Genomic DNA, 57671 nt, shown 5'->3' on the forward strand with positions numbered 1-57671 from the left:
TCACCCCCTTTTTCCCCACCCCCCCCCTCTCCCCTTCTTCTCCCCACCAGACCACACCTCGGGGGTGGGGGCCCCCCATCCGCCCGGGCCCCTCACCCCTGAGCGACTCACCGGTTCCCACCCGGTGCATCAGGGCGAACTCGGCCACCTGGTTCCCGAGCAGTTCGAGTCGTTCGCGGATCCGGGGGTCGTCGAGCCGTTCGCCGGGGTCGAACGGCGAGGGCTCCGTGTTCACCGTGACGCCGAGTGGCGTGGGCCAGCCGCGCAGTGCGTGAACGGTGGTCCGCAGCGCGGCGAGCGCGGAGCCGGCGCCCTGGCATCCCCTCGCGACGACGACGCACCCCACGGCACGGCCCGAGAAGTAGGGCCGCTCGTCCGTGCGCAGGTCCTCGACGTAGTCCAGCGCGTTCTTCACCATGCCCGAGACGGAGCCGTGGTAGGCCGGTGTGCCGATGATGAGCCCGTCCGCCGCCGCCACCGAAGCGACGAGCCGGCGCGCACGCGCGCAGCGCCCGGCCCCCACGGCGTCGTAGAGCGGCAGCATCAGCTCCGGACCGCCGATCAGCTGTGTCCGCGCGCCTCGCTCCGCCGCCGCTCCGAGGGCGATCCGTACCGCCCGCTCCGTGGTGGAGCCGGACCCCGTGGATCCCCCGATCCCCACTACCGTGACCGTTCCTGACACGGGTTCACCTCTGCCAGCTGCGCGGGCTCACGAACATCACCGCTCGCTCCGGCCGGCTCCAGCGGGCCGCCGGACGCGCCCGTCTCGCGGCACCGTTTCCACCTGCCGCCGAACCGGCCGCGCGGGCCAGCAGGACCGCGGTGAGGGCGGCCAGTTCGTCAGGTCCCACGGACCCGTTCTCCACGCGTATCACCGACGTCACCTTCCCGGCCTCCACCTTCCCTGCGTCCACCTTTCGGCTCCCTCTCCCTCTCCCTGTTCCTGTCCCTGTCACTGCGGCGGATTTCCATGCTTGCGACGGGGCAGATCGGCGTCCTTCGCCCACAGCATGGCGAAGGCGCGGATCACGGCCGACCGGGTCTCGCGCGGGTCGATGACGTCGTCGACGAGTCCCCGCTCGGCGGCGTAGTACGGATGGACCAGCTCGCGCTCGTACTCCTCGATCTTCTCCCGGCGCATCGCCTCGGGATCCTCGGCCTGTGCGATGTCCCGGCGGAACACCACGTCGGCGGCGCCCTCCGCCCCCATGACGGCGATCTCGTTGCCCGGCCACGCGAGAGCGACGTCCGCGCCGATGGACCGGGAGTCCATCACGATGTACGCGCCCCCGTACGCCTTGCGCAGCACCACGGAGACACGCGGCACGGTGGCGTTGCAGTACGCGTACAGGAGTTTGGCCCCGCGCCGGATGATCCCCTCGTGTTCCTGATCGACACCCGGGAGAAAGCCGGGGACGTCGACCAGGGTGAGCAGCGGAACGCTGAAGGCGTCGCAGAACTGCACGAACCGCGCCCCCTTCTCACTGGCCCTGATGTCCAGCACACCGGCCATGACAACGGGCTGGCTGGCGACCACCCCCACGGTCTGTCCGTCCAGGCGGGCGAGCGCGCAGACGATGTTGGGGGCCCACCCGGCGTGCACCTCCATGAAGTCGCCGTCGTCGACGAGTTCCTCGATCACCCGGCGGATGTCGTAGGAGCGGTTGCCGTCGGCGGGGACCAGGTCGAGCACGGCGTCACAGGGCCGGTCGGCGGGGTCCTCACAGAGCACGGCGGGCGGCAGCTCCCGGTTGTTGGACGGCAGCAAGGAGAGCAGGTAGCGCACTTCGGCGAGGCAGGTCTCCTCGTCGTCGTACAGGAAGTGCGCCACGCCCGACACCTCTGCATGGACGTCGGCGCCGCCCAGTGCGTTCAGGGTCACCTCCTCACCGGTCACGGCCTTCACCACGTCGGGTCCGGTGATGAACATCTGGGAGAGGTCCCGCACGGCGAAGACGAAGTCGGTCAGGGCGGGCGCGTAGGCCGCTCCGCCGGCGCACGGGCCGAGGATCGCGCTGATCTGCGGAATGACACCCGACGCTCTGGTGTGGCGCCGGAAGATGCCGCCGTACCCGGCCTGCGCCAGGACGCCCTCCTGGATGCGCGCGCCGGCCCCGTCGTTGAGGAAGACGAGCGGGGCACCCGCTGCCACGGCCATGTCCATGGTCTTGTGGATCTTCTCGGCGTGCGCCTCGCCGAGTGTGCCGCCGAAGATCCGGAAGTCATGGGCGCAGACGAAGACCGTGCGGCCCTCCACGGTGCCCCAGCCGGTGACCACGCCATCGGTGTACGGGCGCCTCGCCGCCAGCCCGAACCCGGTCGCGCGGTGCCTGCGCAGCGGCTCGACCTCCATGAAACTCCGCTTGTCCAGCAGCAGTTCGATCCGCTCGTGGGCCGTCAGCCTGCCTTTGGCGTGCTGCCGTTCGGTGGCCTGTGGATCGGGCCCGCGGCGGGCCAGCGCCTTGAGATCACTCAGCTCCTTCAGCCGGTCGTGGGCCCCGGCCGGCGCCTGTCCGCTCGGCATCACGGTCCTACTCGGATGCGGGGACGGCATGTTCGGAGAGCAGCTCGAACGGGGCCGGATCCGCGGTCGCGTGCTTGCGCAGCTCGGCCACGGGGCCGAGGAAGCCGTCACCCGAGAGTGCCTTGCGATGCGACTCGGGGTCGGTCCACTCGGCGACCTCCACGTAGGTCCGCTCGTCCCTCGCGGACCGGTACAGGCGGTGGGCCGAGAAGCCGGGCTGGTCCCTCATATGTGCGGACAGTTCGGCGAGCAGCCTGCGGAACTCGGTGACGTCGCCGGACACGGTGTACCGGTTGATGAAGTGGTGCATGGTGACGGGCTCCTGAGGATCGTGGTGGGGGCGCGGCGGTGATGAGGCCGGGTCAGACGTTCTGGTCACTCGGCTGAAGGTCATTCGGCTGAAGGTCGCGCAGGTGCCGGTCGCGCAGCTCACGGCGCTGCACCTTGCCGGTGGCGGACCGCGGGATGCTCTCGACCAGCGCCACGTGGTGCAGCCGCTCGAAGTCGGCGACCTCGGCGTTCACGAAGTCGATGAGTTCCTGTGGAGTGCAGGAGGTGTCGGCCGGTACGACCAGGGCGTGCGCGACCGCGCCGCTCAGCTCGTGCGGGGCGTCCACGACGACACAGTCGGCGACGGCACGGTGCTTGAGCAGGACCCGCTCGATCTCCGTCGGCGACACCAGCCAGTTGTCGCACTTGAAGACGTCCTTGATCCGGTCGACCACGAACAGGTGCCCGGTGGGATCCGTGTATCCGATGTCCCCCGTGGAGAACCAGCCGTCCGCGTCGACGTCGTGGGACAGGTCGCGCCCGAGGTAGCCGAGCATCAGCTGCGGGCCGCGCACCTGGATCTCGCCCCATTCGCCGACCGGCAGGGTGGCCCGGTTCCCCACGTCGACGATCCGGCTCTCGGTGCCCGGGACGAGCACACCGCAGGACCCCGGCCTGGGACGGTCGAGATCGGAGAGGTGGGTGGCCGGAGAGGTCTCCGCGAGCCCGTAGCCCTGGACGACGGGGATACCGAAGTGCTGGCTGAGCACACCGGCCGCACCGGGCGCCAGGGCGGAGCCGCCCGAGAGGATCGCGCGCAGGGCGGGTGCCTCCAGCTCACCGAGCCGGGGGTCGGCCGCGAGCTTGGCCAGCCGCATCGGAAGGCTGTAGTAGTGGGTGGCCCGGGCGATGTCCGCGGCGGTGACGGCCTCGGCCACGTCGGCGCCGGGCCACAGCACATGGGTGGCGCCGGCGGTGGCGGCCACCGTGACATGCATCAGGTGCAGCGTCGGCAGATGGTTGAAGAGCACCGAGTTCTCGTCGACCTGGTGCATGTGTGCGGTCTGGGCGGCATTGACCGTGAGATTGCGGTGGGTGAGCCGGACGGCCTTGGCCGCTCCCGTGGTGCCGCTGGTGAACTGCAGACACGCCACCGCGTCGCCGTCCGTCCCGGAGGGCCACGTGAACGCGGGGGCGCCCTCCGACAACTCGGCGACCGTGGGCAGTTCGGCGGCCTCGGCTGTCATGTCCGGCTCGCGATGGGTCAGCACGATGTGTTCGAGGTCGCTGAGCCGTTCCCGCACCGCGGCGAGCGCCGGCAGCATCGCGGGGCTGACGACCGCCACCCGGGCCCCCGAGACACGCAGGACGTGGGCGAGGCGTTCCGGTGGGAGCAGGGGGTTGACCAGGGCGCTGACGTTGCCGGACCGTGCGATGCCGAAGAAGACCTGCGGGAACACGGGATCCAGCACCATCGCCAGGGCGACGACCTCGTCGGCGCCGCCGGTCAGACCGCGCAGGCCGGAGGCGAACGCGTCCGCCGCGGCGTCCAGTTCCGCGTAGCTGGTCCGGCCGGCCGGGGAACTCAACGCGATGCGCGTGGGCCCGCGCTCCGCGGCCCTGCGCAGGATGTGGTCGACCCGATGGCCGGCGATCAGGTGGGCGATGGTGTCGAGCGGCGGTCCCGCCATGGCCGAGCTCGCGGTGCTCACGGAATCGGTGGTTGCCATGGCGGCACTGTGGCCGCGGCCCTTCGAAGCCGCTTCGAACCGGGACGGAGCTAGGGGGCTTCTGATGGATCTCCGTGGAAGAAGGAGCGGCGTTCGGTGCGTGCTCTCGGCGTGCCGGGCGTCGCGACGCCGCGGAGGTCCATCAGAAGCCCCTAGGCCGGCGGCCCCTCCAGCGAGTTTCGGACCGGCGTCGAGGCGGACCGGACAGGGTGGCCCGGATGCAGTTCGAATGGAGGGTTGATGAGCGCGATATCCAGTGACGCCGAAGTGCTGGTCGCCGGGGCCGGGCCGGTCGGGCTGACGGCCGCGTACGAGCTCGTACGGCGTGGTGTACGGGTGCGGGTCGTGGACCGGGCCGACGGGCCGGCGAGAACGAGCCGTGCGACGGCGACGCACGCCCGCACACTTGAGGTGTACCACCAGATGGGCATCCTGCCGGACCTGCTGGCCCGTGGGCAGCGGGTGGAGAACTTCACCATGCACCGAAAGGGCCGGGTGCTGACGAGCCTCGGCACGGACTACTCGGAGATCCCGACCCGCTTCCCGTTCACGCTGCAGGTCGACCAGGTCATCACCGAGGAGGTGCTGCGGGAGCGCCTGAGCGCGGCCGGTGTCGCCGTGGAGTGGGGTGTCGCGCTGGAGAGCCTCGACAACGGTCCGGACGGTGTCGTCGCCCGGCTGCGGCACGGCCACGGCCACGGCCACCCCGAGGAGACAGCGGTCGCATGGCTGATAGGCGCCGACGGGGCGCACAGCACGGTGCGCAGACAGCTCGGCATCGAGCTGCTCGGCGAGTCCTCGGAGAAGTGGATGGTGGCCGACGCCTTCATCGACACCGAGTTGCCCAGGGACAGCCTCCACTGGATGCATCTGTCGCGCGGGACCATCCTCATGGTGCCGTTCCCCGACCAGGGCAAGTGGCGGCTCCTGGACACCGACGACGTCGGCGACGAGGACCGGCCGGACGTGGTGCGGGCCCGGTTCGAGGCGAAGATGTCCGAGGGGCTCGGCAGGCCGGTCGCAGTCAGAAAGCTGACCTGGATGTCGGTGTTCACCATCCGGCAGCGGATGGTGGAGCACATGCGCTCAGGCCGCTGCTTCCTGGCCGGTGATGCGGCGCACGTGCACAGTCCGGCCTCCGGGCAGGGCATGAACACCGGTATCCAGGACGCCTACAACCTCGCCTGGAAGCTGGCCTCCGTGGTCAACGGGCAGGCGGCGGAGGCCCTGTTGGACACGTACAGCGCCGAGCGGGTGCCCGTCGGCGAGATCCTGCTGGGCTCCACCAAGACCGCGACGAAACTGATCGCCCTGCGCAACGCGGCCGCTCCTGTCCTACTGCCGGTGGGCATGAGCCTGCTCAATCTTCTGACACCGGTCAAGCGCGGGGTGGAACGCAAGATCCTCCGCGGTATGTCCGGACTCGCACTGCACTACCGTTCCAGTCCGCTGACCGTCCCCGCGGAGCCGAGCGCGGAACGCGGCAAGGGTGCCGTGGTCGAGCCGGGCGACCGGGTCTCCTGCTCCCTGGAGGTGCTGCACGCCGGCCCCGGCTGGCAGGCGGTCTGCGAGGACCTGGTCGATCCGCGCTGGAAGCTGCTCGTCTTCACCGGTCCCGGCGCGCCTCCGGAAGCGGTGAGCCGAGCGCAGGAGGCGTACGGGCACGCACTGCGCGTACGCGTCGTACGTGAGACGGAGGCGACCGGGCGGGACTGCGGGCCCGAGCCCCTGCACGACCCGGGCGGCCTGGTGCGGTCCGCGTTCGCCGCTCCCGCGACGGGATCCTCGTACGCCCTCGTACGACCCGACGGACATCTGGCGGCCAGGGGGCCGCTCGGGGACGGCGCCGGCCTGGAGAACCTGTTCCGGCGTGTCCATCTGGTACCCACCCGCCGCGGCGCGGCCAAGTGAAGGAGACGCATGCGGATCATCGACCTGTCCACGCCGATCGACGCCGGTGTGTGGGAGCCGAATCCGGTCGAGCACGAGATCATGTCGCCGGCCGAGGGCGGCCGGCACATGGCCGAGGGCATGCGGGAGCGGTTCGGCCTGGAGTTCGACCCGGCCGACCTGCCGGGCGGCGAGCTGCTCTCACTCGACACGGTCAAGCTGACCACGCACACCGGTACCCACGTCGACGCCCCGTCGCACTACGGCTCGACGGCGGCGTACGGCGAACCGCGCCACATCGACCGTATGCCGCTCGACTGGTTCGTGCGCCCGGGCATGGTCCTCGACCTGACGAGTGAGCCGGTCGGCGTCGTGGGCGCCGACGTGCTGCGCCGCGAGTTCAAGCGGATCGGCCGGGAACCGCGGCCCATGGACATCGTCATGCTGAACACCGGCGCGGACCGGATCGCGGGCACCCCCAGGTACTTCACGGACTTCGTGGGGCTCGACGCCTCGGCGACGCATCTCCTGCTCGACCTCGGGGTGAAGGTGATCGGCACCGACGCCTTCAGCCTGGACGCGCCCTTCACGCACATGATCGAGGAGTTTCACCGCACCGGTGACCGCGGCGTGCTCTGGCCCGCGCACTTCGTGGGACGTGAGCGCGAGTACTGCCAGATCGAGCGGCTCGCCAACCTGGACGCGCTGCCGGGCAGCACCGGGTTCACGGTCTCCTGCCTGCCGGTGAAACTGGTGAACGCCGGCGCGGGCTGGGCGCGGGCCGTCGCATTCCTGGAGGAGTGACATGGAGGGGTGACCCGGGAGGGTGACACGAGAAGAGGCACGGACCGGTGCGGACCGGTCCGTGCCTCTTTCCGCGCTACGGCAGGTCGTCCCGGGTGACCTTGCGGGTCTTCACCAGGAGCCGGCCGCCCTCCCGGACCAGTACGTCCTCGCAGACGCAGACGCGGTGCAGGACCGGCTGCTGCTCGCGCCGGGTCGCGAACACGAGGGCGTAGCACCGCACGCGGAGTGAGCCGTCGTCGTTCGGGAACACCGCGACCATCCCGTGCCAGTGGCGGCGCTGTTCCTGCGCGGCTGCCAGCTCCTGCGTGGTGCGCCGCAGCGTCTCCCTGAGCTGTTCCCGGCCGCGCGTCGGCTCCGGCAGGGTCGGTACGGCGAAGGTCGCGTCCTCGGTGAACGTCTCCGCCCAGGCATCGACGACCCCGCCGTCCAGCAGTTGCATGTGCTCGGCGTAGAACTGCTGCACCTCCGCGTAGACCTCGGCGGTCACGTGTCCGGCCACCTGCTGTGTGATCACGAGTGTCTCCCTGCTCTCGGGGTTCCCGGAGCGCCGCCGGCGGTGTGTGCCGGGGCGTGGAAGGCACCGTCCACGACGGGCCTCGAACCCCGTTGGAGGCCGGAGGGATCGAAGCGGACTCCAACACACCTCCATTTCCGGCGGGCATGGTCAAGCGCGAAACCACCGAATGACCCAGCAAGCGGACCGGAGGACCTGTGTCGGCAGTGAAGACGCACCGAGTGGAAGAAAAGGCGCTGATAGCCGCGCCCCTGGACGTCGTGCGCCAGATCGTGGTCGATGTCGAGGCGTGGCCCCAGCTGCACGGGCCGGCGGTGCACGCGGAGATCCTGGACAGCGGTGCCGACGGCGAGTTGATCCGGCACTGGTCGGTCGTGGACGACCACACCGTGCGGACGTGGGTGTCCCGGCGCAGGGTCGTCGGCTCGGGCGAGGTGCTGTTCACTCATGAGCCCGCGAACGCCCCCTTCGCGGCGGTGAGCGGCGGCTTCCAGTTCGAGGAGCAGCCGGACGGCACCACGCTCGTCCGCATGCACCATGAGTTCACCCTCCTCGACGAGGACGAGCGGGTGGCGGCGGAACGCGCGGAGTCCATGCAGCGCGGCAGCCAGGGGCACCTGAAAACCCTGAAGTACGCGGCGGAGAACGCCGACGAGCTGAAGAGCCTGATCATCTCCTTCGAGGACCCGCTGTTCGTGGCGGGATCCGTCGAGGACGCCTACCGGTACCTCTACGAGGCGGACAAGTGGCCCGAGCGGATCCCGCACGTGATCCGGCTGGAGCTGGAGGAGAGCACACCGAACATCCAGTTCTTCGACATGGACACCCGCTCCTCGGACGGCTCCGAGCACACCACGCGCTCCGTCCGGATCTGCCTGCCGAACCACCGGATCGTCTACAAGCAGACCCAGCCGCCCAAGACCCTGGACGCGCACACCGGCCACTGGCTGTTCACGCAGACCCCGGAGGGTGTCGTCGTCAGCGCCCGGCACACGGCGACGATCAGGCCGGAGGGTCTGCACCTCCTCGGCGAGGGCATGACCGTCGAGGGCGCCCGCAGGTACCTGCGCCGCGTCCTGAGCGCCAACAGCATGGGCAACCTGCGACTGTCCAAGGAGTACGCCGAGCAGTTGGCCGGGCACTGACCGCCCGGCCGGGATCAGGGTGCGCCCGATGAGTGAGTCAGCGGGCGACCGTCCGCGCCGGGTGGCACTGCTGCTGCCCGGCCAGGGCGCCCAGTACCGGCGCATGGGCGCCGGACTGTACGCGTCCGAGCCGGTCTTCACCGGCGCGATGGACGAGGTCTTCTCGGCCATGGGGCGGGCGGGTCCGGCGCTGCGCGCGGACTGGCTCGCCGAACGGCCGTCCGTTCCGGTCGACTCCGCGGCCTGGGCCCAACCGCTGCTCTTCGCGGTCGACTACGCCCTCGGCAGACTGGTCATGAGCTGGGGCGTGCGGCCGGCCGCGCTCCTGGGCCACAGCGTCGGCGAGATGGCGGCGGCGGTGCTGGCCGGGGTCTTCCGGCTCCGGGACGCCACCGGGCTGGTGCTCGACCGGGTGTCCAGGGTCGCCACCGCGCCGCCGGGCGGGATGATCGCGGTGGCGGCGGCCCCGGCGGAGGTCGAGCCGTTCCTGACCGGTGACGTGGTGATCGGCGCGGTCAACGCGCCTCGGCACACGGTTCTCGCCGGGCCGGGCGGGCTCTTGGCCGAGACGGCGCGCAAGCTCGACGCGCAGGGCCTCACCAGCCGTCCCGTGCCCTCGCACACCGCCTTCCACAGCCCGGTGCTCGCCCCGTGTCTGGCGGGCGCCGGCGAACGCGTCGCCGCGACGGCCCGCAGGCCGCCGCTGATCACGGTGTACTCCGGGTACACCGCGGCCCCGCTGCGGTCGGTGGAGGCGCTCGACCCGGATTTCTGGGCCCGTCAGCCGATGGCTCCCGTGCTGTTCTGGCCCGCGCTCGACGCCCTGCTGTCCTCGGGCGAACACCTCCTGGTGGAGGCGGGCCCGGGGCGCGGCCTGGGCGGCATCGCGCGCCGGCATCCCGCGGTCCGGCGGGGCGCGAGCAGCGTCGTCACTCTCCTGCCCGCCCGTCCCGGGGACGACGAGCAGGACCGCCTCGCGCTGCGGGCGGCGGCCGAGGCGTTGCGCGTCGAGGGCTTCCCGAAGGCTGTTGCTTCCTAGCGGCTGTTCATCGCGGCCGTTCACTGGTTTCCAACGATGTCGGAGGTACGTGCGGTGCGGATTCTGGTCACGGGCGGCGCCGGGTTCATCGGCTCGAGTTATGTCCGTGCGCTGCTGGACGGGGAGTATCCGGGCTACGAGGACGCCCTGGTCACCGTCGTGGACAAGTTGACCTACGCGGGCAATCGGGCCAATCTCCCGGAGCGGCACGAGCGGCTGCGCTTCGTGGTCGGCGACATCGCCGACCCGGAGGCCGTCCGAGCCGTGGTCAAGGGGCACGACGAAGTGGTGCACTTCGCCGCGGAGTCCCACGTGGACCGGTCACTGCACGACGCGTCCGCGTTCGTGCGGACCAATGTCGAGGGCACCCAGAGCCTCCTGGACGCCTGCGTGCGGGCAGAGGTGCGGCGGGTCGTGCATGTCTCGACCGACGAGGTGTACGGCTCGATCGCCACCGGCTCGTGGACGGAGTCCCGCCCGTTGCTGCCCAACTCCCCCTACGCCGCCTCGAAGGGGGGCGGCGATCTGATCGCCCGCTCGTACTGGCGCAGCTACGGTCTGGACGTCCGCCTCACGCGGTGCAGCAACAACTACGGTCCGTACCAGCATGTCGAGAAGCTGATTCCGCTGTTCGTCACCAACCTGCTCAGCGGGCAGCCCGTGCCGCTGTACGGGGACGGCGGGAACGTACGGGAGTGGGTGCACGTCGAGGACCACTGTCGCGCCGTGCATCTGGTCCTCACCGAAGGCAGGGCGGGCGAGATCTACAACATCGGCGGCACCGCGCTGTCGAACCGGGAGATCACCGGGCAGCTGCTGGAGCTGTGCGGAGCCGACTGGAGCCGGGTCCGGCCCGTCGAGGACCGCAAGGGGCATGACTTCCGGTACGCCGTGGACGACACCAAGATCCGTACGGAGCTGGGGCATCGTCCGCGGGTTCCCTTCGCCGAAGGTCTGGCCGGGGTGGTCCGGTGGTACCGGGAGAACCCGGGCTGGTGGAAGCCCCTGTGTGCGTCCCGGTGACCTCACCCATCCGACAAGGAGTGCTGCCATGACCCTGTCCATGGCCCCGCCCGGAGTGCCCGCGGCCGCCGGCTCGCCCGACCTCGGCCGGCGGTTCACCGTCTCGGCTTCCGTGACCGACAGCCCCATCACTCCGAACGCGGAGTTCGACGCCTGGTTCGCGCGGCAGCGAAGCGCGAACCGGTTCCACGTCACCCGGATTCCTTTCGGCGATCTCGTCGGCTGGCGGTTCCGGGAGGACGACGGAAACCTGGTCCACGACAGCGGGAAGTTCTTCTCCGTCACCGGGCTGGAGGTGAACACCGACTGGCAGGACCGCGGTTCGTGGTCTCAGCCGATCCTCGACCAGCCCGAGATCGGCATACTCGGCATCGTTGTCAAGGAGTTCGACGGCGTACTGCACTGTCTGATGCAGGCGAAGATGGAGCCGGGCAACCCCGAAACCGTCCAGCTCTCGCCCACCGTGCAGGCCACCCGGAGCAACTACACCGGTGTACACGGCGGGCGCCGCACCACCTACGTCGAGTACTTCACCAGCCCGGAACGGACTTTGCTGGTCGATTCCCTCCAGTCCGAGCAAGGGGCCTGGTTCCTGGGGAAACGGAACCGGAACATGATCGTCGAAGTCACCGACGACATTCCGCCGCACGACAACTTCCGCTGGCTCACGATCGGGCAGATCCACCGTGTTCTCGCACAGGACAACGTAGTCAACATGGATACACGCACCATCCTGTCCTGTGTACCTTTCGAGGTACCCGACGGACCGGTCCGGAACACGGGGAACCCCGAATACCGTGAGGCTCTGGTGCGTTCGCTGTCGGGACGGCACGGCTCCCTGCACACCACCGGCCACCTCATGGCCTGGTTGACCGACGCCAAGGCACGGCACTCGTTCGTCCGCCGTACCCTCCCGCTGTCGGCGGTCGGCGGCTGGTCCCGCTCGGACGACGAGATCGCGCACGACGAGGGCAAGCACTTCAAGGTGATCGCCGCGGACGTCCGGGCCGGCACCCGCGAGGTCACCCGGTGGACCCAACCCCTGATCGCTCCCGTAGAGCGGGGAGTCGCGGCCTTCCTGGCCCGGTCCGTCAACGGTGTGCTGCATCTGCTGGTGCACGCGAAGGTCGAGGCCGGGACCTTCGACGTCTGCGAGCTGGCGCCCACGGTGCAGTGCCTGCCGGTCAACTTCCGGGACCTCCCGGTCCACCGGCGGCCCCGGTACCTGGACCTGGTACTCAACGCCGCCCCGGACACCCTGCGCTTCGACGCGGTCCTGTCGGAGGAGGGCGGGCGGTTCCACCACGCGGACAACCGCTACCTGATCATCGACGTGGGAGAGGACGTCCCATCACGGGACGACCAGGACCACCACTGGATGACGGTCCATCAGCTGATGACGCTGGTACAGCACAGCCGCTACCTGAACGTACAGGCGAGGAGCCTGCTGGCGAGCCTGCACACCACATGGTGAGCACGACAGCCCGGCCGCGGGCCGTGCGGGTGGGCGTGCTGGGCTGCGCCGACATCGCCGTACGCCGGATGCTGCCGGCCCTGACAGGTCAGCCGCTCGTGGACCTCGTCGCGATCGCCAGCCGCAGCCTCGCCAGAGCCGGGGAGTTCGCCGGCCGCTTCGGCTGCGAGGCCGTCGAGGGATACGAGCGGCTGCTGGCCCGGCCCGACATCGACGCCGTGTACGTTCCGCTGCCGACAGCGCTGCACGCCGAGTGGGCGACACGGGCCCTGGCAGCGGGCAAGCACGTCCTGTGCGAGAAGCCGTGCACCACCGGCCTCCGTGAGGCCACGGACGTGGTGGCGGCCGCCCGTGATCACGGGCGGCTCGTGATGGAGAGCTACATGTTCCTGCATCACGCGCAGCACGAGCGCGTGCGGGAGCTCGTCCGCGACGGGGCCATCGGTCAACTGCGCGAGGTCACCGCGGTGTTCGGGATCCCGGCGCCGCCACGGCAGACGCCAGAGGACGGGTACGTACTCAGCAGCCTTCTGGAGACGGGCGGGTATCCGGTCCGGGCGGCCCGCCTGTTCGCCGGCGACGATCTGGAGGTCGTCGGCGCCACGTCGACCTTCGACCCGGCGACGGGACAGGACCTCGGGGGCAGTGCGCTGCTCCGTGCCCCGTCCGGCGTCTGCGCGCGACTGGGCTTCGGCTGGGACCGCTTCTATCGCAGTGCGTACGAGCTGTGGGGCAGTGCGGGCCGGCTGACCCTCGACAGGGCGTTCACCACCCCGGACACCCACGCACCCGTGCTGCGCCTCGAAGGGCAGGACGGCGTGCGGGAGTTCACGCTGGCCCCGGACCGGCCGTTCGTGAACATCGCCGGAGCCTTCGCCCGCACGGTACTGAGCGGAACGGGCTTCGACCGGCACGCCGACGACATCCTCCGGCAGGCGGCACTGGTGGACCGGATACGCGGATTCGATGCCACTCCGATATCCGGTGCGATACATACGCCGAGCCGGTAGAGGCAATTCGGGTGTCACTTGAGACGTACACCCTTGAGAAGGACCGAGAATCACGGATAATAGTTTCGAGTTACACAGAAGAAAGCCAACCGAACTGCCGCACAGGGGAACCCGAATAGGGTGCGATCCGATCCAATTCCCAGCCACCTGGAAGGAACGGTAAGTAAAATGCAGTTCAATATTCTCGGTCCGATGGAAGTGCTCCACGAAGGCAGAACCCACACACCGACCGCCCCAAAAGCGCGGAACACCCTGGCGCTCCTGCTGTCCCGCGCCAACCAGATCGTCGAGATACCCGCACTCATCGACGAACTGTGGGGCGACAATCCTCCGCGCAGCGCCGTCACCACCACGCAGACGTACATCTATCAGCTGAGGAAGATGCTGTGCCGGGCGGTCGGCGAGGAGGCGGCCGCCCGCTTCCTCGTCACTCAGGCCCCCGGGTACGGACTGCGGGGCGACGAGGACCGGATCGACGCGCGCGCCTTCGAGCGGCTCACCGAGCAGGGCAAGCGGCTGCTGACCATGAACCGTCCGGAAGAGGCGGTACTCCGCCTGCGGGAGGCCCTGGCCCTGTGGCGCGGCCCCGCGCTGGCCGGCGTCACCACCGGCCGCAGGCTCGAAGCGCACATGGTGCAGCTGGAGGAAATCCGGTTGACCGCGGTGCAGTTGCGCGTACAGGCCGACATGCGGCTCGGCCGGCACTCCGAACTCGTACCCGAACTGCGGTCGCTGGTGGCGGCCCATCCGCTCAACGAATGGTTCCATGCCCAGCTGATCACGTGCCTGCACCGCTCCGGACGCAGAGGCGAGGGGCTCCACGCGTACCAGTCCCTGAGGCGACTCCTGGACGAGGAGTTGGGACTGCGGCCTTCGCTGCCTCTCCAGCGCCTTCAGCAGCATCTGCTCAGCGATACGGCGGACGACGACGTATCACTCGCCGAGATGCGAATTCCGGCGTAGAACGGGGCCGTTCGACTTTACCCCGGGCGCCGACGCCCGACCCCCACCTCCCGACTTCTTGAACATTCCTTTTCGTTTCTTTTGCATAGTGCGTTCCCCGCATATGCGCGTAGCAGTCGACGCTTGTTCCGAAGCGACCTGCCTGTTATGTTCCAGAGGCCACTACTTCATGCTCGGGGGAGTGCGGCCATGCAAAAGCCAGGAGAATGCCGACCACGTCCGCACGTCACACGCATGAGACCAACGGGAGGAAATCGGTCGTATTCGTCCGCTCCCCGCATGTGGCGCTCCGGACCCTGCACGCGCTCTCTCCTGTCTCGTCATACGGATTCATGGAGGGCGAAAGAATGGCTCGGGGGGCCACTCATGGACATCTGGCGGCGACACAGACCATCAGTGTGTTCGTCACCGACGCGAACACCATATTCAGAGAGGGTCTGCGGACCGTCATAGCGCGGGACGAGGGCCTGAGCGTGGTCGGCCACGACTCGGCCAGCGTGTCGGCGACGCTGAAGAGCATCGCCGACACGCGGCCCGACGTCGTCCTGCTGGGACTGGAACGCATCACCGGCGACACGGAGTCCGTCGTGGCGGACATCCTCCGTGCGGTGCCGCTCACGGAGGTCATCGTGCTGGGGTGGGACGTCGAGGCGGACGCACTGCGGCAGTTGATGGCTCAGGGTGTGCGCGCCTATCTGCCCAAGGACGTTCCGCACCGCTTTCTGGTCTCGACCGTCTACATGAGCACGTTCGAGGACAGCCGGATGGTCTTCACGTGGCCCCGGCCGTCCGCGGACAGACACAGCCCGCCGGGTGCCCTGTCCTCCCGGGAACGTGAAGTGATCGAGCTCGCCGGAAAGGCCCTGACCAACGCCCAGATAGGACGTCAGCTGGGCATTTCGGAAGGCACGGTCAAGCGGCACCTGCACAACATCTTCGTGAAGCTGCAGGCCGTGTCCCGGCTGGACGCCGTCAACAAGGCCGTTGACCTGGCAATGATCGTGCTCGAATGAGCCGTCCCGTTCACCGGCCCTCGTCCGCCATCGCGTCCGTCACCGCGGACGGGGGCCGCCACGTCCGGGCGACATCCATCACGTAGCGCCCGTAGTCCGACTTGCCCAGGCGCTCGCCGAGCCGGTGGCATGTCTCCGCGTCGATGTAGCCCATACGCAGGGCGATTTCTTCGAGACAGGCGATCCGGACCCGCTGCCGGCTCTCCAGAATGCCCACGAACTGACTCGCCGCGAGCAGCGCCTCGGGGGTGCCGGTGTCCAGCCAGGTGTAGCCCCGGCGCAGTTCCACGAGCCGGGCCCGGCCCTCGGCGAGATAGGTGAGATTCACATCGGTGATCTCCAGTTCTCCCCGCTCCGAGGGCTTGATGTTCTTGGCGATGTCCACCACGTCGTTGCTGTAGAAGTAGAGGCCGGTGATGGCACGGTCGGAGCGTGGAGCAGCCGGCTTCTCCTCGATCGAGACGAGGCGTCCGTGGGCGTCGACCTCTCCGACGCCGTAGCGCTCGGGATCGCTGACCTGGTAGCCGAACAGGACGCAGCCGTCCACGTCGCGCGCGTTCTCCTGCAGCAGCGGCGACAGTCCGGGGCCGTGGAAGAGGTTGTCGCCCAGCACCAGGGCCACGGAGTCGCCGCCGATGTGATCCGCGCCGATGAGGAATGCCTCCGCGAGACCGTTGGGATGCTCCTGCCCCGCATAGCTGAACGTGAGGCCCAACTCCGCGCCGTCGCCGAGCAGTCGGCGGAACTGCGGGAGGTCTGCGGGGGTGGAGATGATCAGGATGTCGGTGATGCCGGACAGCATGAGCACCGAGAGCGGGTAGTAGACGGTGGGTTTGTCGTAGACCGGCATCAGCTGCTTGGACACCGCGAGCGTCGTCGGGTACAACCGCGTGCCACTGCCTCCCGCGAGGATGATCCCTTTCATGTTCTCCGTCCGTTCCGCTGGAGTGAGGACCGGACTGAAGCCCATCACCCTGCCCTCGCGGGGCTCTCGTGCGCCGATCCAGCGTCGGCGCGGAGCGCGGTTCCGCCGGCCGGGCGACGGACTCGACCGGACGTCGAAGGGCCGTTGCGAGAGTGTGCCGGGCCGAAGTCCCCTCATGACATGCGGAGTTGCGTTGCGTGTACTCGTCATGGTCAGTCCGGTGCCCACCCATCTGGCGCCGCTCGTTCCGCTCACCTGGGCCCTGCGTGCCGCGGGCCACGAGGTGCTCGTGGCCTGCCAGCCGGACGTCGTGGCGACGGCACGGCGGGCCGGTCTCTGTGTCGCGGTCGTCGGTGACGCCTACGACGATGTCGGCAGGCGCCGACGCGAAGGCCAGCCCGTCGGTGCCGGTCCCGATGCCGTTCCTGATGCCGCTCCCGGCCCCTCGAAGGCCGCGGGGAGCCCGCCGTGGCCGAAGCTCGCGCGGAAGTGGCGCGAGCGGATCGACCAGGTGCTGGACCCCTGCACGGACGTGGCGCGGCGGTGGCGGCCCGACCTGATCGTCGCCGATCCGCTGGAGTTCGCGGCGCCCCTGGTAGCCGGTGAGCTGGGGATCGACTACGTCCACCACCGTTGGGGGGTGGACGCGCTCGGCGACGAGCGGTGGCAGTACGCGGAACGCGCGCTGTCCGATGTTTCCGGTGCCCGGCTGTCGGGCGGTCTGCCCCAGCCCTCGCTGGTGCTCGATCCTTGTCCGCCCGGTCTGCAGGCGCCGGACCTGAGCCGGGGCGCGGGGATCCGGTTCGTACCGTTCAACGGCAGCGGGAGCCGGCCCGCTCCCGCCCCGCGCCGCGGCACCCGGGTCTGCGTGTGCTTCGGGACCAGAACGGTCGCGCTGGGCGGTGCGGACGTCGTGCGGCGGACGCTTCGTGCGCTGGCCGGGCCGGGAGCACCCGAAGAGGTGGTGGTCGCGGGCGCCGGAGCCGAGCTGGGTGAACTTCCGGACGGGGTACGGCTCCTGGGGTCCGTACCGCTGCACCTGTTCCTCTCGGAGTGCTCGCTGGTGGTGCATCACGGTGGCGCGGGGACCACCCTCACCTCCACGGCGTTCGGCCTGCCGCAGCTGGTGCTGCCACAGGCCCCCTATCTCGTCGAGCACGGGCAGCGGCTGTCCGACCGCGGCGCGGGCGTCCTGCTGGGCGCCGGAGAGCAGGGTACGGAGGAGATCCGCGGGGCCGTCGCGGATCTGCTGTCCCACCCCGGCCCGGGCCTGGCCGCACGTGAGCTGGCCGAGGAGATGGCCGCCATGCCGTCGCCCGGCAGCTGGGTGACTCCGCTGAAGGAGCTCGTGGGGCGCGGTGGACGCGGTGGACGCGGTGGACGCGCCGGCTGACACGGACAGACGGCCGAGCGGAGAGAAGCGCCTGGTTCCGCAGGCTTTCTCTCCGCTCGGCCTCTTCACACGGGCGGCCGCGGCCGGGGGAAACCGTCGCCGTCCCGTGGGTCTCCCTGCCGGGGCTCAGGTCCCTTCGGAACCGGCCTTCCCCGCCTTGTTCCCGGCGGGTTCCGGCTTCGCCCGGGCCCAGTTCGGCTGCGCGTCGTGCATCGTCTCCTTCACGAAGAAGGAGAGCGCGACGGCGATCACCGACACGGCGGCCGCCGTGAGGTACATGACGTGGTTGGCCGAGACGAACGCGTCGACGACCGTCTCCCGCACCGAATCGGGCAGTTGCTGGACCGAGCCGAGGTTCGAGACGTTCCCGCCGAGCTGGTCCCGCACGTCCTGCGGCAGTCGGTCGTTGAAGGCCGAGTTGAGCAGGACGCCGAGCAGGGCGGTGCCCAACGCCTGTCCCATCCGGCCCAGGAACCGCACCGAGGTGGTGGCCACACCCAGCTGGTGTGCCTCGACGGCGTTCTGCACGGCGAGGATCGACACCTGCATGAGGCCGCCGAGCCCCGCGCCGAGCAGGAACAGGTCGACCGCGATCACCCACGACGAGGTGTGCGTACCCAGCGTGCCCAGCAGTGCCAGGGCGGCGGTGCACAGCAGGTTCCCGATCACCAGGACCATGCGGTAGCGGCCGAACCGGGAGATCCACATGCCGCCGGAGGTCGAGAAGAGGACCAGGCCGACCGCCAGCGGCACGGTGAACAGGGCCGAGCTGGTCGGCGTCTGCGCCCGCGCGATCTGCATGTACGTGGCCAGGTACACGGGCGCGGACATGACCGCGAGTCCCGTGACGATCTGCAGCGGGGTGACCGTGCGGTAGACCGGGTTGCGGAACAGTGACAGCGGCAGGATCGGTGCGGTGGCGCGCCGTTCCCACCAGATGAACAGGGCGCTGAGCAGGATGCCTCCGACCCCCATGGCCAGGATCAGCGGCGAGGTCCAGGAGTACTTCGTGCCGCCCCAGTCCGTGACGAGCAGGATGACGCTCGCGGCCGCGGCGATCAGGACCGCGCCGAGGATGTCGACCGGCTCCCGGCGCCGCCCGCCGGCGGGCAGGTGCAGCGCGTACAGCATGATCGCCAGTGCCGCGATGCCGAGCGGCAGGTTGATGTAGAACAGCCCGCGCCAGGAGAGGTGTTCGCTGACCACGCCGCCGAGCAGCGGGCCCGCGACGCTGCCGCCACCGATGATCGCGCCGCCCAGGCCGGACCTGCGCGCGCGGTCCTTGGGCGGGGAGATCATCGCGACGATGACCAGTGTCACGCCGACGAGGCCTCCCGCGCCCAGTCCCTGGATGCCCCGGAAGACGATCAGCTGGGTCATGTCCTGGGCGGTTCCGCAGAGCATGGAGCCGGCCAGGAACAGGCTGGTGGCGAAGACGAAGACGCGTTTGGGGCCGAAGACGTCGCTCAGCTTGCCGTACAGCGGCTGGGTGGCCGTGGAGGCCAGGAGATAGACCGTGAACAGCCAGGGCAGCATCCGCAGCCCCTGCTGAGGATCCAGGTCCCGGGCGATCGTCCATGCCGCACTGCCGACGATGGTCTGGTCGAGGCTGGCAAGCAGCAGGGTGCCGAGCGCGCTGGCCGAAACCCATTTGATCATGTTCGGCGACATCGCCCTCGGCCCGTCGGGCGTCTGCTTCGCCGTCGTGGTGGTCGGACCGCTCATCTCTGTGGACGCTCCTCGCTCATCGGTGGTGGCGCGGCCCGGTGGGGCGCCGCTCGTCCGGAACCACGGTGCGACGACGACCTGAGCCGGCGCTGACACCGACCTGAGCCGGCGATCGCGTGACCGAGCCGCGAGAACAGCGGTTGCTCTATAGAACTTCTAGATATATCGTCATCCTCGGCAGGGTAGTCCTGCAGCTCAGCGACCCGAGAGGTGGAACACCATGAACGACACAGAGATCCCCCCCACCAGGGAGCCGGCCCCCGTACGTGCCGTCGAGCCGGTGTCACCGCGCGCCGAACCCGCGCTCGCCCCGGTGCCCTCCACGCCGGCGGCACCCATGGCCCTGCCGGCCGTCGCTCCGGCCGCCGCCATCACGGCCGTGCGCGCCCACAAGGCCGGACGCGGGGACATCAGGAGCGCGGCCCTCACCCTCCTCGCCGAGCAGCCGGCGAACGGATACCAGATCATCCAGTACATCGCGGAGCGCAGTCACGGCTCCTGGCGGCCGAGCCCGGGCGCGGTCTATCCGGCTCTGCAGGGACTGGAACAGGACGGGCTCGCCGAGCAGTACGAGGGCACCGGCCGCAAGAACTACCGGCTGACCGAGGCCGGCCGCGCGCACGTGGCGGAGCACCGGGAGCAGCTGGACGCCCTGTGGGACACCCTGGCCGACGCCGTCGACGAGCGCGCCGTGGAGATCAACACCTTGTGCGAACACGTCGTCACCGCCGTACGGCACGCCCTGCACGACGCCGACGACGAGCGGTACGACCGGACCCGCCAAGTCCTCCTGGACGCGCGGCGCTCGCTGTACCGCCTGCTCGCCGAGCAGGACGCCTGAGGGCGGCAGAGGAAACGGGCGGCTTCTCGCCCCCTTCCCCGCACGACGAGGCGGTCCGCTCCGGCGGGCCGCCTCGACCGCGTTCCGACCGAGGCTCGAACGACGGCTTCGACGATGGCGGCGCAAACCTGCCGTAGTCCGTCGAGTCCGTCGGTGAGGGAGATCCTCGATGCGCGTCCTGTTCATGAGTACCCCGGTGTCCACGCACTTCGCGCCGTCGATACCACTCGCATGGGCACTGCGTGCGGCCGGGCACGAAGTGCTGGTCGCGGGGCAGCCGGACATCATCGGCACGGCCCACGGGGCCGGGCTGTGCACGGCGGTCGTCGGCGAGTACTTCGACGCGCTGGAGCCGCTCACCTCCGGCCTCCCCGACGGCAAGCGGCCGATCGAGGTGGGACGCACCAGGGTGCGGGACGGGCACTGGGACGCGGTCAACAAGATCTGGCTGATCCACTGCCGTTACATGGTGTCCCAGTACCTGGCGCTGGCCAGGGAGTGGAAGCCGGACCTGATCATCGCGGACCCGCTGGAGTTCAGCGCGCTCATCGTCGGCGGGGTCCTCGGGATACCGACGGTCAACCGCCGCTGGGGCATCGACCCGGCCGGATTCCCGGGACAGGAGATGGCCCGCAGGACGATGGGGACCATGCTCGGCCGGCTCGGCCTCGACGGCCTTCCGGCCCCCGCCCTGGTCATCGACCCCTGCCCGCCGAGTCTCCAGGTCCCGGAGGCGCCGCCGAGCCGGGGAATGCGGTACGTGCCCTTCAACGGCACCGGCACCCTGCCCGACTGGGCGAAGGAGGAGCCGCGCGGGCGGCGCCGGATCTGTGTGACGTTCGGGCGGCTGACCGCGGCCCTGAACGGCATGCCCCTGTTCCGGGCCACCGCCGAGGCCGCCGGGGAACTCGACGGTGTGGAGACGATCCTCACTCTGGAGCCGGAGTTCCAGGGCGAGTTGGGCCCTGTCCCGGCATCCGTACGGGTGGTGGATCCCGCACCGCTCAACCTCTTCCTCGACACCTGCGACGCGATCGTGCACCACGGTGGGGCGAGTTCGACGCTCACCGCCTCGGCGTTCGGGCTGCCGCAGCTCGTCCTGCCCGGCATCACCGACACGTTCGTCGTCGCCGACCGCGTCGAGGCGGTCGGCGCGGGCCGGCAGCTCGACGAGGCGGAGACTCAGAACGATCCCGCGGCGATCCAGGCGGCGCTGCGTGCCGTTCTCGACGAACCCGACTGCACGAAGGGGGCCCACCAGCTGCGCGACGAGATCGCGGCCATGCCGGCTCCGGCCGACCTGGTGCCCGTACTCGAAGAACTGGTGGGCTGACCCGTGCGGGTGCTGTTCGCGGCCGTCTCGGTGACCAGCCATCTGCTGCCCATGGTGCCCCTGGCCGGAGCGTTGCGCGCGGCCGGCCACGAGGTCATCCTGGTGGGCCAGCCGGACCTGCTGCCCGAGGCCGAGGCCGCGGGGTTCGTCACCGCCTCCGTCGGCAGCGCACAGCTGGAGGCGGAGCGACGGCGCAGGATGGCTCAACTCGCCGAGCAGCAGGCGGCCGTGCCCGGCGGAACCTGGCAGCCGACCTGGGACCAACTGGCCGCGCGCTGGCGCGAACGGGTGAACGGCGTGCTCGACGACTACCTGGAGATCGGCCGGTGGTGGCGCCCCGACCTGATCGTCACGGACCCCCTGGAGTTCAGCGCGCGCGTTCTCGGCGGAGCGCTCGGCGTACCTGTGGTGGTGCACCGCTGGGGCCCGGAGACCATGTCCACCGAGGCGGCCGGACCGGCCCGGCGGGCCCTGGCGGAGACCTGCGCGCGGGTCGGTGTCCCGGACGGGCTCGGTGATCCGGCTCTGGTGATCGACCCGTGCCCTCCCGGTCTGCAGTTCCCCGAGGCGGCGCCGGCTCAGGCGGTGCGCCACGTGCCGTTCAACGGTGCCGGGTCGGTGCCGGAGTGGGCGCACCGGGGCACCGGTGGGCGGCGCCGGGTCTGCGTGTCCCTCGGGAGCATGCCCGCGGACCTCGGCGGCCTTGCCCTGCTGCGGACGCTCGCCTCGGCGTTGGCCGCTCTGGACCGGGTCGAGGCGCTCGTCCCCCTCGACCCGCGGCTGCGCGAGCAGGTCGGCGAACTGCCCGACTCCGTGCGGGTGGTGGACCCGGCGCCGCTCAATCTCTTCCTGGACGGCTGCGCGGCCGTGATCCACCACGGTGGTTCCGGCACGGCCCTCACCGCGATCGCCCACGGCCTTCCCCAGCTCGTGCTGCCGCAGTTCAGTCCCGCCCTGGCGATGTGCGGCGAGCGGGTGTCCGCGACGGGCGTCGGCCTGAACCTGCCGGCGGACACCCGGCCCGGCCCGGCAGAGATCGCCACGGCCGTACGGACCCTCCTCGACGATCCCGGGCCGCGCGCCCGTGCGGAGGAAGTACGCCGGACCATGGTCCGCCAGCCGACACCGGCGGCCCTCGTTCCGCGGCTGGAGTCGCTGGCGGTCGGCAACGCGCCGCGGCGGGAGGCGAGAAGCCGCTGACCGACCGCCCCCGCCGGGCGCGCCAGGGCCCTTCTGATGGATCTCCGCGGCGTCGCGACGCCCGGCACGCTCCCCCACTGCCTTAAGGGCGTGGGAGGTGCCCCACTCGCCGCACCTTCTCCCCCGGAGATCCGTCAGAAGGGCCCTGGCCGTCGGCGGCCGCCGACACGAGGAGCGCGAGCGCGGCACGCCGGCCCGTCCCGGTACCGCGACGGTGCGCGGCGGCGTACGCGTCCTCGCCCAGCAGGCGGCGGGCGGCCCCCGCGATACGGCTCGCGTCGGGGCCGGCGTCCCGGGGCGCTGTGCGCAGGACGGCCACGGTGCCCAGGGCATGCGCGGCCTGTTCCGGGCGGCCCTCGGCCAGCTCGACATCGGCGAGGAGTTCGGCCAGCCGGGCGGCGATGCCGGGCTCCGGGGCCGGCGGCAGCGCCGCGACCGCCTCGGTGAACCGCTGCCGCGCGATCAGCGGCCGGCCCTCGGCCGACGCCACCGAGCCGAGCGAGGCGAGCAGCAGGGCGCGCACCTGGTCGGGGCGCTGCCCGGTCGTGTCGAACTCGGCGAGGGCCCTTTCGAGGAGGCTCCGTGCCCGCTCCGGCTGCCCCGACCAGCGCGCGACGTCACCCAGCGCCTGGTGCGCGTAGGCGCGCTGCTCCCGCGCTCCGAGCTCGTCCGCCAGCTCCAGTGCCTCGTACAGCTCGGTCTCGGCCCGCACCAGGTCGCCCTCGTACGCCCGCTCGGTGGCCAACCGGACCATCAACAGCGGCTGGTCCTCCCGGTCACCGAGCTCGGCGACGAGCCGGAGCGCCTCCTCCAGCGCGGTGATCGCCGCTCGCCGATCACCGCGGGCACTCTGCGACTCGGCCGACGCCACCAGCACCTGTGCGATGCCCCACCGTTCGCCGATGCCGCGGAACGACTCCGCGGCGATCGCGTAGTCGGCCGCCGCCCGTTCGGCCTCGCCGAGCGTCATCTCGATCTGTCCGCGGTGCAGATGGGCGAGCGCGCGTACCCAGGGATCGGCGTCCTGGGAACGGCGTCTGACCGATTCCAGGATGGCGCCGTCCCCGCTCAGCATGCTCGCGATGGGCTCGAACAGACCGAGCGCCGGATGCGAGAAGGGCGTGCCCGCCTGCTCCATCTCGTCGATCAGCGCGCGGGCTTCGGCGATACGGGCCCGCAGGCTCCCGGACTCGCCGCCCTCCCCGGCCAGTTGGGGAACGGCGGTGACCAGAGCGAGGGCACGTGCCGACGGGGGTGCCTCCCCGGGGTCCAGCGCCAGGGCGCGCTCGGCCCAGTGCACGCCCTCCCTCCGGTAGCCGTGCAGGAACCAGTACCAGCCGAGCGCGGCGACCAGCCGAGTGGCGATCTCGCCCTCGGCATGCTCCACCGCCCAGTTCAGAGCGGCCGAGAACTCGTCGTGCTCACACGTCAGGTGCCGCAGCCAGGTGAGCTGGTCGTGCCGGCGCAACCGCGGTTCGGCGTCCTCCGCCACGGCGAGGAAGTACTCGGCGTGGCAGCGCAGTGTCGACTCCTGCCGGCCCATGGCCTCGAGTTTGGCCAGGGCGAACACACGCACCGTCTCCATCATGCGGTAACGCGGCTCACCGTCCACCTCGGTGACAGTGAGAAACGACTTGTCGACCAGCCCCGCGAGCGGTTCGAACACCTCGTGGCCGCGGAGCGGGGTCGTACCGGCGTCCGGCCGGCCGGCGGCCACCCGTTCCACCGCGCCGAGGAACGCACCGCTGCGGAACACCGAGAACCGTGCGGCCAGTTCGCGCTCGGCCGCGCTGAGCAGGTCCCAGCTCCAGTCGACGACGGCGTGCAGCGTCCGCTGGCGGGGCAGCGCCGTCCTGCTGCCCGCGGTGAGCAGGGCGAACCGGTCGTCCAGCCGGGAGCGGATCTGCTCCGGCGACATCGAGCGGAGCCGGGTCGCGGCCAGTTCGATGGCCAGCGGCAGGCCGTCCAGGGCCCGGCAGATGTCGAGTACCACTCCGACGTTCTCGTGGGTGACGCGGAACGACGGCCGGCCGGCCGCGGCCCGCTCGCCGAAGAGCCGGATCACCGGGCTGTCCAGAACGGCTTCGGCCGGCGCCGTCCGGTCCGGCAGGGGCAGCGGAAGCACCTGGATCAGCTGCTCGCCGACGATGCCCAGGGGTTCCCTGCTGGTCGCCAGGACCCGCACCTGCGGGCACCGGGCCAGCAGGCCGTCGACCAGTGCGGCGACACTGTCGATGACCTGCTCGCAGTTGTCCATCACCAGCAGCAGCCGCTTGTCCCGCAACACCTGGGTCAGCCGGTCGAGAGGACCGCTGGCGCCGGTGACAGGACCGGCGATCAGCCCGCCGGCGCGCAGTCCCAGCGTGGTGACGACGGTCTGGGGTACGTCCGAAGGGTCGGTCACCGAGGCCAGTTCGATCCACCAGACCCCGTCGGACATGTCCTCCGTCAACCGGGCCGCCGACTCCGCCGCGAGCCGTGTCTTGCCCGCTCCGCCCGCTCCCACGAGGGTGAGCAGTCTGGACCGCCCGAACAGCCGGCCGACCTCCGCCATCTCCTCCTCCCGGCCGACGAACCGGGTGACCTGGGCTCGCAGATTCGTCCGCGGGCGAGCCGTGGGAGCCGGGGCCGCCGTGCGCCGCCGCACCGGCCCGGTCTCGCCGCGCAGCACCGCCAGGTGAGCCTTGGCCAGCTCCGGCCCCGGATCGACACCCAGCTCATGAGCGAGTAGACGGCGGGCTTCCTCGTACGCGGCGAGAGCGTCGGCCTGCCGTCCGGCCGCGGACAGGGACCGCATGAGCTGGCCGCGCATGCGCTCCCTGAGCGGGTGAAGGGCCACCAGCGTCTCCAGTTCGGGCACCAGGTCGACACCGGCGCCCGTGGCCAGGTCGGCCTCGACGCGGTCCTCGGTGACGGCCAGCCTCAGCTCGACGAGACGGTTGCGGTGCAGGCGGGCGAACGCGGCTTCCCCGAAGTCCTCCAGAGCCTGCCCACGCCACAGGTCGAGGGCGGCGCGCAGGATCACCGACGCCTCGGCGTCGTCGTGGCCGAGCAGCGCCCGGCCACTCGCCGCCAGGTCCTCGAACCGCCGTGCGTCGAGGGCCTGCGGTGGGACGGCGAGTCGATAGGCGCGGGCCCGGGACTCCAGGAGACCCTCGGGAAGCGTCCGGCGCAGTCGCGAGACCAGCACCTGCAGGGCGTTCGGCGCACCCGCGGGCCGGTCGTCCTCGTCCCAGAGTTCGTCGATCAGCCGCTCACTGGGGACCGGCCTGCCACCCGCCAGGGCCAGCAGCACGATGAGTGCGCGCAGCCGGGTGCCCGGCACGCCGACCAGGGTGCCGTCCTCGGTCCGGACCTCGAGTTCGCCCAGGATGTCGATGCGTACGCTGCTCACCACAGACTGATTGTGCAGGCCGGTCCGGGCGCGAGGCACTCGCGGGGTCGTCCGGCCGGTTCGGCGGGGGAGATCAGACGGTCGTGCGCAGGCCCGCCTCCAGGGCGAGGCATTCCTCGTACGTGGGCAGCAGGCCCGCCGCGCCCGCCTCGGCGAGCGTCATCGCGGAGGCGTCCTTGTCCGACATGAGCGGCTGCTCGGTGAGGCCCCAGGGGATGCCGAGCTGCGGGTCGAGCGCGTTGATGTCCACCTGGCTGCCGGGGACGAACTCGGACGAGCAGAGGTAGCAGACGCACGCGTCGTCGGTCAGGGCGAGGAACCCGTGCCCGAGCCCTTCGGAGAGATAGACGGCGGCGCCCGACTCGGCGTCGAGCCGCGTCATGTCGTACATGCCGAACGTCGGGGAGCCCAGCCTGGTGTCGACCACGACGTCGAGCACCGCCCCGCGCACGCAGGTGACCACCTTCGCCTGGCCCGGTGGGGTGAGCGTGCCGTGGATGCCCCGGAGGGTGCCTCGCCGCGAGCTGGAGAAGTTGACCTGGGCCACCGGGAAGGGCCGCCCCGTCGCCTCGATCACCTGGCGGTGCCGGTGCAGCTCGAAGAACGACCCGCGGCGGTCGGACAGCTGATGCGGTGTGATCCGCCAGGCACGCGGCACCGCGAGTTCACGAACGTCCATAGTGCGCCGACCGTAGGCGGGCGCACTCGATTCTCGGTTGAGCCGACGCCGAGCGGCCCAGGACCACCGAGCGTGGACACAGGCTTGAAGCCGGGCCAGAAGCATGGTCCGCGCGCCGACGGCCGGCCACCGCACGGTGTGGCGGATCCGGGCGCACAGACAGCGGGTTGCGGAGGTCCCCATGTTCGGCAGCGCCGAAGAGCAGTACGTCACACCCGGCGAGTCGGATCGCGCCAGAGTGGTCGTGCTGGGCGGAACGGGTTTCGTCGGAAGGCACGTGTGTGCCGCGCTCCTGGGCGAGGGCGGCGACGTGGTCGCCGTGTCACGGCAGGCCGGCCCGGGCCGGCCCGGGCTGCGGCCGCTCGCGCTCGACCTGTGCCGCACCCCGCCCGGCGAACTCGCGCACGCGCTCACCCAGGGCCGGCCCACGGTGGTGGTGAACGCCGCCGGCGCGGTGTGGGCGGCCACCGAGCAGGAGATGGTCACCGCCAACACCGAACTGGTGCGGCGGGTGGTCGACGCGCTGCGCCGCGCCGTACGGCCGGTCCGGCTGATCCACCTCGGCTCGGTGAACGAGTACGCGCCGACGGGGCACGGGCAGCCGGTCGACGAACGGACGCCGACCCGGCCCACGACCGCGTACGGACGGACCAAGCTGCAGGGTACGGAGCTTGTCCTGCACGCGGCGCGGCGCGGCGACCTCGACGCGCTCGTCCTGCGCATGGCCAACGTCGCCGGGCCCGGTTCACCTCCCGCGAGCCTGCTCGGCAGGGTGGCCCACGAACTCCGGCTGGCCCATGTCGAGGGGCGGGCCGCCGAGATCCGTCTCACCCCGCTGCGCGCCGAGCGCGACTTCGTCGACGCCCGGGACGCGGCCACCGCGGTGCTCACCGCCGCCCGCTCCCGCGTGGGCGGGCGGGTCCTCAACATCGGCAGCGGAGAGGCCGTCGCCGTTCGCGCGCTGGTCGATCTGCTGATCAAGGTGAGCGGGGTGCCCGCCCATGTGGTCGAGGAACCGGTCGACGGCGCCGGGGGTGTCCGGCCGGAGCGGCTGGAAGTGGACATCCGGCTCGCCCGGGAGCTGCTCGGCTGGTCGCCGCGCCGCCGCCTGGAGGACGCCGTGTCCGACCTGTGGCGGGCTCTCGACGAGTGACGGAGGGCCGCACCGGACCGGGCGGCCGCCGTCGGCCGACCGCCCATGGGAACACCGACCGAACACCGACGAGAAAGAGGGCACATGCGCGTACTGTTCGCCACCTGGACGGGGTCCTCCCACCTGTTCCCACTGGTTCCGCTCGCCTGGGCCGCTCGGGCGGCCGGGCACGAGGTACGGATCGCGGCTCCGCCTTCCTGCACCGAGGCGATCACCGGGGCCGGTCTGACGGCGGTACCGGTGGGCCGGGACGTCTCGGGCGAGGAGATGGCCCGGCGTACCCAAGGGCTGAGCGCCTGGCTGGGCGAGACGGCGCCGTGGCCGCGGGACTGGGCGCGGTCGCCCGAGACGCTGGGGGGCGAGGTCGCCGCGGTGTACACCGCGCTGGCGGAGAAGCAGTTCGTGGTCGCCGACGCGCTGGTCGAGGACCTGCTCTCCTTCGCCAGGACCTGGCGCCCGGATGTGATCGTGCACGACACCGTCTGCTACGCGGCGACCGTGGTGGGCGCCGTGCTCCGAGTCCCCACCTTCAGCCACATGTTCGGCTCCCCGATGATCACCCGCAACGAACTGGAGGGCATGACAGGTGATCCGCTGCCGGGATACGCGGCCCTGTTCGAACGGTTCGGGGTGCAGCCCCCGCCGGGGCCCACGGGGTGGCTCGACCCCTGTCCGCCGGAACTGCGGTGGCCGGCGGCCGTGGAGCGCACGTCCGTCCGCTTCGTTCCCTACAACGGGAGCGGCGGCGTGGAGCCGGAGTGGTTGCGCGAGCCCCGGGACAGGCCTCGCGTCTGCCTCACCTGGGGCGTGACCGCCGCTCAGGTCCGCCCGGAGCGGATGCCGGTGGCCTTCGAACGCACCCTCAAGGTGCTCTCGGCGCTGGACGCGGAGATCGTCCTCGCTGTCAGCGCCGCCCACCGTGACCTGCTCGGCGAACTGCCGCCGGACACCCGCGTGGCCGAGTCCGTGCCGTTCAGCCTCCTGCTGCCCGGCTGCGACGCGCTGATCCACCACGGTGGTACGGGCACCGGGCTGACCGCGTTGGCGGCCGGAGTGCCGCAGCTCATGTTCCCCCTCGCGCCGGTACTGGCCGCGTTCGCCGAACGGGTGGACGCGGCGGGGGCGGGCGCCATGCTCGACCCCGCGGACAGCAGTGATGTGGAGGGCATCGAGGAGGCGTTGCGCACCCTGCTGTCCGAGGCCGGCCGAGCTCGCACCACCGCGGTCCGCACGGCGATGGAAGCCCTGCCGGCTCCGGCCGATGTGATTCCCCTCCTGGTGGAGGCGGCCGCCGCCCGCTGAACCCTCCGCGCCGCCCGGGTGTGCGCCTGGGCCGTTCCGGCCGGGTGTGCCCCGGGCCCGTCGTGCGGCCCGGGGCACACCCGGCGTCCGGCTGTCCGGCCACGCCCGGCTGTCCGGCCACGCCCGGCTATCCGGCCACGCACTCCAGTACGGTCCACTCCCCCGTCCCGGGCTCGTTGGCGAGCCGGAAACCCGTGGCCGCCAGCAGCCGCCGCCACTCCTGGAGATTGCGCTCCCGGCCGCCCATGACCACCATCATGTCGATGTCGAGGAACTTGGCCGGGTCCCAGGTGTTCATCGGCGCCACCACCTGCTCGAGAATCAGCAGCCGCCCACCGGAGTCGCCGACGGCCGCGCGGACCCTGCGCAGAATGGACTCCGCCGCGTCGTCGGGCCAGTCGTGCAGGACTGTCTTGAGTACGTAGGTGTCACAGCCGGTGGGCAGTTCGTCGGTGAAGAAGTCACCAGCGACGACGTCGACCCGGTCGGCCACCGAGTGCTCCCGGAGCAGACCGTGCGCCTCGGCCACCACGGACGGCCGGTCGAAGAGCACACCGGTCGCACCGGGATGCCGCTGGAGCAACGACGCCAGGAAGTAGCCGCGCCCGCCGCCGATGTCGGCGATCCGGAGAGGGCGGCCGAAGTCGTGGCGGTCCAGGTAGATCCGGCCGAGGCGGCGACTGATCCCGGTCATCGCCGCGTCGAAGGTGTGCAGCGCCTCCTCGTCCTGCTCCAGGTACTCCCAGAACGACATGCCGTACACGTGGTCGAAGCCCGGCTTACCGGTGCGCACGCTGTGCCCGACGCCGGTGAACGCGCGGTTGAACCGCTCCGAGCCGTCGAGCAGCACCGCGTCCCGGACGTTGTCGGGGAGGTCGGCGCGCAGCCCCTCGGCCAGTTCGGTCAGGGCGAACACCTCCGGCTCGGTCTCGTGGAACAGGCCGATCAGCACGGCGAACCGCAGGAGGCGGTAGAGCTGCGTGGCATCGCACCCGACCGCTTCGGCGATCTCCCGCACCGGCCGCGGCCCTCCGGTCAGCTGCCCGGCGACATCGAGTTCGGCCAGCGTGTGGATGACCGCGGTGAACCGCTGCCCGTTGGCCAGCAGCATCAGCCTCTCCCGGGCGGGCAGTTCCACACCGCCGACGGGCGTCAGAAGATCCACGGGGGTCGGTTCAGACATCCTGGTGCACTCCGTCCATGAGGTGGGTGGTGAAGACGCCGGCGGCGGGCCCGAACTGGAGGACCGCGTGGCCCGCCGCGCAGTTCACGTCCCGCCAGGCGCGCTGGACCGGGTCCGACATGGTCTGCGACCGTGCGCCCCCGATCCGGAAGAGCCGGTCGACGGCGGCGCCGAGCAGCTCCGCCGCGAACGCGAAGTCCCGTGGCGCGCGGGCACGTTCGAGCGCCCCGGCCGCTCCGCCGTCGGCGGCCGCGGCCGCCCGTTCGAGCAACAGCTGCGCGGCGTCGATCTCGGCCCCGGCGCGCGCCAGCGCCGTGTGGACCGCCGGATCGGCCCGCGTCGCCGTACCGGTGATCTCCGTCTTGACCGCCAGCCGTGCCGCCGACGAGCGCAGCGCACCGCGTGCCGCGCCGAGCACGGGCGCGACAAAGGTCAGGCCGTTGACGAGTTTGAACGGGATCCGCGGGCAGGACGCCTCCTCCGCCGCGGCTCCCGTCATCAACTCCGCCTGGGCGAAGGACAGATGACCGGGTACGAATACGTCGTCGAGGGCGACCGCGTTGCTTCCCGTGCCGCTCAGACCGACGTTGGTCCAGGTGTCCAGGACGCGGTAGTCCGCGCGGGGCACCATGAAGAACCGGTACTCCGGGCCGGGGGACATGGCTCCCAGCAGGGTCCAGGAGGCGTGGTCGACGCCGCTCGCGAAGGGCCATCGGCCGCTGAGCCGGTGGCCGCCGTCGACGGCCGTCACCTCGCCGGCCGGTGCGATGGACCCCGCGAAGAGGTCGTCGGGGCCCCGGCCCCAGACCGCCTGCCGCCCCTTCTCCGGCAGATGGGAGACCATCCGGCCGAGGATGGCGTGCACCGCCGCGTTCCAGGCGGTCGACGCACAGCTCTCCCCGACCTCGGCGACGGCTTCGAGGAGTGCCGTGAAGGAACCTTCCGTGCCGCCCCAACGGGCGGGTACGAGATGGCGTGCGAAGCCCGCGTCCCGCAGCGCCGTGACGACCTCGGCGGGCAGTCGGCGCTCCGCCTCGGTCCGCTCGGCCCAGCGTGCCGCGACGGCACGGAGTTCGGCCGTGCGGGGTGCGGCCGTGCGGGGTGCGGCCGTGCGGGGTTCGGTACTTCCCTCCGGGGTGACGGTGTTGGCGGTGGTGGTCATCTGAGTCCTCTCGCGGACGGGCCGGCGACAGTCACTTGGCTTTCCTGCGGGGCGTGCCGGTGACGACGGTCGGCCGATCTCCCCGCCCGGGCGTGCCGAGGGTGCCGGACGCCGCCAGCTCCTCCAGCCGCGGTACGAGATCGGCGGGGGTCGGCTGGGCGAGCAGTTCGCCGCGCAGTTCCGCCGCGCCGCGGGCGTACGCGCCGTCGTCGAGGAGGTCCAGCAGCGCCGAGCGCAGCGCCTTGGTGCCGGCCCGCGGATCAGCCGTCAGTTCGGTGCGTACCAGATGACGTGCGGCGCCCAGTTGCTCCAGGCGGTCGCCGGTCATCATCTGTTCGGGGCGCGGCGAGACGATCAGCTGCGGGGTTCCGGACCAGACGGAGGTCATCGTGGTCCCGCCGCCGCCCTGATGGACCACCGCCGCACAGGACGGCAGCAGCAGATTGAGCGGGAGCGCCTCGACGACGCGGATGCGCGCGGCACCGGTGTCCAGGCGTTCGCGCTGCGCGGCCGAGAGCGCGAACACGACTTCGGCATCCAGACCGGACACCGCCTCGACGACCTGGTCGAAGACGTCGGGGTCGCCGTCCGACTGAATACGTCCCGTCGTGATGCCCCAGGTGACACAGACGCGCCGGCGTCCGACGGGTGCGAGCAGCCAGTCCGGGCTGCCGCCGGGGCCGTTGTACGGCACATAGCGCGAGGTGAGCCGGGGCTCGGAAGAGGGGAGCCCCATACGAGGCGGGCACGGGTCGAGCCACACGTCCGGTTCGGGTTTCGGGGCCACTCCGAACCGCTCGAAGAGGGCCACGAAGTCCGGTGCGAGCTCCCCGGTGAACGGATCCCGCTGGTGCCGCGGGATCGCGATGTTGCCCCACAGCGTCGCCGCGGTCGGTACGCCGAGCACGGCGCCCGCCACGAGGCCGGCGAAGGTGACCGCGTCGTGCACGACGAGGTCGGGCCGCCAGGCCCGCGCGAAGTCCACCACCCCGTCCACCATGGCCGAGGCCATGGCGGTCTGCTTGTGTCCGAGTGCGGCGTACATCTCGCGCTGTGCGCGGCTGAGCAGTTCGGGCCTGTCGTACCAGTCGGACGTCCAACGCTGCTGGTGATGCCAGGAGTTGAGGGCGGGTGCCGTGGACATGCCGACGAGGTCGGCGTCGTCGCGGACGGTCACCGGGCACAGGCCGGCCCGGCCCACGGCGTCGGTCAGGGCGGGGCCGACGGCGACTCGGACCTCGTGGCCCGCGGCCTGCAGGGCCCAGCCGAACGGCACCATGGGGAACAGATGTGACGGCCATGCCCACGTGGTGAGCAGTATGCGCAAGATCATCACCTCGGTGTGAGGGGTCGCGGTGGGCTGCCGCGATGATTTCCGCACGGACTCGACGTACGGCTGAGGAACGGTCGAGGGCCCCGCTCCTCTTCGAACCAGGTTCGAGACACGGTCGCCATGCTGCGTACGCCGTCGTGCATGCGTGGCCGACGGGGTGTGACGACTGAGGAGAGCCTGCGGATGGACATGGGACTGCGTGATCGGACCGTGCTGGTGACCGGTGGGAGCAGGGGGATCGGGCTCGCGGTGGCACGGGCGTACTCCGCCGAGGGCGCTCGGGTCGCGCTCACCTACCGGTCGGACGAGGAGGCGGGTGCGCTCGCCGCGGCCGGGCTGGGCGCGGCCGACGACCGCGCCTGTCATCTGCGGTACGCGCTCGACGAGCCCGGCTCGGCGGAGGCCGTCGTCGACGAGGTGTGTGCCCGGTGGGGCGGGATCGACGTCCTGGTGGCCAACGCCCTGGTACGCCCGCGCCGCCGGACTCCGGACGAGCGGTTCGAGGACCTGTCGCCGGCCGAATGGGAGCCCCTGCTGCACGGAAACGTCGCCGGGACGGTGCGCACCACACAGCTGGCCCTGGCCCTGATGCGCAAGCGGGGCTGGGGGCGCATCGTCCTCGTCTCCTCGCATGTCGCGGTGGACGGCAAGCCGCGCCAGGAGATCTACGGAGCCGCGAAGATGGCACTGCACGGGCTGATGCGCAGCATGGCGTGGGACGCGGGCCGCGACGGTGTCCTGGTCAATGTGGTCAGCCCCGGGCTGACACTGACGGAGGGCGTCCGCACCGCGCTGCCCGACGACGTGCGGGAGGAGGAGCGCAGGATGACACCGACGGGCCGGCTGAGCCATCCCGAGGAGATCGCGGCCGCGGTGACCTTCCTCGGCTCCGCGGCCAACGGCAACATCTCGGGCGAGGTCCTCACCGTGGCGGGCGGCCGCTGACCGGCGGCCCGTCCGGCGCCGCGGCTCAGTGGCCGGGCATCCGGAGGATCTCCACCACCGCCGCGGTGCAGGTGTAGCCGGCACCGCCGCCGAACAGCAGGACCCGGTCGCCCGGTGAGACGAGGGCGTTCTCGGTGAGGTGCGCGAGCCCCGCGAACTGGTCGCCCGCACCGACGTGGCCGGTGGTGCGCCCGTACGCCCAGGACGTGCGCTCGTCCGGCAGGCCGAGCAGGTGGTGCAGCTCGTGGCCGGTGCCCCGCCGGGAGACCGGGATGACCGCATGGGCGATGCCGTCGATGCTCGTGCCGGCGTCCTCCAGGGCCCGCGTCTTCGCGGCCACCAGCAGGTCGATGTAGCGGTGGGTGAGGTCCGGCAGGGCGGCGAGCTCCGCGCCACGGACCGTCCGCGCGCCCAGATCGACCGCCGACGACGGCTCGACCGGGTGCGGGACGAACGGCTCGTCGCCCCGGGCCAGTATCTCCAGCGAGTTGTCCACGCCGGTTGCCGTGGACAGCACCCGGGCGAAACCGTCGCGCGTGGACAGCACCAGTGCCGCGGCGCCGTCGCCGTACATCGTCACGTCGACGCTGTTCCAGCGGTCGACCCGCGGCCCGGCGAATCGGTCACCGGTGGTGAGGAGGGCGGCGTGTCCGTCGCCGATGCCCGCCCCGAGGTACGAGGCCGCCAGCTCGATCGCTCCCATGCCGCCGTTGCAGCGCTGCGCCAGACCGAAGGCGGGCACCTGGCGTCCGACGGCCTCATGGGCGATGTAACTGGCCGCGGGCCACATGTCGACGCCCTGGAACCACAGGGAGCTGTGCAGCACCAGGGCCACGTCCCCGGGGTCGGTGTTCCCGCGGCCGAGCGCCTCGCGGGCCGCGCGCACCGCCATCCGGGGCGGGGCGTCCTCCTCGGAGTCGGACGCCACCGTGACCGAGACGATCCCGCGCAGCTTGCCGCGCTCCGGAGCCAGCAGACCGTCGGAGACCGCGTCCTCGGCGGCGGCGAGGGGCGGCAGCCAAGCTGCCACGCCGGACACGAACAGGTTTTCCCAACGCATGGAGACCTCTTCCGTTTCGGATGTGGGGTGACGTGCCGGTCACCCTGACACCGCCGCCTTGAGCACCCGTCGAGGGGCCGGCGGCACTTCCACCGCGGCTTGAACCGGGGTCGAAGCGTGTCGGGGAGGGTGGCCCCAACCGCGACGTGGAGGTGGACGATGGCCCGCGAGGCCAAACGGCTCATTCTTGAATCGGTGGCGAAATACCACCAGGAGACCGCCAGGGACACGGAGTTCGTACCGGGGGTCACCCCGGTGCTGCCGTCCGGAGCGGTGCTCACCGCCGAGGACCGGGTGGCGCTGGTGGAGGCGGCGCTGGACATGCGCATCGCGGCGGGCGTCAGCTCCCGCAGGTTCGAGCGGCAGTTCGCCAGGGCGCTGGGGCTGCGCAAGGCCCACCTGACCAACTCGGGCTCCTCGGCCAACCTGTTGGCCCTGTCGTCCCTCACCTCGCCCCAGCTCGGGGACCGCAGACTGAGGCCGGGCGACGAGGTGATCACCGTCGCCGCGGGTTTCCCCACCACGGTGAACCCGATCTACCAGAACGGCATGACACCGGTCTTCGTCGACGTCGAGCTGGGCACCTACAACGCCACGGCTGAGCGCATCGCGGCGGCGATCGGTCCGAGGACCAGGGCCATCATGATCGCCCACGCCCTCGGGAACCCGTACGAGGTGGACGTGATCGCCCGGCTCGCCGAGGAGCACGACCTGTTCCTCATCGAGGACAACTGCGACGCGGTGGGGTCCCTGCACCGGGGCAGGCTCACCGGTACCTTCGGGGACCTGGCCACGACCAGCTTCTATCCGGCACACCACATCACCACGGGTGAGGGCGGCTGTGTGCTCACCGACAACCTGGCGCTGGCCAGGATCATCGAGTCGATGCGCGACTGGGGCCGGGACTGCTGGTGCGAACCCGGCGAGGACGACACCTGCCACAAGCGGTTCCGGTACCAGCTCGGTGATCTACCACCGCAGTACGACCACAAGTACACGTTCTCCCACGTCGGTTACAACCTGAAGGGCACCGACATCCAGGCGGCTCTGGGCATCACCCAGCTCACCCGCCTCGACGAGTTCGGAGCGGCACGGCGCCGCAACTGGCAGCGGTTGCGCGACGGTCTGGACGGCACGCCCGGCTTCCTGCTGCCCACCGCCACCCCGGACAGCGACCCCAGCTGGTTCGGATTCGCGATCACACTGACCGAGGACGCCGGGTACGACCGCTATGAGCTGCTGCGTTTCCTCGGCGACCGCAAGATCGGCACACGGCTGCTGTTCGCGGGCAACCTGACACGCCACCCGGGCTATCTCGACCGGGAGTTCCGCGTGGTGGGCGACCTCACCAACAGCGACGTCATCCTCGAACGGACCTTCTGGGTGGGTGTCTACCCGGGGCTGACGAGCGAGATGATCGACTATGTGGCCGCGTCGCTGCGGGAGTTCGCCCACGGCGCACGCTGACGGCGCACCACCGCGTACGGACGCCGTGTGGGCCTGCCCCTTCAGGAGGGGCAGGCCCACACGGCGTCGCGGCGCGGACTTCAGATGGCGCGGACTTCAGATTCAGATGGCGCGGACTTCAGATATCGAGGACGACGTCGTACGCGCCGAGCCAGGCGTTGAGCCACAGGGCCATCTCGATCCCGCCGCGGGCATAGGGCCTGCTGACGTCGCCCGGCGCCCGGCCCAGGACCCGGCGCGCCCGGCCGAGGTCCAGCAACGGCCGTACCGGGGCGTCCGGATCGTTCAGCACATCGGCCAGTTCGGCGCGCAGGGCCAGCTCGTAGCGGGGGTCCTGGGTGGCGGGATACGGCGTCTTCACCCGCTGGAGGATCGACGCCGGCAGGAGATCGGCGGTCGCGGCCCGCAGCAGGCTCTTCTCCCTGCCGTCGAAGGTCTTCATCGCCCAGGGGACGTTGAACACGTACTCCACCAGCCGGTGGTCGCAGAACGGCACCCTGACCTCCAGCCCGACAGCCATGCTCATCCGGTCCTTGCGGTCGAGGAGCGTCTGCACGAACCGGGTGAGGTTGAGGTACGTGATCTCCCTCATCCGGCGCTCGGTGGCGTCCTCCCCGGGCAGCACCGGGACCTCGGCCAGGCCCTCCCGGTAGCGGGCGGCCCGGTAGCCGGGGATGTCCAGCTTCTCCAGCAGGCCCGGGTCGAGAAGACCGAGGCCGCCGAAGTAGCGGGCCGATCCCGAGGTGAGCCAGGGGAAGGTGTCGGCGGCGATCGCGCGTGGGTTGCGGAACCAGAGGTAGCCGCCGAACAGTTCGTCCGCGGACTCGCCGGACAGCGCCACGGTCGACCGCTGCCGGACGGCGCGGAACAGCAGATACAGCGAGGGCCACATGTCGCCCCAGAACGCCGGGGGCAGGTCGGTGGCTCTGAGGACCGCGGCCCGGATCTCAGGAGCCACCAGGTCCGCGCTGTCCAGCAGCACCTCGGTGTGCTCGGCACCGACGTGCGCGGCGAGTTCGTGGGCGAACGGCGCGTCCGGGGACGAGCGCACCGCGTCCGGCGCGAACTCCCGCCCGGTCGGGGCGAAGTCCACGGAGAACGACCGCACCGCGGACTCACTGTGCGCCGCCGCCAGCGCGGTCACCGCGGAGGAGTCGAGTCCGCCGGACAGCAGGCTGCACAACGGGACGTCGGAGACGAGCTGGCGCGAGACGATGTCCTCCAGCAGGCCGCGGACGGTACCGATGGTGGTCCGCAGATCGTCCGTGTGCTCGGTCGCCTCCAGGGCCCAGTAGCGGCGCCGCCGCGTGCCCTGTCTGCGAACGCGCAGCAGTTGGCCCGGGCGTACCTCCCGCAGGGCGGAGAAGACCGCCTGCTCCGGGGTCTTCACCATGTCCAGGGCCTCGCACAGCCCGGTGGCGTCCACGGTGCGCGGGACGACCGGGTTGGCGAAGAGGGCCTTGGGCTCCGAACCGAAGATGATGCCGTGCTCGGTCTCGTGGTAGTAGAGCGGCTTGACGCCCATGCGGTCGCGCACGAGGAGCAGTTCCTCGGTTCTGGTGTCCCAGATGCCGAAGGCGTACATGCCGTTGAGCCGGTCGACCAGTGCCTCGCCCCATTCCAGATAGGCGTGCAGGACGACCTCGGTGTCGCTCCGGGTACGGAAGCGGTGCCCCTTGGCGGACAGTTCGTCGCGCAGCTCCCGGAAGTTGTAGACCTCCCCGCAGAAGGTGAGCGCGGCCACCGTGCCGCCGCCCGCGTCGTACGTCATGGGCTGGGCTCCGCCCGCGCGGTCGATGATGGACAGCCTGCGGTGGCCGAGCATGACCCGGCGTGCCGAGAAGATCCCCGAGTCGTCGGGGCCCCGGCAGGCCAGGACGTCCGTCATCGCTCGCGCGGTGGGCGGGTCGGTGGAAGGGTCGCGCTCGTAGTCGACCCACCCGACGATGCCACACATCTGCTGTGCCCTTTCCCGAGTTCGCCGACAGGGAGGTCAGACCGACTGCGTGGACGCCTTGTTGATCTCGTCCAGCAGGGCGCGCGGTGTTCCCTCGACGTCGATGGCCTCGTCGGACAGGGTGACCCCGAGATCCCGCTCGATCCACCTGACCGTGTTGAACAGGGCGAGCGAGTCGTAGCCGAGCGACTCGAAGTCGACATCGAGAATGTCTCCTTCGAGGTTGACGTCCTCGTCCTCGCCGGCGCTCGCGCGCAGGACGTCCACCAGTTCCTTGACACCGAAGGCGGCCATGTTCCGTGTTCCTCTCGTCAGTGGTTCCGGTACGCGTGCACCGGTTGCCGCGGCACGCGTGTCGCGGGTCTGCCGTGGTCACGCCTCGCGACGGACGACCATGGCGGAGTTGAATCCGCCGTAACCGCGCGCGAGGACAAGGGCGTTGATGAGCCGGGCTTCCCTCGGCTCGCCCACGACCAGGTCGATGAGCTCGTCGTGGGCCGGCCTGCCGATGTTCACCGTGGGCGGGACGACGTGGTCGCGCAGGGACAGCAGGGCCGTCGCGAGGTCCAGCGAGGCACCTCCGGCCAGCAGCCGTCCCGTCATCGTCTTGGGCGCGGTCACGGGCACACCGCGCGGCCCGAACACGCCGGCCAGCACCTCGGCCTCCAGTCGGTCCAGTTCGGGGACACCGCAGGCGTCGGCGTACACGACATCGATGTCCTCGGCCGTGATCCGCGCTTCCTCAAGCGCCATTTCGAGTGCGCGCCTCAGTCCGGGCTCCTGGCCGGTGCCGGGGCGGGGATCGAAGGTCGACGCGTAGCCGGCCACGGCGCCGTACGGTGTGCCCGCGCCGCGCCGCGCGGCCGCCTCCGCGTCCTCCAGGACGAGCAGCGAGCCGCCCTCCCCCGGGACGTAGCCCGACGCCTCCCTGTCGAAGGGCACATATGCCCGGGCGGGATCCTCGACCGTGGACACCCGCCCGGAGCGGGACATGCACAGCCACCCCCAGGGGCACAGGGCGCTGTCCACGCCGCCCGCGAGCATCTGCGGCGTGCCCTGCCGGATGTGCCGCCGGGCCTTGGCGACGGCGTCGAGTCCGCCGGCCTGCTCCGAGACGACCGCCGAGCTCGCGCCGCGCAGGCCGTGCCGGATCGAGATCTGGCCGGTGTTCACCGGGTAGAACCAGGCGAACGCCTGGTACGAGCTCACGTAGGCGCCCCCTTTGCTCCAGAGCGCCTCCATCTCCCGCTGTCCGAACTCCATTCCGCCCGCGGACGCGGCGGTCACCACACCCATCGCGAAGTCCGGCAGCTCGCCGGGGTCGATGCCCGCGTCGGACAGGGCCTCCTCGGCGGCGACGAGCGCGAGACGTGTCATGTGGTCCGTCTGCGGAATCAGCCGGCTCGGCAGGTGCTCCCGCGGCTCGAAGTCCTTGACCTCGCCGCCCGTTCGGCCCGGATACCCCTCCGGTTCGAAGCGGGTGATCGGGCCGATGCCGCTCTCGCCTCGCAGGACCGCCGCCCAGTAGGCCTCGGTGCCCAGCCCGTTCGGCGAGACCGTACCGAGTCCGGTGACCACGGGTGCCTTCATCGGGTGGTCCAATCCGGTGTGGTCAGCACGATCGCACTCTGGAAGCCGCCGAATCCGCTGGCCACACTGAGCACCACGTCGGACGCCTGCTCACGGGCCACCAACGGGACGTAGTCGAGGTCGCATTCGGGGTCGGGCTCGTGCAGGTTGGCCGTCGGCGGGATCACCGAGTGCTCGATGGCGAGAACGGAGGCGGCCACCTCCAGCGCGCAGATCGCTCCGAGGGAGTGCCCGATCATGGACTTGATCGAACTGATGGGGGTGCGGTAGGCGTGCTCGCCGAGACTGCGCTTGTACGCCATGGTCTCGTGCAGGTCGTTCTGCTTCGTCGACGAGCCATGGGCGTTGACGTAGCCGACATCGGCCGGGTTCGCCTCGGCGCGGTCGAGGGCCACGGTGATGGCCTCGGCCAGTTCCCTGCCGTCCGGACGCAGTCCGGTCATGCTGAAGGCGTTCGCGCGGGTCGCGTGCCCCGCGATCTCGGCGTAGACGCGGGCGCCCCTGCGGCGTGCGTGCTGGTACTCCTCCAGTACGAGGATCGCGGAGCCCTCGCCGAGCGCGAACCCGTTGCGGGTCCTGTCGAACGGGCGCGACGCGGTCGCCGGGTCGTCGTTGCGTGGTGTGGTCGCCCTGATCGCGTCGAAGCAGGCCACGGTGATCGGCGAGATGGCCGCGTCGGAGGCGCCGCTGATCATCACGTCCGCCGCCCCGTCGATGATCAGGTCGGCGGCGTGGCCGAGTACGTCGATGCCCGAAGTGCAGCCGGTCGAGATGACACCGACGGGCCCCTGCGCCTCCGCGAGCCAGGCAAGTTCGGCGGCCATGGACGACGGCGCGAAGTAGTCGTAGAGGTAGGGCGATCCGTGCGCCTCGTCGACGTGCCACTTCTTGCCGTTGTCGCTGACGATCGCGTACTCGCGGTCCAGGCTCTGCGTCATCCCACAGGCCGTACCGACCATGACGCCGGTGCGGTACGGGTCCATCTCGCCGAGCACACCACTGTCCTCCAGCGCCTCCTTGGCCGCGACCACCGCGAACTGCGTGGTGCGGTCCCATCTGCGGATCTCCCGCTGGCTCAGCCCCGAGGCAACGGGATCGAAGTCGCATTCCGCGGCCACTCTCGAACGGAACCCGCTCGCGTCGAACAGGGAAATGGTCCGCGTCGCCGTGCGTCCCGCGCAGAGCAGTTCCCAGAACTGCTTCGTACCGATGCCCCCGGGCGCGATCACGCCGATCCCTGTCACCACGACGCGTCGAGCATCGTGTCGTCCTGGCACAGCCTCTCCCCACTCCGCGCCGGCCGGCTCCTTACGTCCGAACCGGAGATCACAGTCTCGTTCGGGGCGTTCGAGCTTGCCTGGAGGAACAGCCGAACGGTTCCGCGGCCACGAACCCGGGATTTCCGCAGCTCGTTCGTTTCCCAATCCGCCACGAGTCCCACCGCGGGATGAGGCCTGTGCCAGGTCACGAACCTCGCGCCGACGGGCGAGCGCCCGGCTGCCACATCCGCTCACGCCCCGGCTGCTTCCGCTGCTTCGCCGACTGCTTCCACAGAGCCGCCTTCGGGACTGCGGTCGGCAGCTCACGCCTCGCACCGCCGACCTGCTCCTCACGTCGCTGAGCGTGCTGGCCGACCAGGCCTACGACGCCGACGACCTGCGCGATCAGCCCGTGACCAGGCAACGGCCGGCGACTGGGAGCTGTTCACCCCCTTGCCCTCTCTCACCTGGGCCACCGATCGGGACTGGCGCCGACGCATGGCACGAGCCTTCGCCGACCTGACCGACGACCTGGAGCACGGTCGATGGCCCCGACCGTCCTGCACAGCCGAGGAGATGGCTCTGCACCTGGCGATCGAGGACGCGCCCAGTTGCCTGGACGACATCGACGCTCGCGACACCACGCACAGCCAGTTGCCCGAGCACCGCGACGACTACGACTGGGACGCCTGCTCCGACCTGCTCTTCCAGGACCATGACGTCCTCATGCTCTTCGACGCACGCCTCGACGGCATCGAGGACCCGGACGGCGACGTGAACCAACGCCTGGGCATGGGAGACCTGCGCACTGCGGCATGGTTCGAGCCGTTCGGATATCCGGACGCCCTGGACCCCAAGCGCGGCTTCCGACGCTGACACAGAACCGAGACCGCTGATAGTCGCACGGCCCGCGCTCGCCATCGCCGCCCCGTCCGGCAAAAGCAAAAGCCCCAGGTCACGGCGAGTGAGAATCCTGGGGCTTCTACAGAGCCGCCTTCGGGATTCGAACCCGAGACCTACGCATTACGAGTGCGTTGCTCTGGCCATCTGAGCTAAGGCGGCGCGCTGCTGACTATGGTGCGATCGGCAACGTCGGAAAGTCTACACAGTTTCCGGGGGTGCTCCGTACCCACCCTGGAACGCCCCCCGGGCCGCCCCCGGAACACACCCGAGCCGCCCCGCGATCAGGTCGCTGAGCAGCGCTTTCCCTTCGCCGGAGGGGTGCCCTTCAGGAGGTAGCGGTTGATCGCGGAGTCGATGCAGGCGCTGCCGCGTCCGTACGCCGTGTGGCCGTCGCCGTCGTAGGTGAGCAGGGTGCCGGAGGAGAGCTGCCCGGCGAGGGAGCGGGCCCAGCGGTAGGGGGTCGCCGGGTCGCGGGTGGTGCCGACGACCACGATGGGGGCGGCGCCCTTCGCCTCGATGCGGTGGGGTTCGCCGGTCGGGCCCACGGGCCAGTACGCGCAGTTCAGGGAGGCCCAGGCGAGGCCCTCGCCGAAGACCGGGGAGGCCTTTTCGAAGGAGGGGACGGCTGCCTTCACCTCCTCGGGGGAGGAGAAGGCGGCCGGCAGGTCCAGGCAGTTGACCGCCGCGTTGGCGAACATCAGGTTCGCGTACCGGCCATCGGCGTCGCGCTCGTAGTAGCTGTCGGAGAGGCCGAGCAGGCCCGCGCCGTCCTTGTCCCGCATGGCCGTGGTGAGGGCCTCGCGCAGTCGCGGCCAGGCCCCCTCGTCGTACATCGCCGCGATGACGCCCGTCGTGGCGAGCGCCTCGCCCAGTGTGCGGCCGTCCGCGTCGCCCGCCTCGATGGGCGCCGCGTCCAGCCGCCGGAAGAAGGCCTTCAGGTTCCTGCCGGCCTGCTCCGTCGTCGTACGCGAGCCGCCGAGCGGGCAGTCGGACCGGCGCACGCAGTCCTTGGCGAAGGACCGGAAGGCCGTCTCGAACCCGGCCGTCTGGTCCTCGTTCATCCTCCGTGCGGGCAGGGACGGGTCCAGCGCGCCGTCCAGGACCAGCCGGCCCACCCGGTCCGGATACAGGCCTGCGTACGTCGCCCCGAGGAACGTGCCGTACGAAGCACCCACGTACGTCAGCTTCCTGTCGCCCAGCGCGGCGCGCACCAGGTCCATGTCGCGGGCCGCCTCGACCGTGGACACATGGCGCAGCAGTCCGGCCGAGCGCCGCCCGCACCCCTCCGCGAACCCCTTGAAGGCATCGACCAGTTCCCCGGTCTCGCGCGGGTCGTCGGGGGTCGTGTCCGCCTGCGTGTACGTGTCCATCTGGCGGCCGGTGAGGCACTCGACCGGCTCGCTGCGGGCGACGCCGCGCGGGTCGACCGCGACCATGTCGTAGCGGGCACGGACCTCCGCCGGGTAGCCGATCCCCGCGTACGCCTGGAGGTAGCCGACCGCCGAACCGCCCGGCCCGCCCGGGTTGACCAGCAGCGATCCGAGCCGCTTGCCCGGTCCTGTGGCCTTCTTGCGGGCGACCGCCAGCCTGATGTCGCCCTTGGCCGGCTCGGCGTAGTCGAGCGGCGCCTTCAGCGTGGCGCACCGGAAGTCGGGGACACCGCAGGAGCGCCACTTCGGCCGCTGACCGTAGTACGGAGCCAGCGCCGACGGAGTGACCGTGGGCAGGGCGAGCAGCGCCGCCGCACCCGCCGGACTCGTGGAGCTCGTCGAACTCTCCGCGGAGCAGGCGGAGACGAGCAGCCCGGCGGCGGCGAGCAGAGCGCCGCACGCACGGAGAGACCGGTGGGCCCGGAAGGAGCGGAGTGGCCTGAGGCGGCGCCTGGTGTGCATCGACCGAGAGTAACCCTGCGCAATGGATCGATCGCTCAGAGTTGTCGACACGCCGCGTACGAGTGACGCCGTCAACTCACGGGCCGCCGAGCCTCTTTCGAGCCGGCCCGCGACGCTTCCCCGTCACTCCGCACTCCGCCCGCCAGGCCGACATCACTCCGTCTGCCAGACCACCGTCACCCCGCCCGCAACGCCATCGTCATCGCCTCCACCGCCAGCAGCGGCGCCACATTCCGGTCCAGTGCCTCACGGCAGGCGGCGATCGCCTCTATGCGGCGCAGGGTCGCCTCGGGGGTCGAACCGCTCGCCAGGCGGTCCAGGGTGTCCTGCATATCCGTGTTGGCGAGGGCTAGGTCCGTGCCGAACTGGAGGGCGAGCACGTCGCGGTAGAAGGCCGTGAGGTCGATCAGGGCCAGGTCCAGGCTGTCGCGCTGCGTACGCGTTTTACGGCGCTTCTGCCTGTCCTCCAGCTCCTTCATCACGCCCGCGGTGCCGCGCGGCATGCGGCCGCCCTGGGAGGCGCCGAGGGCCGCCTTCATGTCGTCGGTCTCCTTGACATCGCTCACCTCGGACATCTGCTTGGCGTCCTCCGAGGCCGCGTCGATCAGCTCCTGGGCCGCCTTGAGGCAGGCGCCCACGTCACCGACCCGCATGGGCAGCTTGAGGACGGCCGCGCGCCGCGCACGGGCGCGCTCGTCCGTGGCCAGGCGCCGGGCGCGCCCGATGTGGCCCTGAGTGACACGGGCCACGACGGCCGCCACGTCCGGCTCGATGCCGTCACGGCGTACGAGGACGTCGGCGACCGCGGCCACCGGCGGCGTCCGGAGCGTGAGGTGGCGGCAGCGGGAGCGGATGGTGGGCAGCACGTCCTCCAGGGAGGGTGCGCAGAGGAGCCAGACCGTGCGGGGGGCGGGCTCTTCGACTGCCTTCAGCAGCACGTTGCCCGCGCCCTCCGTGAGGCGGTCGGCGTCCTCCAGGACGATGACCTGCCAGCGGCCGACCGCCGGCGACAGCTGGGCGCGGCGGACCAGGTCGCGGGTCTCCTTCACACCGATGGAGAGCAGGTCGGTGCGGATGATCTGCACGTCGGCGTGGGTGCCGATCAGGCTCGTGTGGCAGCCGTCGCAGAATCCGCAGCCGGGGACTCCGCCGAGGGCCCGGTCGGGGCTCACGCACTGCAGGGCCGCCGCGAAGGCCCGCGCCGCGGTGGAACGGCCCGAACCCGGCGGGCCCGTGAAGAGCCAGGCGTGCGTCATCCTCGACGCCTCGGGCCGCGGGGTGTCCGCCGCCACCGCCGTGACCAGGGCGTCGGCGTCCCGGGCGGCGGCGCCGAGCTGCGCGCTCACCTTCTCCTGGCCCACCAGGTCGTCCCATACGGTCATGGGGTGCCGCCCTTCCGTCGCACCGGTGCCCTGCCGCGATCCATTGTGCGGGAGGGCACTGACAACGACGGTCCGTGCTCGGGCCGGCCGAGGAGGAAGCCCCTCCCTCGCCCGTACGTCACCCCGCTCCCGTACCTGCACCCGTACCCGTACCCGTACGTCACCGCCGGCGGCGCCCGCGCCCCTCGTCCCGCTCCTCGTCCTCACGCGGCCCGAGCAGCTCGTCCGCCAGCGTCGGCAGATCGTCCAGCGGGGTCTCCTCGGCCCAGTCCGAACGGGGACGCCGTCGAGGAACGCCTTCCTCGTCGACCTGCGGCAGCTCGCGGGTGCGGTCGTCGGGGCCGCGCCCACCGGAGCTGCCGGAGCCACGGCCGTCGGACCCACGGCCCTGCGAGCCGCGGTCGGCCCCCGGCCGCTCGTCGCGGAAGTACCCCGGAGGCACCCGGTCCGCCGGACCGCTGTCCTGGCCGCCGCCACGCTCCTCCCGTACGTCCCGTACGGGAGGAAGAACCGCTGTCTCGTCGGCTCCGGAATCCGGCCGGACCGGAGGCAGCACCGCCGTCTCGTCGGCGGCTCCCCGCGGCTCCGGAGGCTGCGGCAGAACGGCCGTCTCCTCGGCGTCGGGCCCGGTGGCGGGACCGCCAGTGCCGCCAGTGGGTCCGGCGTCATGGGGCGGTACCGGAGGCAGCACGGCCGTCTCGTCGGCCGGCCCTCCGGAGGCGTTCGTGGGCGTCACGACGGGCGTCGGCACGGTGGTCTCGTTGTCGGCGTTGTCGGCGTTGTCGGCGTTGTCGGCGTTGTCGGCGTTCCCGGGGGCACCCGCCGGGGCGTTGACGCCTTCCTCGGCTTCCTCGGCGGCAGCCACGGAAGCGGCCAGGGCAGCGGCCGCCTCCGCCCGCCGGACCTCCTCGGCGCGCAGCAGCGCCTCCTCGGCCTTCCGCTGCTTCTCCAGCCGGCGCGCCTCCGCCTCGGCCCGGAGCCGCGCCTCCTCCTCGGCCTGCTTGCGGCGGCGCTCCTCCTCGGCCTTGAGCACCTGCTCCTCCGCGAGCCGCCGCGCCCGCTCCTCCTCGGCCCGCTGACGCGCCTCTTCGGCACGCTGCCGGGCTTCCTCGGCCTGCCGCTCGGCCTCGCGCCGCTGGGCCTCCTCCAGCTCGCGCTGCTTGCGCTCCTCTTCCTCCGCGCGCAGCCGGGCGAGCTGCTCCTGGCGCTCGCGCTCCAGCCGCTCCTCCTCGGCCTTGCGGGCGGCCTCTTCCTCGGCGCGCCGCCGCGCCTCTTCCTCGGCCGCCCTGCGCGCCTCCTCCTGGGCCTTCACCTCGGCCTCGGAGAGCGGCAGCATCACGTCGAGACGGTGCCGTATCACCGTCGTGACGGTCTCGGGCTCCTGCCCGCCGTCGACCACCAGGTAGCGGGTGGGGTCGGCGGCGGCGAGTGTCAGGAAACCGGACCGCACGCGCGCGTGGAACTCGGCAGGCTCCGACTCCAGCCGGTCCGGCGCCTCCGTGAACCGCTCCCGTGCCGCCTCCGGCGACACATCCAGCAGCACGGTCAGGTGCGGCACCAGCCCATCGGTGGCCCATCGCGAGATCCGCGCGATCTCGGTCGGGGACAGATCACGGCCGGCCCCCTGGTACGCCACGGAGGAGTCGATGTACCGGTCGGAGATGACCACCGCACCCCGCTCCAGCGCGGGCCGCACCACGGTGTCCACGTGCTCGGCGCGGTCGGCGGCGTACAGCAGCGCCTCCGCGCGGTTCGAAAGCCCCGCCGACGACACGTCGAGCAGGATCGACCGCAGTCGCTTCCCGACGGGCGTGGCGCCCGGCTCGCGGGTCACCACGACCTCGTGCCCCTTGGCCCGGATCCAGTCCGCGAGCGCCTCCGCCTGGGTGGACTTCCCGGCGCCGTCACCGCCCTCCAGAGCGATGAAGAACCCGTTCGGGGCAAGTGCCTGCGCCGGATCGTCGCCGCCCCGCAGCGCGTCCCGCAGGTCGTGCCGCAGCGGTACTCCGGCGCGGTCGTCGGCCTTGGCCAGCACCAGGGCGGCGACCGGCAGCAGCAGCGCGCCGACCAGCATCAGGGTGAAGGCCGCACCGCCGTGGTCGAACACGAACTTGCCGTTTTCCAGACGATGCCGCCCGATCACGGCGGCCACCGCAGGGGCCACCAGCGCTCCCAGGGCGACGAAGACCCGCACGACCGCGTGCAGGTGCTCCGTCGTGCGCGCCCGCCGGTAGTCCTCGGCCTCCTGGTCGAGCAGTGCGTGTCCGGTGTTCGCGGCGACACCCGCACCGACGCCCGCGAGCCCTGTGATCAGGATCACCGTGGTGACGTCCGGGACGAGCCCGGCGGCGAGCAGCGCGATGCCCGTGAAGGCGATCGCCAGGGCGAGCAGCCGGCGCCGCGACAGGGACGGCAGCAGCTTCGCGGCCGTACGGATGCCGATCACGACGCCGCCGGTCAGCGCAAGCGTCAGCAGCCCGTACGTCACCGGCCCGCCGCCCAGGTCCTTGGCGTGCAGCACGGCGACGGCGACGGCGGCCGCGATCGCCCCGGCGACGGCCGCGCAGGCGAGCACCAGGAGCGGGATCGCCCCGGTACGCCCGTTGTCGACGCCGGACCCCGTCTTGGGGCGGCGCAGCCCCTCCAGCGGCGACCGCGCGCGCGGTGTGCGGGCGTCGGGCAGTTCGAGGAAGGTGAGCACCGAGAGCGACGCGGCGAACAGACCCGCGGCGACATACGAGGCGAGCGCCCCCTGGTGCTGCTCGAACCAGGCGATACCGGCGCCCAGCACGTTGTTGACGAGCCCCACCACGACGAGCGCGGCTGCCGCGAGGGGCACCGCCATGAATCCCGTACGCAGCGACAGGCGCCGCAGCGCGTCCGTGTGGTCCGGCAGCGGGCGTACCGTCGCGCCCTCCAGCGGCGGCGCGGGCAGCAGCGCGGGCGCCGCGCTCTCGCGGCACACGGTCCAGAAGCGCTCGGCGACGCCGATCACGAAGGCGGTCACCAGGAGCACGGCCAGCGCGTCCTCGGGCATCCAGTCGATCCACAGGGGCGCGATGATCAGCAGAGCGGCCCGCACGCCGTCCGCGCCGACCATGGTCCAGCGGCGGTCGAGCGGCCCGTCCGGGGACGTGAGGGAGGTGAGCGGGCCGAGAAGTACGGCCCCGAAGAGCAGCGTCGCGAGAATCCGCGCCCCGAAGACGGCCGATACGGCGAGGGCCACTCCGCGGTAGTCGCCCCCGAAGGAGCCCGCGGCGATCGCCGCCTGAAAGGCGAGCACGACCAGGACGAGCAGCGCGAGGGCGTCACCGACACCGCTCACCAGCTGAGCGCTCCAGAGCCGCCTCAACTGGGGTAGGCGCAGTAGCGCCCGGACGGCGCGCTCCCGTGAATCTGCGACCAGGGCGTCGTCGGGGGCCGGATTGTGGGCCGTTGGCTGCTCGGCTCGCGTCATCCTGACAGCCTATCCGGACGGGCTCACTCCCCGAATAGGCGCCCGAACATGCGAACGTCCCGACACCACCTGGTGCCAGGACGTTCGTTTCGCGAACCGAAGGTGAAGGACAAGGTGCAGGACCCGGTCCTCACCGAACCCTCACCCGAACCTCACCGCAAGCGGCCGGCTCAGTCCTCGGCGGTCGCCTTGGAAGCCGTCGCCTTCTTCGCGGTCGTCTTCTTGGCAGTGGTCTTCTTTGCCGCCGTTTTCGTGGCCGCGGTCTTCTTGGCTGCCGTTTTCTTCGCCGGAGCCTTCTTGGCGGGTGCCTTCTTCGCCGTCTTCTTGGCGGGGCCCTTCGCCCGCTTCTCCGCGAGCAGTTCGTAGCCCCGCTCCGGAGTGATCGCCTCGACGCTGTCGTCGGACCGCAGGGTCGCGTTGGTCTCGCCGTCGGTGACGTACGCCCCGAAGCGGCCGTCCTTGACGACGACCGGCTGCCCGCTGACCGGATCCTGGCCGAGCTCCTTCAGCGGCGGCTTGGCGGCCGCGCGGCCGCGCTGCTTGGGCTGCGCGTAGATCGCGAGGGCCTCGTCGAGGGTGATCGTGAAGAGCTGGTCCTCGGCGGTGAGCGACCGCGAGTCGGTGCCCTTCTTCAGGTACGGCCCATAGCGGCCGTTCTGCGCGGTGATCTCCACGCCCTCGGCGTCCTTGCCGACGACGCGCGGCAGCGACATCAGCTTGAGCGCGTCCTGAAGGGTCACCGTGTCCAGGGACATCGACTTGAAGAGCGAGGCGGTACGCGGCTTGACGGCGTTCTTGCCGGTCTTCGGGGTGCCCTCGGGGAGCACCTCGGTGACGTACGGACCGTAGCGGCCGTCCCTGGCGATGATCTGGTGGCCCGTCACCGGGTCGGCACCGAGCTCGAAGTCGCCGCTCGGCTTGGCCAGCAGCTCCTCCGCGAGCTCGACCGTCAGCTCGTCGGGTGCCAGATCCTCGGGCACGTCCGCCCGCTGGTGGTTCTCGGAGTCCTTCTCGCCGCGCTCCACGTACGGGCCGTAGCGGCCGACGCGCAGCACGATGTCGTTGGCGACCGGGAAGGACGACACCTCGCGGGCGTCGATCGCGCCCAGGTCGGTGACGAGTTCCTTGAGGCCGCCCAGGTGATCGCCGTCGCCGTTCCCGGCCCCCGCGGCGAGGCCGCTGTTGGGTACGACACCGCCGAAGTAGAACCGCCTCAGCCACGGCACGGACTGCGCCTCGCCCCGCGCGATGCGGTCGAGGTCGTCCTCCATCCTGGCCGTGAAGTCGTAGTCGACGAGCCGCCCGAAGTGCTTCTCCAGGAGGTTGACCACGGCGAAGGACAGGAAGGACGGGACGAGTGCCGTGCCCTTCTTGAACACGTATCCGCGGTCCAGGATCGTGCCGATGATCGACGCGTACGTCGACGGGCGGCCGATCTCGCGCTCTTCGAGCTCCTTGACGAGGCTGGCCTCGGTGTACCGGGCCGGGGGCTTGGTGGCGTGGCCGTCGACCGAGATCTCCTCGGCTGACAGCGGGTCGCCCTCGTTGACCTGCGGAAGCCTGCGCTCGCGGTCGTCCAGCTCGGCGTTCGGGTCGTCCGCGCCCTCGACGTACGCCTTCAGGAAGCCGTGGAAGGTGATCGTCTTGCCGGAGGCGCTGAACTCGGCGTCACGGCCGTCGGAGGACCTGCCCGCGATCTTCACGGTGACGGAGTTGCCGACCGCGTCCTTCATCTGGGAGGCGACGGTCCGCTTCCAGATCAGCTCGTACAGCCTGAACTGGTCGCCGGTCAGACCGGTCTCGGCCGGCGTACGGAAACGGTCGCCCGAGGGGCGGATCGCCTCGTGCGCCTCCTGCGCGTTCTTGACCTTCCCGGCGTACGTACGCGGCTTGTCCGGCAGGTAGTTGGCGCCGTAGAGCTGCGTGACCTGGGCGCGGGCGGCGGTGATCGCCGTGTCCGAGAGGGTCGTGGAGTCCGTACGCATGTAGGTGATGAAGCCGTTCTCGTACAGCTTCTGCGCCACCTGCATCGTGGACTTCGCACCGAAGCCGAGCTTGCGGCTGGCCTCCTGCTGGAGCGTCGTCGTACGGAACGGCGCGTACGGCGAGCGGCGGTACGGCTTGGACTCGACGGACCGTACGGCGAAGTCGGTGTCCGCCAGGGCGGCGGCGAGCGCGCGGGCGTTCGCCTCGTCCAGGTGGAGCGTGTTCGCGCCCTTGAGCTGCCCCAGCGAGTCGAAGTCGCGGCCCTGGGCGACGCGCTTGCCGTCGACCGCGGTCAGGCGGGCGACGAGCTGCGAGGGGTCACTCGAGTCGCCGGCGCGGCCGGTGCCGAAGGTGCCCGTCAGGTCCCAGTACTCGGCGGAACGGAAGGCGATGCGCTCGCGCTCCCGCTCGACGACGAGGCGGGTCGCCACGGACTGGACACGGCCCGCCGACAGCCGCGGCATGACCTTCTTCCACAGGACCGGCGAGACCTCGTAGCCGTAGAGGCGGTCGAGGATACGGCGGGTCTCCTGGGCGTCGACCATGCGCTGGTTGAGCTCGCGCGGGTTGGCGACGGCGCTGCGGATCGCGTCCTTGGTGATCTCGTGGAAGACCATCCGGTGGACGGGAACCTTGGGCTTCAGGACCTCCAGGAGGTGCCACGCGATGGCCTCGCCCTCGCGGTCCTCATCGGTGGCGAGGAAGAGTTCGTCGGAGTCCTTCAGCAGGTCCTTGAGCTTCTTGACCTGAGCCCTCTTGTCGGCGTTGACGACGTAGATCGGCTGGAAGTCGTTCTCGACGTCCACGCCGAGGCGGCGCACCTCACCGGTGTACTTCTCGGGCACCTCCGCGGCGCCGTTGGGGAGGTCGCGGATGTGCCCGACACTCGCTTCGACGACGTAACCCGGGCCGAGATAGCCCTTGATCGTCTTCGCCTTGGCAGGCGACTCGACGATGACGAGTCGGCGGCCGCCGTGTGCGGTCTCGCTGGTCGGGGACAACTTCGCTCTTCTCTCCGGTCGACGCAGGGGGTCTCGCCCCAGGCCTTGAACCCGGGGCTCGGGTCATGCTGACGCTGCGGAGTGTGACGGTACATCCCGCCCCCGTGTCAAACGGGAAAAGCCCGCAACGGCCACTCGAACGGTAACCCGACTCCCGCCATTCCTGCCGCCCGGAGTGCCGACCTGCCGATTCGGCCCTATCCGGAGGGTCACCTGTCAATTACCGGAAGCCAAGGTTCCATATATCCGTGGATCTTGTCCGCAGCCACTGGGAGGCGGCGATTCCCGGACACCCGGGGAGATCGTTCCCGGACAGGCGGAGCAGAACAATCCGGCTGTCGAGGCCGCCGTTCCGGCCCCCGCGAACCGTCGCCCCGCACCCCGGAGGTCACCGCCTCCGGTCCGGCGGACCGCCGCTCCGGGTCCCGTCGGCGGCCACCCCGGACAACAGGGCGCCGTCACCGGCCCGGCACTCAACTACGCGTGAAACACCACACGGCGAGGAGCAGCGCGGCCGTCCCGGCGAAGCCGGCGACCGCCGCCGACGCGACCGGGTTCGCTCCGTGCGCGACGGGGGCGCGGTGCCGCAGCCGGGCCGCGGTCCACAGCAGCAGCCCGCCGCCGAACAGGGCGAACACCGAGCCGGTGAAGATCGCGGGTCCGCTCTCCATGGTTCGTTCCCTTCGCCCTTGGGTGCCCAGAGTCGGGACGCTGACACCTCCGGGAAACGGGCACACCAACCCTGGGTGAACGCGGGACGGACAGCCCTTTCGGGCCCGGATGCGGAATCAGTCACACCGTGCCGGGCGTCGGTATCTTCTCGCTCGTCTCCGTGCCGTCGGTGCGGCTCACGGTGCACACCGCCTTCCTGAATCCGTCGTTCCAGTCGTCCTTGTCGGCCACCCAGCCGTAGACGCCCAGCTCCGGACCGGGCGCCCAGGTCGCCTCGAATTTGTTGCCGCAGAGCTTGTTCGAGTTGTCGACGCCCTTCTTGTAGTCCATGTTCTCCGGAGCCCGCACGAAGCCGATCACCTGATCGGTGTGCGGCGAGGCGCAGTCGGCCAGCGGGGCCTTGTAGCCGTCCTTCTCCTCCTTGTAGACCCAGCAGTCACCGATGCTCATCTGGCCGACCCACAACGGCGTTCCGGTGTCCCGGAAGCGCCCCACTTCGCCACCGATCGCGGCATGCCGTCCGAGTACGAGACATGCCGTACCGCCGTCGGCCGCGCCGAACCCGCGCTCGGTCGGCGCCACGGCGTAGAGGCCCGCGTCGGGCAGGGCGTCGGCCGTCGCCTTCCCCTGCTGCTCACAGCGCCGCACGCCCTCGGCCCGGGCGTCGGCGTAGTCGGTCGCCGTGTCGACGGCCACCACCTGCCCGTCCGGCCAGTCCTGCGGCCCGCAGCCCACGACGCCCAGGTTCGGCACCGACTTGAACGGCGCCCCCGACCAGACCGCCTTCACGCAGTCCCCGGCCTGCAGCGGCTTGGTGAGACCGACCTGTTCCCCGTACGGGTAGACGGGCCCGGCCGGATCCTCGGCGGCCTCCGAATCACCCGATGAGGGCGTCTCCGTCCCGCTGGCACCCGCCGTCCCGTCGCCGCCGAACGAGACGACCGCCCACGAGCCGCCGCCGACCGCCAGCACGAGGGCGACGACGATCGCCACGACCGCCCCGGCGGGGAGCTTGCGGCGCCGCCCGCCCGGAGGACCGCCGCCGGAACCGGCGACCGTGGCCGCCCCGCCCGCGTACGACGGGGGCCCGCTTCCGCCGTACGCCGGGGGCGCGCCGCCGCTTCCGTAGGCCTGCGGAGCGGCCCCACCGCTCGCGTAAGGCGACGGAGGCTCGCTCGCGTACGGATTCCAGGGCTCGTACGGCCCTCGGGACCCGGGCCCCCGCATGGAGCCGTAGGTCGCCTGCTCGCCCTGCACCGCGCCCGGCGGAGCGGGAGGAGGGCCACCCGGAGTGTGTGGTGTCTGCGGGGTCTCTGGGGTCCGAGGTGCGTACGGTGCGGGCGCGCTCTGAGGAGTGTGCGAGGACTGCTGGGGCGGCGAACTCCCCGGCGTGGGCGGACCACCCTGGCCCCTCGCGGGAGCGGATCCGGGTGTTTCAGGTGTTCCGGGTGTTCCGGGGCCCGGCCACGAACCGGAACCCGGCTGCCCGGCCCCGTATCCCGCGCCGGGCGCGGAGCCCGGCGTCCGGGCTGCCGCCCATGGATCCGCCGGTCCCGCACCGGACGTGGATCCAGATGTCCCGGGCGTCGGCCACGCCCCCGGCGCTCCCGCCTCCGAAGCAGCCGCCGCCCCAGCCCCCGGAACGACCCCGGGCGGCGGCCCGAAGACCCCGCTCGGCGGCCCCTGCACCACACGCTCCAACCCCCGCGCCACCGTCTCCGGCGCAGACCTGCGCACCGGGTCCTTCACGAGCAACCCGTGCAGTACGGGCGCCAGTTCACCGGCCCGCTCGGGAGGCGTGGGCTCCTCGCTCAGAAGGGCCGTCAGCGTGGCGTACTCCCCGTGCCGGTCGAAGGGCCCGCGCCCCTCGACCGTCGCGTACAGCGTGGCGCCGAGGGAGAACAGGTCGGCGGCCGGTGTCGGCGGTTCGCCACGGGCGCGCTCGGGCGCCAGATAGCCGGGCGTGCCGAGGATGCCGGCGGTGGCGGTGAGCCGGGGCTCGCGGGACTCGGGTTGCACCGCGATCCCGTAGTCGGTGAGCAGCACGCGCGCGTACGGATCACCCGAAGCGTCCGGTGCCAGCAGGATGTTGGCCGGTTTCACGTCCCGGTGCAGGATGCCGATCCGGTGCCCCGCGGTGAGCGCGTCGAGCACCCCGAGCCCGATCCGGGCCGTCTGCGCGGGCGACAGCGGCCCCGACCGCCGCACGACGGCCTGGAGATCGACCGCGTCCGGCACGAACTCCATGACGATCCACGGCAACTCCTCGTGCATCAGCACGTCGTGCACGGTGGCCACATGGGGATGTCCGCGCAGCCGCGCCGCGTTCCGTGCCTCGCTGCGGGCCCGTGCGATCCGCTGTGCGGACTCGGCCGCGTCCGTCGGCACATCGGGCAGGGTGATCTCCTTCATGGAGACCTCGCAGGCCAACTCCTCGTCGTACGCGAGCCAGACTCGTCCCATCCCGCCCGCGCCCAGAGTGCGCAGCAGCCGGTACCGCCCGCTGATCAGCCTGCCTTCGCCCTGGTCCGGCGTGTCCCCCGACATACGGCCTCCCCCGAGACAGCGCGTCTCCCCCGAGAACGCGTGAGTTCTGTCCCTTGAAAGGTAGCTTCGCACGTGCCACTGACAGCAGCCTTTTTGCGGACCAATCCCGCCAGAGCGGACACATGCGGCTCAGCGGTACGGATGCCTCCCATACGCACCGGGACGCGAGGCATCCCATCGAGGCATCGCGTCACGCCGGGTTCACGTCACCCGGCGGGCTCGAGGAATCCCTGCTCGACGAGCAGCCGGATCTGCGCGGGCGACCGGTCGCGCAGCAACACCGGGTCCTCCCCGACCAGTTGGGCGATGGCGTCCAGGATCCGCCCCGCGCTCAGCGTGCCGTCGCACACGCCCGCGAAACCCGCGCCGACCGTGTCCACCTTCGTGGCCCGCCGCATCCCGCGGTGCTGGCGCAGCACGACATGCTCCGGGTCCTCGGCGCCGGGCAGCCCGACCTGCTCCTGCACGACCTCGCCCGCGAGCTTGAAGTGCGCGGCGAGCAGCGCCGCGTCGTCGTGCGCCCGCAGGTAGTCCACCCGCGCGAAGTGTGCGCGCATGGTCTCGCCGAGCGGCTGTTCGACGGGATGCGGCCACTCCTCCACCACGACCGAGGGCTGTGCCGCCCCCGACTTGCGCAGGGTGATCCAGCCGAAGCCGACGGACTTCACCTTCCGCGCCTCGAACTCGTCCAGCCACGCGTCGTACCGCGCCTGGTACTCCACCGGGTCGCTGCGGTGGTCGCCCGCGTCCCGCAGCCACAACTCGGCGTACTGCATGACGTCCTGCACCTCGCGCTGCACGATCCACGCGTCGCAGCCGCGCGGCACCCAGGACCGCAACCGGTCCTGCCAGTCCTCGCCCTCCACGTGCTGCCAGTTGGCGAGGAACTGCGCGTATCCCCCTTCGTTCAGGCGGTCGCCCGCTCCTTGAACGATCGTCCGGCACAGATCGTCCCCGCCCATCCCGCCGTCGCGGTAGGTCAGCCGGGCGTCGGGAGAGATCACGAAGGGCGGGTTCGAGACGATCAGGTCGTACGTCTCGTCGGCCACGGGTTCGAAGAGGGAGCCCTCCCGCAGGTCCGCCGCCGGGGCGCCGGACAGAGCCAGCGTGAGCGCGGTGACGTGCAGGGCCCGGGGGTTGAGATCCGTCGCCGTCACACGCGTGGCGTGCTGCGCGGCGTGCAGTGCCTGGATTCCGGAGCCGGTGCCGAGGTCGAGCGCGGCGGCGACCGGCGTACGCACCGTGATGCCCGACAGGGTCGTGGACGCGCCGCCCACGCCGAGTACGACACCTTCCTCGGCGCTGCCGATGCCGCCGGCTCCGCCGACCGCGCAGCCCAGGTCCGAGACGATGAACCAGTCCTCGCCGCCCAGTCCGCCGTACGGGCGTACGTCGACCGTCGCCGCGACCTCGTCCCCGCCGACTCTGGTCAGCCACCCGCTCTCCAGGCAGTCCGCCACCGGCAGGACGTCCACCACGCGTGCGTGCGGCACGGGCTGCTGCAACAGGAACAGCCGCACGAGCGTCTCCAGCGGCGAGTCGCCCCGGGTGGCCCGGAGCGCGGGCACGGTCTCGCTGCGCGCCAGCGCCGCGTACGCGGGGGCGCCGAGCAGGTCGAGCAGCCCGTCGGCGCTGAAGGAGGCGCCGAGCAGGGCCTCGCGCAGCCGGGCGATGACGTCGGAGGGGCCGGCAGAGGGCAGGGGTGACAGAGTGGAATCGCTCACGCCCCCATTGTGGCCCCCGGCCGGCTTCGGGAGCGGACTCAGCTCTTGGTCGCCGCGGCCGTCCCCGTCTTGCAGCTCTCCTGCTTGGCGATCGACTTCTTGACGTCGCCCGTCTGCAGCTTCTGCTCGGCGACGAGCACGTTCTGGGTCTGCTTCTCCAGCTTCTTCATCTCGGTCGAGATGTCGTTCAGGCCGTCGGCGAACTTCGCCTGGTCCTTCGTGTCGAGCGTGTCCGTCTGCTTCTTCAGGCCGGCGTACGACGTGGAGAGGTCATTGAGTCTCTTGACGACGTCCTGCACGTTCTGCGCGCCGTCGTCCACGTCCGGGGGCGCCCCGGCCTTGTCGAAGGCCGTCGCGAGCGCCTTGTAGCCGTCGGACAGGTCCTGGAAGGCCTGGGAGTCGGTCTTCTGGACGGTCTTCGGCTCGTTGGAGCCCAGGGCGGTCTTCGTGATCGCGTCATTGGCGGCCTTGATCTTCGCGCCCTGTGCGGGCACCGCGTCGCAGACCTCCTTGGCCCAGGAGTCCAGCTTCTCGTTGCCGTCGTCGCTGCATCCCGACAACGCCAGTACCAGTACCGCACCGCCGGACAGTGCGGCCGCGAGCTTCTTGTTCACCGGTTTGGTCCCTTCCATGGCTCTCGGCCCCGGAACATACACGCCAAGTGGGCGACAGCAGCGTGACGAAAGTCCACTTCATCCGTTCTTGCAGCCATTTGCACCAAGCGAGAGAAGGCTCACGAACAGGGCGCGAACACACACGGGCGGGCGGGCGGCGCGTCCATGCGCGCCGCCCGCCCGCCGT

44 protein-coding genes and 1 tRNA gene are annotated in these 57671 nt (G+C 71.3%); 18 read left to right on the top strand and 27 right to left on the bottom strand.

What is annotated here, in order from left to right; all coding sequences use genetic code 11:
• From AB0I18_RS10350 to AB0I18_RS10370, 5 genes are all read right to left on the bottom strand, one after another.
• Nucleotides 1–682, bottom strand: a 682-nt coding sequence (locus AB0I18_RS10350) for an NAD(P)H-dependent oxidoreductase (protein ID WP_363104989.1), incomplete at its 3' end; no start/stop codon positions are given.
• Between the two features lie 4 nt (nucleotides 683–686).
• Nucleotides 687–914 carry an acyl-CoA carboxylase epsilon subunit gene (locus AB0I18_RS10355; RefSeq protein ID WP_363104990.1) on the bottom strand — a complete coding sequence of 76 codons (228 nt, stop codon included), beginning with the start codon at nucleotides 912–914 and terminating at the stop codon, nucleotides 687–689.
• Between the two features lie 38 nt (nucleotides 915–952).
• On the bottom strand, nucleotides 953–2524 hold the full coding sequence (locus AB0I18_RS10360) for an acyl-CoA carboxylase subunit beta (RefSeq protein WP_363104991.1): 1572 nt from the start codon (nucleotides 2522–2524) through the stop codon (nucleotides 953–955).
• A 7-nt stretch (nucleotides 2525–2531) separates the two neighbouring features.
• Nucleotides 2532–2834, bottom strand: a complete 303-nt coding sequence (locus AB0I18_RS10365; RefSeq protein ID WP_363104992.1) for an antibiotic biosynthesis monooxygenase family protein — start codon at nucleotides 2832–2834, stop codon at nucleotides 2532–2534.
• A gap of 52 nt (nucleotides 2835–2886) precedes the next feature.
• Complete coding sequence (locus AB0I18_RS10370; RefSeq protein WP_363104993.1) at nucleotides 2887–4524, bottom strand: class I adenylate-forming enzyme family protein; 1638 nt, start codon at nucleotides 4522–4524, stop codon at nucleotides 2887–2889.
• A 240-nt stretch (nucleotides 4525–4764) separates the two neighbouring features.
• Here AB0I18_RS10370 and AB0I18_RS10375 point away from each other — a divergent pair, with 240 nt between their 5' ends.
• Nucleotides 4765–6435 carry an FAD-dependent oxidoreductase gene (locus AB0I18_RS10375; protein WP_363104994.1) on the top strand — a complete coding sequence of 557 codons (1671 nt, stop codon included), beginning with the start codon at nucleotides 4765–4767 and terminating at the stop codon, nucleotides 6433–6435.
• Between the two features lie 9 nt (nucleotides 6436–6444).
• Entirely contained in the window at nucleotides 6445–7218 is a 774-nt protein-coding gene (locus AB0I18_RS10380; protein WP_363104995.1) for a cyclase family protein, read from the top strand.
• 76 nt (nucleotides 7219–7294) lie between these two features.
• On the opposite strand, the gene AB0I18_RS10385 is transcribed toward AB0I18_RS10380, so the two are convergent.
• Nucleotides 7295–7735: a nuclear transport factor 2 family protein gene (locus AB0I18_RS10385; protein ID WP_363104996.1), complete on the bottom strand. Its 441-nt coding sequence runs from the start codon at nucleotides 7733–7735 to the stop codon at nucleotides 7295–7297.
• A gap of 206 nt (nucleotides 7736–7941) precedes the next feature.
• Between AB0I18_RS10385 and AB0I18_RS10390 the strand changes: the two genes are divergently transcribed.
• The 7 genes from AB0I18_RS10390 to AB0I18_RS10420 all read left to right on the top strand — a co-directional run bounded on the left by AB0I18_RS10390 (nucleotide 7942) and on the right by AB0I18_RS10420 (nucleotide 15402).
• On the top strand, nucleotides 7942–8880 hold the full coding sequence (locus tag AB0I18_RS10390) for an aromatase/cyclase (protein ID WP_363104997.1): 939 nt from the start codon (nucleotides 7942–7944) through the stop codon (nucleotides 8878–8880).
• A 28-nt stretch (nucleotides 8881–8908) separates the two neighbouring features.
• Nucleotides 8909–9919 (top strand): acyltransferase domain-containing protein, encoded by a 1011-nt coding sequence (locus tag AB0I18_RS10395; protein ID WP_363104998.1) that lies wholly within the window; start codon nucleotides 8909–8911, stop codon nucleotides 9917–9919.
• Nucleotides 9920–9973: 54 nt separating this feature from the next.
• On the top strand, nucleotides 9974–10942 hold the full coding sequence (gene rfbB, locus AB0I18_RS10400) for a dTDP-glucose 4,6-dehydratase (RefSeq protein WP_363105107.1): 969 nt from the start codon (nucleotides 9974–9976) through the stop codon (nucleotides 10940–10942).
• 28 nt (nucleotides 10943–10970) lie between these two features.
• On the top strand, nucleotides 10971–12416 hold the full coding sequence (locus AB0I18_RS10405; protein WP_363104999.1) for an NDP-hexose 2,3-dehydratase family protein: 1446 nt from the start codon (nucleotides 10971–10973) through the stop codon (nucleotides 12414–12416).
• Complete coding sequence (locus AB0I18_RS10410) at nucleotides 12410–13426, top strand: Gfo/Idh/MocA family oxidoreductase (protein WP_363105000.1); 1017 nt, start codon at nucleotides 12410–12412, stop codon at nucleotides 13424–13426. The genes AB0I18_RS10405 and AB0I18_RS10410 overlap by 7 nt, the downstream gene beginning before the upstream one ends.
• A gap of 192 nt (nucleotides 13427–13618) precedes the next feature.
• Nucleotides 13619–14389, top strand: a complete 771-nt coding sequence (locus tag AB0I18_RS10415) for an AfsR/SARP family transcriptional regulator (protein ID WP_363105001.1) — start codon at nucleotides 13619–13621, stop codon at nucleotides 14387–14389.
• Between the two features lie 347 nt (nucleotides 14390–14736).
• Nucleotides 14737–15402 carry a response regulator transcription factor gene (locus AB0I18_RS10420; RefSeq protein ID WP_363105002.1) on the top strand — a complete coding sequence of 222 codons (666 nt, stop codon included), beginning with the start codon at nucleotides 14737–14739 and terminating at the stop codon, nucleotides 15400–15402.
• A 10-nt stretch (nucleotides 15403–15412) separates the two neighbouring features.
• On the opposite strand, the gene rfbA is transcribed toward AB0I18_RS10420, so the two are convergent.
• Complete coding sequence (gene rfbA, locus AB0I18_RS10425; RefSeq protein WP_363105003.1) at nucleotides 15413–16327, bottom strand: glucose-1-phosphate thymidylyltransferase RfbA; 915 nt, start codon at nucleotides 16325–16327, stop codon at nucleotides 15413–15415.
• Between the two features lie 220 nt (nucleotides 16328–16547).
• Here rfbA and AB0I18_RS10430 point away from each other — a divergent pair, with 220 nt between their 5' ends.
• Entirely contained in the window at nucleotides 16548–17720 is a 1173-nt protein-coding gene (locus AB0I18_RS10430; protein WP_363105004.1) for a nucleotide disphospho-sugar-binding domain-containing protein, read from the top strand.
• Nucleotides 17721–17846: 126 nt separating this feature from the next.
• Here the strand turns inward: AB0I18_RS10430 and AB0I18_RS10435 are convergent, their stop codons facing one another.
• Complete coding sequence (locus AB0I18_RS10435; RefSeq protein WP_363105005.1) at nucleotides 17847–19445, bottom strand: MFS transporter; 1599 nt, start codon at nucleotides 19443–19445, stop codon at nucleotides 17847–17849.
• Between the two features lie 223 nt (nucleotides 19446–19668).
• Here AB0I18_RS10435 and AB0I18_RS10440 point away from each other — a divergent pair, with 223 nt between their 5' ends.
• The 3 genes from AB0I18_RS10440 to AB0I18_RS10450 all read left to right on the top strand — a co-directional run bounded on the left by AB0I18_RS10440 (nucleotide 19669) and on the right by AB0I18_RS10450 (nucleotide 22822).
• Nucleotides 19669–20289 (top strand): PadR family transcriptional regulator, encoded by a 621-nt coding sequence (locus tag AB0I18_RS10440; RefSeq protein ID WP_363105006.1) that lies wholly within the window; start codon nucleotides 19669–19671, stop codon nucleotides 20287–20289.
• 169 nt (nucleotides 20290–20458) lie between these two features.
• Nucleotides 20459–21622, top strand: coding sequence for a nucleotide disphospho-sugar-binding domain-containing protein (locus AB0I18_RS10445; protein ID WP_363105007.1), 1164 nt, complete (start codon nucleotides 20459–20461; stop codon nucleotides 21620–21622).
• Nucleotides 21623–21625: 3 nt separating this feature from the next.
• Nucleotides 21626–22822, top strand: a complete 1197-nt coding sequence (locus tag AB0I18_RS10450) for a nucleotide disphospho-sugar-binding domain-containing protein (RefSeq protein WP_363105008.1) — start codon at nucleotides 21626–21628, stop codon at nucleotides 22820–22822.
• An 82-nt stretch (nucleotides 22823–22904) separates the two neighbouring features.
• On the opposite strand, the gene AB0I18_RS10455 is transcribed toward AB0I18_RS10450, so the two are convergent.
• Nucleotides 22905–26216 carry a BTAD domain-containing putative transcriptional regulator gene (locus AB0I18_RS10455; protein WP_363105010.1) on the bottom strand — a complete coding sequence of 1104 codons (3312 nt, stop codon included), beginning with the start codon at nucleotides 26214–26216 and terminating at the stop codon, nucleotides 22905–22907.
• Between the two features lie 73 nt (nucleotides 26217–26289).
• The gene (gene rfbC / locus AB0I18_RS10460) at nucleotides 26290–26895 is read right to left on the bottom strand and encodes a dTDP-4-dehydrorhamnose 3,5-epimerase (protein WP_363105011.1); all 606 of its coding nucleotides are present in this window, start codon (nucleotides 26893–26895) and stop codon (nucleotides 26290–26292) included.
• A gap of 181 nt (nucleotides 26896–27076) precedes the next feature.
• Between rfbC and AB0I18_RS10465 the strand changes: the two genes are divergently transcribed.
• Both AB0I18_RS10465 and AB0I18_RS10470 read left to right on the top strand, forming a co-directional pair.
• The gene (locus AB0I18_RS10465; protein ID WP_363105012.1) at nucleotides 27077–28048 is read left to right on the top strand and encodes an NAD(P)-dependent oxidoreductase; all 972 of its coding nucleotides are present in this window, start codon (nucleotides 27077–27079) and stop codon (nucleotides 28046–28048) included.
• An 84-nt stretch (nucleotides 28049–28132) separates the two neighbouring features.
• Nucleotides 28133–29350 (top strand): nucleotide disphospho-sugar-binding domain-containing protein, encoded by a 1218-nt coding sequence (locus AB0I18_RS10470; RefSeq protein ID WP_363105013.1) that lies wholly within the window; start codon nucleotides 28133–28135, stop codon nucleotides 29348–29350.
• Nucleotides 29351–29477: 127 nt separating this feature from the next.
• Here AB0I18_RS10470 and AB0I18_RS10475 read toward each other — a convergent pair whose 3' ends face one another.
• Genes AB0I18_RS10475 through AB0I18_RS10485 form a run of 3 tightly spaced genes read right to left on the bottom strand, consistent with a single transcriptional unit; the run spans nucleotide 29478 to nucleotide 33028 of the window.
• Entirely contained in the window at nucleotides 29478–30533 is a 1056-nt protein-coding gene (locus tag AB0I18_RS10475; RefSeq protein ID WP_363105014.1) for a methyltransferase, read from the bottom strand.
• Nucleotides 30526–31695, bottom strand: coding sequence for an acyl-CoA dehydrogenase family protein (locus AB0I18_RS10480; RefSeq protein ID WP_363105015.1), 1170 nt, complete (start codon nucleotides 31693–31695; stop codon nucleotides 30526–30528). Before AB0I18_RS10480 ends, AB0I18_RS10475 begins: the two co-directional genes overlap by 8 nt.
• Before the next feature lie 31 nt (nucleotides 31696–31726).
• Nucleotides 31727–33028, bottom strand: coding sequence for a nucleotide disphospho-sugar-binding domain-containing protein (locus AB0I18_RS10485; protein WP_363105016.1), 1302 nt, complete (start codon nucleotides 33026–33028; stop codon nucleotides 31727–31729).
• 183 nt (nucleotides 33029–33211) lie between these two features.
• On the opposite strand from AB0I18_RS10485, the gene AB0I18_RS10490 reads away from it, so the two are divergent.
• Complete coding sequence (locus tag AB0I18_RS10490; protein ID WP_363105017.1) at nucleotides 33212–33973, top strand: SDR family NAD(P)-dependent oxidoreductase; 762 nt, start codon at nucleotides 33212–33214, stop codon at nucleotides 33971–33973.
• 25 nt (nucleotides 33974–33998) lie between these two features.
• On the opposite strand, the gene AB0I18_RS10495 is transcribed toward AB0I18_RS10490, so the two are convergent.
• Nucleotides 33999–35033: a ketoacyl-ACP synthase III family protein gene (locus tag AB0I18_RS10495; protein WP_363105018.1), complete on the bottom strand. Its 1035-nt coding sequence runs from the start codon at nucleotides 35031–35033 to the stop codon at nucleotides 33999–34001.
• Between the two features lie 159 nt (nucleotides 35034–35192).
• Between AB0I18_RS10495 and rfbH the strand changes: the two genes are divergently transcribed.
• Nucleotides 35193–36500, top strand: a complete 1308-nt coding sequence (gene rfbH, locus AB0I18_RS10500) for a lipopolysaccharide biosynthesis protein RfbH (protein ID WP_363105019.1) — start codon at nucleotides 35193–35195, stop codon at nucleotides 36498–36500.
• 118 nt (nucleotides 36501–36618) lie between these two features.
• On the opposite strand, the gene asnB is transcribed toward rfbH, so the two are convergent.
• The 4 genes from asnB to AB0I18_RS10520 form a co-directional block, all read right to left on the bottom strand.
• Nucleotides 36619–38457: an asparagine synthase (glutamine-hydrolyzing) gene (asnB, locus tag AB0I18_RS10505; RefSeq protein WP_363105020.1), complete on the bottom strand. Its 1839-nt coding sequence runs from the start codon at nucleotides 38455–38457 to the stop codon at nucleotides 36619–36621.
• A gap of 36 nt (nucleotides 38458–38493) precedes the next feature.
• Nucleotides 38494–38751, bottom strand: a complete 258-nt coding sequence (locus AB0I18_RS10510; protein WP_363105021.1) for an acyl carrier protein — start codon at nucleotides 38749–38751, stop codon at nucleotides 38494–38496.
• Between the two features lie 78 nt (nucleotides 38752–38829).
• The gene (locus AB0I18_RS10515; protein ID WP_363105022.1) at nucleotides 38830–40047 is read right to left on the bottom strand and encodes a ketosynthase chain-length factor; all 1218 of its coding nucleotides are present in this window, start codon (nucleotides 40045–40047) and stop codon (nucleotides 38830–38832) included.
• Entirely contained in the window at nucleotides 40044–41294 is a 1251-nt protein-coding gene (locus tag AB0I18_RS10520; protein WP_363105023.1) for a beta-ketoacyl-[acyl-carrier-protein] synthase family protein, read from the bottom strand. The genes AB0I18_RS10515 and AB0I18_RS10520 overlap by 4 nt, the downstream gene beginning before the upstream one ends.
• Nucleotides 41295–41804: 510 nt before the next feature.
• On the opposite strand from AB0I18_RS10520, the gene AB0I18_RS10525 reads away from it, so the two are divergent.
• Nucleotides 41805–42182, top strand: coding sequence for a hypothetical protein (locus AB0I18_RS10525; protein ID WP_363105024.1), 378 nt, complete (start codon nucleotides 41805–41807; stop codon nucleotides 42180–42182).
• Between the two features lie 112 nt (nucleotides 42183–42294).
• Here the strand turns inward: AB0I18_RS10525 and AB0I18_RS10530 are convergent.
• From AB0I18_RS10530 to AB0I18_RS10570, 9 genes are all read right to left on the bottom strand, one after another.
• Nucleotides 42295–42368, bottom strand: a tRNA-Thr gene (locus tag AB0I18_RS10530).
• 122 nt (nucleotides 42369–42490) lie between these two features.
• Nucleotides 42491–44101, bottom strand: a complete 1611-nt coding sequence (locus AB0I18_RS10535) for an alpha/beta hydrolase (protein WP_363105025.1) — start codon at nucleotides 44099–44101, stop codon at nucleotides 42491–42493.
• A gap of 176 nt (nucleotides 44102–44277) precedes the next feature.
• The gene (locus AB0I18_RS10540) at nucleotides 44278–45483 is read right to left on the bottom strand and encodes a DNA polymerase III subunit delta' (RefSeq protein ID WP_363105026.1); all 1206 of its coding nucleotides are present in this window, start codon (nucleotides 45481–45483) and stop codon (nucleotides 44278–44280) included.
• Between the two features lie 160 nt (nucleotides 45484–45643).
• Nucleotides 45644–48940 carry a dTMP kinase gene (tmk, locus tag AB0I18_RS10545; RefSeq protein WP_363105027.1) on the bottom strand — a complete coding sequence of 1099 codons (3297 nt, stop codon included), beginning with the start codon at nucleotides 48938–48940 and terminating at the stop codon, nucleotides 45644–45646.
• Nucleotides 48941–49110: 170 nt separating this feature from the next.
• Entirely contained in the window at nucleotides 49111–51927 is a 2817-nt protein-coding gene (gene topA / locus AB0I18_RS10550; RefSeq protein ID WP_363105028.1) for a type I DNA topoisomerase, read from the bottom strand.
• 473 nt (nucleotides 51928–52400) lie between these two features.
• Nucleotides 52401–52598 (bottom strand): hypothetical protein, encoded by a 198-nt coding sequence (locus AB0I18_RS10555; RefSeq protein WP_363105029.1) that lies wholly within the window; start codon nucleotides 52596–52598, stop codon nucleotides 52401–52403.
• A 121-nt stretch (nucleotides 52599–52719) separates the two neighbouring features.
• A complete protein-coding gene (locus AB0I18_RS10560; protein ID WP_363105030.1) occupies nucleotides 52720–55146 on the bottom strand; it encodes a protein kinase in 2427 nt (808 codons plus the stop codon).
• Between the two features lie 206 nt (nucleotides 55147–55352).
• Nucleotides 55353–56870 carry a methyltransferase gene (locus AB0I18_RS10565; protein WP_363105031.1) on the bottom strand — a complete coding sequence of 506 codons (1518 nt, stop codon included), beginning with the start codon at nucleotides 56868–56870 and terminating at the stop codon, nucleotides 55353–55355.
• Between the two features lie 38 nt (nucleotides 56871–56908).
• The gene (locus tag AB0I18_RS10570; RefSeq protein ID WP_363105032.1) at nucleotides 56909–57502 is read right to left on the bottom strand and encodes a small secreted protein; all 594 of its coding nucleotides are present in this window, start codon (nucleotides 57500–57502) and stop codon (nucleotides 56909–56911) included.
• Nucleotides 57503–57671: the final 169 nt, after the last annotated feature.

The sequence above is a fragment of the Streptomyces sp. NPDC050704 genome (assembly GCF_040654355.1).
Classification (GTDB): Bacteria; Actinomycetota; Actinomycetes; order Streptomycetales; family Streptomycetaceae; genus Streptomyces.

What these genes read in the sequence shown, in the direction of transcription:
- asnB (WP_363105020.1), bottom strand. Translation starts at nt 38,457, where the DNA reads ATGTGTGGCATCGTCGGGTGGGTCGACTACGAGCGCGACCCTTCCACC.
- AB0I18_RS10475 (WP_363105014.1), bottom strand. Translation starts at nt 30,533, where the DNA reads ATGTCTGAACCGACCCCCGTGGATCTTCTGACGCCCGTCGGCGGTGTG.
- AB0I18_RS10525 (WP_363105024.1), top strand. Translation starts at nt 41,805, where the DNA reads ATGGCACGAGCCTTCGCCGACCTGACCGACGACCTGGAGCACGGTCGA.
- rfbH (WP_363105019.1), top strand. Translation starts at nt 35,193, where the DNA reads ATGGCCCGCGAGGCCAAACGGCTCATTCTTGAATCGGTGGCGAAATAC.
- AB0I18_RS10560 (WP_363105030.1), bottom strand. Translation starts at nt 55,146, where the DNA reads ATGTCGGGGGACACGCCGGACCAGGGCGAAGGCAGGCTGATCAGCGGG.
- rfbC (WP_363105011.1), bottom strand. Translation starts at nt 26,895, where the DNA reads ATGGACGTTCGTGAACTCGCGGTGCCGCGTGCCTGGCGGATCACACCG.
- AB0I18_RS10535 (WP_363105025.1), bottom strand. Translation starts at nt 44,101, where the DNA reads ATGCACACCAGGCGCCGCCTCAGGCCACTCCGCTCCTTCCGGGCCCAC.
- AB0I18_RS10395 (WP_363104998.1), top strand. Translation starts at nt 8,909, where the DNA reads ATGAGTGAGTCAGCGGGCGACCGTCCGCGCCGGGTGGCACTGCTGCTG.
- AB0I18_RS10440 (WP_363105006.1), top strand. Translation starts at nt 19,669, where the DNA reads ATGAACGACACAGAGATCCCCCCCACCAGGGAGCCGGCCCCCGTACGT.
- tmk (WP_363105027.1), bottom strand. Translation starts at nt 48,940, where the DNA reads ATGACGCGAGCCGAGCAGCCAACGGCCCACAATCCGGCCCCCGACGAC.
- AB0I18_RS10380 (WP_363104995.1), top strand. Translation starts at nt 6,445, where the DNA reads ATGCGGATCATCGACCTGTCCACGCCGATCGACGCCGGTGTGTGGGAG.
- AB0I18_RS10480 (WP_363105015.1), bottom strand. Translation starts at nt 31,695, where the DNA reads ATGACCACCACCGCCAACACCGTCACCCCGGAGGGAAGTACCGAACCC.
- AB0I18_RS10510 (WP_363105021.1), bottom strand. Translation starts at nt 38,751, where the DNA reads ATGGCCGCCTTCGGTGTCAAGGAACTGGTGGACGTCCTGCGCGCGAGC.
- AB0I18_RS10515 (WP_363105022.1), bottom strand. Translation starts at nt 40,047, where the DNA reads ATGAAGGCACCCGTGGTCACCGGACTCGGTACGGTCTCGCCGAACGGG.
- AB0I18_RS10375 (WP_363104994.1), top strand. Translation starts at nt 4,765, where the DNA reads ATGAGCGCGATATCCAGTGACGCCGAAGTGCTGGTCGCCGGGGCCGGG.
- AB0I18_RS10555 (WP_363105029.1), bottom strand. Translation starts at nt 52,598, where the DNA reads ATGGAGAGCGGACCCGCGATCTTCACCGGCTCGGTGTTCGCCCTGTTC.
- AB0I18_RS10495 (WP_363105018.1), bottom strand. Translation starts at nt 35,033, where the DNA reads ATGCGTTGGGAAAACCTGTTCGTGTCCGGCGTGGCAGCTTGGCTGCCG.
- AB0I18_RS10410 (WP_363105000.1), top strand. Translation starts at nt 12,410, where the DNA reads ATGGTGAGCACGACAGCCCGGCCGCGGGCCGTGCGGGTGGGCGTGCTG.
- AB0I18_RS10445 (WP_363105007.1), top strand. Translation starts at nt 20,459, where the DNA reads ATGCGCGTCCTGTTCATGAGTACCCCGGTGTCCACGCACTTCGCGCCG.
- AB0I18_RS10485 (WP_363105016.1), bottom strand. Translation starts at nt 33,028, where the DNA reads ATGATCTTGCGCATACTGCTCACCACGTGGGCATGGCCGTCACATCTG.
- AB0I18_RS10540 (WP_363105026.1), bottom strand. Translation starts at nt 45,483, where the DNA reads ATGACCGTATGGGACGACCTGGTGGGCCAGGAGAAGGTGAGCGCGCAG.
- AB0I18_RS10360 (WP_363104991.1), bottom strand. Translation starts at nt 2,524, where the DNA reads ATGCCGAGCGGACAGGCGCCGGCCGGGGCCCACGACCGGCTGAAGGAG.
- AB0I18_RS10405 (WP_363104999.1), top strand. Translation starts at nt 10,971, where the DNA reads ATGACCCTGTCCATGGCCCCGCCCGGAGTGCCCGCGGCCGCCGGCTCG.
- AB0I18_RS10420 (WP_363105002.1), top strand. Translation starts at nt 14,737, where the DNA reads ATGGCTCGGGGGGCCACTCATGGACATCTGGCGGCGACACAGACCATC.
- AB0I18_RS10435 (WP_363105005.1), bottom strand. Translation starts at nt 19,445, where the DNA reads ATGAGCGGTCCGACCACCACGACGGCGAAGCAGACGCCCGACGGGCCG.
- AB0I18_RS10415 (WP_363105001.1), top strand. Translation starts at nt 13,619, where the DNA reads ATGGAAGTGCTCCACGAAGGCAGAACCCACACACCGACCGCCCCAAAA.
- AB0I18_RS10465 (WP_363105012.1), top strand. Translation starts at nt 27,077, where the DNA reads ATGTTCGGCAGCGCCGAAGAGCAGTACGTCACACCCGGCGAGTCGGAT.
- AB0I18_RS10570 (WP_363105032.1), bottom strand. Translation starts at nt 57,502, where the DNA reads ATGGAAGGGACCAAACCGGTGAACAAGAAGCTCGCGGCCGCACTGTCC.
- AB0I18_RS10470 (WP_363105013.1), top strand. Translation starts at nt 28,133, where the DNA reads ATGCGCGTACTGTTCGCCACCTGGACGGGGTCCTCCCACCTGTTCCCA.
- rfbA (WP_363105003.1), bottom strand. Translation starts at nt 16,327, where the DNA reads ATGAAAGGGATCATCCTCGCGGGAGGCAGTGGCACGCGGTTGTACCCG.
- AB0I18_RS10365 (WP_363104992.1), bottom strand. Translation starts at nt 2,834, where the DNA reads ATGCACCACTTCATCAACCGGTACACCGTGTCCGGCGACGTCACCGAG.
- AB0I18_RS10490 (WP_363105017.1), top strand. Translation starts at nt 33,212, where the DNA reads ATGGACATGGGACTGCGTGATCGGACCGTGCTGGTGACCGGTGGGAGC.
- AB0I18_RS10370 (WP_363104993.1), bottom strand. Translation starts at nt 4,524, where the DNA reads ATGGCAACCACCGATTCCGTGAGCACCGCGAGCTCGGCCATGGCGGGA.